Annotated in this window: 61 protein-coding genes, 1 tRNA gene and 1 riboswitch (1 of these 63 cut by a window edge); of the genes, 11 read left to right on the top strand and 51 right to left on the bottom strand. The window is 62.3% G+C overall.

Features of this window, described 5'->3' with window-relative positions; all coding sequences use genetic code 11:
* Window positions 1-1,008 precede the first annotated feature (1,008 nt).
* The 7 genes from BSIN_RS03150 to BSIN_RS03180 form a co-directional block, all read right to left on the bottom strand.
* Entirely contained in the window at window positions 1,009-2,469 is a 1,461-nt protein-coding gene (locus tag BSIN_RS03150; RefSeq protein WP_077021872.1) for a YfjI family protein, read from the bottom strand.
* 42 nt (window positions 2,470-2,511) lie between these two features.
* Window positions 2,512-2,838: a hypothetical protein gene (locus BSIN_RS03155; RefSeq protein WP_077021871.1), complete on the bottom strand. Its 327-nt coding sequence runs from the start codon at window positions 2,836-2,838 to the stop codon at window positions 2,512-2,514.
* A gap of 3 nt (window positions 2,839-2,841) precedes the next feature.
* On the bottom strand, window positions 2,842-3,045 hold the full coding sequence (locus BSIN_RS03160) for a helix-turn-helix transcriptional regulator (RefSeq protein WP_077021870.1): 204 nt from the start codon (window positions 3,043-3,045) through the stop codon (window positions 2,842-2,844).
* Between the two features lie 274 nt (window positions 3,046-3,319).
* Window positions 3,320-4,165 carry a hypothetical protein gene (locus tag BSIN_RS03165; RefSeq protein ID WP_058902248.1) on the bottom strand — a complete coding sequence of 282 codons (846 nt, stop codon included), beginning with the start codon at window positions 4,163-4,165 and terminating at the stop codon, window positions 3,320-3,322.
* Window positions 4,166-4,253: 88 nt separating this feature from the next.
* Window positions 4,254-5,456: a tyrosine-type recombinase/integrase gene (locus tag BSIN_RS03170; RefSeq protein ID WP_058902321.1), complete on the bottom strand. Its 1,203-nt coding sequence runs from the start codon at window positions 5,454-5,456 to the stop codon at window positions 4,254-4,256.
* A gap of 401 nt (window positions 5,457-5,857) precedes the next feature.
* Window positions 5,858-6,244, bottom strand: a complete 387-nt coding sequence (locus BSIN_RS03175; RefSeq protein ID WP_089339491.1) for a type II toxin-antitoxin system death-on-curing family toxin — start codon at window positions 6,242-6,244, stop codon at window positions 5,858-5,860.
* Window positions 6,241-6,468 (bottom strand): AbrB/MazE/SpoVT family DNA-binding domain-containing protein, encoded by a 228-nt coding sequence (locus BSIN_RS03180; RefSeq protein WP_018440379.1) that lies wholly within the window; start codon window positions 6,466-6,468, stop codon window positions 6,241-6,243. Before BSIN_RS03180 ends, BSIN_RS03175 begins: the two co-directional genes overlap by 4 nt.
* 74 nt (window positions 6,469-6,542) lie before the next feature.
* Between BSIN_RS03180 and BSIN_RS03185 the strand changes: the two genes are divergently transcribed.
* A complete protein-coding gene (locus BSIN_RS03185) occupies window positions 6,543-6,812 on the top strand; it encodes a hypothetical protein (protein ID WP_089339492.1) in 270 nt (89 codons plus the stop codon).
* A gap of 38 nt (window positions 6,813-6,850) precedes the next feature.
* Here the strand turns inward: BSIN_RS03185 and BSIN_RS03190 are convergent, their stop codons facing one another.
* From BSIN_RS03190 to BSIN_RS03200, 3 genes are all read right to left on the bottom strand, one after another.
* Window positions 6,851-7,351, bottom strand: coding sequence for a hypothetical protein (locus tag BSIN_RS03190; protein WP_089339493.1), 501 nt, complete (start codon window positions 7,349-7,351; stop codon window positions 6,851-6,853).
* 166 nt (window positions 7,352-7,517) lie between these two features.
* The gene (locus BSIN_RS03195) at window positions 7,518-7,787 is read right to left on the bottom strand and encodes a hypothetical protein (RefSeq protein ID WP_089339494.1); all 270 of its coding nucleotides are present in this window, start codon (window positions 7,785-7,787) and stop codon (window positions 7,518-7,520) included.
* Window positions 7,784-8,242 (bottom strand): conjugal transfer protein TraD, encoded by a 459-nt coding sequence (locus tag BSIN_RS03200; protein WP_089339495.1) that lies wholly within the window; start codon window positions 8,240-8,242, stop codon window positions 7,784-7,786. Before BSIN_RS03200 ends, BSIN_RS03195 begins: the two co-directional genes overlap by 4 nt.
* A gap of 387 nt (window positions 8,243-8,629) precedes the next feature.
* On the opposite strand from BSIN_RS03200, the gene BSIN_RS03205 reads away from it, so the two are divergent.
* From BSIN_RS03205 to BSIN_RS25075, 7 genes are all read left to right on the top strand, one after another.
* Window positions 8,630-9,025, top strand: coding sequence for a plasmid mobilization protein (locus tag BSIN_RS03205; RefSeq protein WP_089339496.1), 396 nt, complete (start codon window positions 8,630-8,632; stop codon window positions 9,023-9,025).
* Between the two features lie 350 nt (window positions 9,026-9,375).
* On the top strand, window positions 9,376-9,612 hold the full coding sequence (locus BSIN_RS03210; RefSeq protein WP_256583560.1) for a DNA-binding protein: 237 nt from the start codon (window positions 9,376-9,378) through the stop codon (window positions 9,610-9,612).
* A gap of 1 nt (window position 9,613) precedes the next feature.
* On the top strand, window positions 9,614-10,588 hold the full coding sequence (locus BSIN_RS03215; protein ID WP_143757308.1) for a hypothetical protein: 975 nt from the start codon (window positions 9,614-9,616) through the stop codon (window positions 10,586-10,588).
* An 11-nt stretch (window positions 10,589-10,599) separates the two neighbouring features.
* On the top strand, window positions 10,600-11,250 hold the full coding sequence (locus BSIN_RS03220) for a TrbJ/VirB5 family protein (RefSeq protein ID WP_218192393.1): 651 nt from the start codon (window positions 10,600-10,602) through the stop codon (window positions 11,248-11,250).
* 10 nt (window positions 11,251-11,260) lie between these two features.
* Window positions 11,261-11,653 (top strand): hypothetical protein, encoded by a 393-nt coding sequence (locus tag BSIN_RS03225; protein ID WP_089339499.1) that lies wholly within the window; start codon window positions 11,261-11,263, stop codon window positions 11,651-11,653.
* Window positions 11,646-12,494 (top strand): TrbL/VirB6 family protein, encoded by an 849-nt coding sequence (locus BSIN_RS03230; protein WP_089339500.1) that lies wholly within the window; start codon window positions 11,646-11,648, stop codon window positions 12,492-12,494. Before BSIN_RS03225 ends, BSIN_RS03230 begins: the two co-directional genes overlap by 8 nt.
* Window positions 12,495-12,646: 152 nt before the next feature.
* Entirely contained in the window at window positions 12,647-12,895 is a 249-nt protein-coding gene (locus tag BSIN_RS25075) for a hypothetical protein (protein ID WP_143757310.1), read from the top strand.
* Between the two features lie 663 nt (window positions 12,896-13,558).
* Here BSIN_RS25075 and BSIN_RS03240 read toward each other — a convergent pair.
* The 8 genes from BSIN_RS03240 to BSIN_RS03275 all read right to left on the bottom strand — a co-directional run bounded on the left by BSIN_RS03240 (window position 13,559) and on the right by BSIN_RS03275 (window position 19,823).
* Window positions 13,559-14,599 (bottom strand): tyrosine-type recombinase/integrase, encoded by a 1,041-nt coding sequence (locus BSIN_RS03240; protein WP_089339536.1) that lies wholly within the window; start codon window positions 14,597-14,599, stop codon window positions 13,559-13,561.
* 97 nt (window positions 14,600-14,696) lie between these two features.
* Window positions 14,697-14,772, bottom strand: a tRNA-Thr gene (locus BSIN_RS03245).
* An 18-nt stretch (window positions 14,773-14,790) separates the two neighbouring features.
* Window positions 14,791-15,309 (bottom strand): ClpXP protease specificity-enhancing factor, encoded by a 519-nt coding sequence (locus BSIN_RS03250; RefSeq protein ID WP_173678618.1) that lies wholly within the window; start codon window positions 15,307-15,309, stop codon window positions 14,791-14,793.
* Window positions 15,310-15,372: 63 nt separating this feature from the next.
* A complete protein-coding gene (locus tag BSIN_RS03255; protein ID WP_027797364.1) occupies window positions 15,373-15,984 on the bottom strand; it encodes a glutathione S-transferase N-terminal domain-containing protein in 612 nt (203 codons plus the stop codon).
* 87 nt (window positions 15,985-16,071) lie between these two features.
* A complete protein-coding gene (locus tag BSIN_RS03260) occupies window positions 16,072-16,830 on the bottom strand; it encodes a cytochrome c1 (RefSeq protein ID WP_069233686.1) in 759 nt (252 codons plus the stop codon).
* A 24-nt stretch (window positions 16,831-16,854) separates the two neighbouring features.
* Window positions 16,855-18,237, bottom strand: coding sequence for a cytochrome b (locus BSIN_RS03265; RefSeq protein ID WP_059512376.1), 1,383 nt, complete (start codon window positions 18,235-18,237; stop codon window positions 16,855-16,857).
* Window positions 18,238-18,858: a ubiquinol-cytochrome c reductase iron-sulfur subunit gene (gene petA / locus BSIN_RS03270; protein ID WP_059512377.1), complete on the bottom strand. Its 621-nt coding sequence runs from the start codon at window positions 18,856-18,858 to the stop codon at window positions 18,238-18,240.
* 218 nt (window positions 18,859-19,076) lie between these two features.
* Window positions 19,077-19,823: a Nif3-like dinuclear metal center hexameric protein gene (locus tag BSIN_RS03275; RefSeq protein ID WP_089339503.1), complete on the bottom strand. Its 747-nt coding sequence runs from the start codon at window positions 19,821-19,823 to the stop codon at window positions 19,077-19,079.
* Between the two features lie 21 nt (window positions 19,824-19,844).
* On the opposite strand from BSIN_RS03275, the gene BSIN_RS03280 reads away from it, so the two are divergent.
* Complete coding sequence (locus BSIN_RS03280) at window positions 19,845-21,050, top strand: Do family serine endopeptidase (RefSeq protein ID WP_089339504.1); 1,206 nt, start codon at window positions 19,845-19,847, stop codon at window positions 21,048-21,050.
* A 164-nt stretch (window positions 21,051-21,214) separates the two neighbouring features.
* On the opposite strand, the gene tatC is transcribed toward BSIN_RS03280, so the two are convergent.
* From tatC to BSIN_RS03435, 29 genes are all read right to left on the bottom strand, one after another.
* Window positions 21,215-22,000, bottom strand: coding sequence for a twin-arginine translocase subunit TatC (gene tatC / locus BSIN_RS03285; RefSeq protein WP_089339505.1), 786 nt, complete (start codon window positions 21,998-22,000; stop codon window positions 21,215-21,217).
* 38 nt (window positions 22,001-22,038) lie between these two features.
* On the bottom strand, window positions 22,039-22,584 hold the full coding sequence (gene tatB / locus BSIN_RS03290; RefSeq protein ID WP_089339506.1) for a Sec-independent protein translocase protein TatB: 546 nt from the start codon (window positions 22,582-22,584) through the stop codon (window positions 22,039-22,041).
* Window positions 22,585-22,610: 26 nt separating this feature from the next.
* Window positions 22,611-22,844 carry a Sec-independent protein translocase subunit TatA gene (tatA, locus tag BSIN_RS03295; protein WP_089339507.1) on the bottom strand — a complete coding sequence of 78 codons (234 nt, stop codon included), beginning with the start codon at window positions 22,842-22,844 and terminating at the stop codon, window positions 22,611-22,613.
* Between the two features lie 93 nt (window positions 22,845-22,937).
* Entirely contained in the window at window positions 22,938-23,315 is a 378-nt protein-coding gene (locus BSIN_RS03300; protein WP_089339508.1) for a histidine triad nucleotide-binding protein, read from the bottom strand.
* A 28-nt stretch (window positions 23,316-23,343) separates the two neighbouring features.
* Window positions 23,344-23,730 carry a DUF4870 family protein gene (locus tag BSIN_RS03305; protein WP_059512384.1) on the bottom strand — a complete coding sequence of 129 codons (387 nt, stop codon included), beginning with the start codon at window positions 23,728-23,730 and terminating at the stop codon, window positions 23,344-23,346.
* A gap of 54 nt (window positions 23,731-23,784) precedes the next feature.
* A complete protein-coding gene (locus BSIN_RS03310; protein WP_059512385.1) occupies window positions 23,785-24,156 on the bottom strand; it encodes a phosphoribosyl-ATP diphosphatase in 372 nt (123 codons plus the stop codon).
* Entirely contained in the window at window positions 24,153-24,566 is a 414-nt protein-coding gene (gene hisI, locus BSIN_RS03315) for a phosphoribosyl-AMP cyclohydrolase (RefSeq protein WP_059570978.1), read from the bottom strand. Before hisI ends, BSIN_RS03310 begins: the two co-directional genes overlap by 4 nt.
* Window positions 24,563-25,339: an imidazole glycerol phosphate synthase subunit HisF gene (gene hisF, locus BSIN_RS03320; protein WP_059571000.1), complete on the bottom strand. Its 777-nt coding sequence runs from the start codon at window positions 25,337-25,339 to the stop codon at window positions 24,563-24,565. The genes hisI and hisF overlap by 4 nt, the downstream gene beginning before the upstream one ends.
* Window positions 25,340-25,424: 85 nt before the next feature.
* The gene (gene hisA / locus BSIN_RS03325) at window positions 25,425-26,180 is read right to left on the bottom strand and encodes a 1-(5-phosphoribosyl)-5-[(5-phosphoribosylamino)methylideneamino]imidazole-4-carboxamide isomerase (RefSeq protein WP_059512387.1); all 756 of its coding nucleotides are present in this window, start codon (window positions 26,178-26,180) and stop codon (window positions 25,425-25,427) included.
* Between the two features lie 166 nt (window positions 26,181-26,346).
* Window positions 26,347-26,988: an imidazole glycerol phosphate synthase subunit HisH gene (hisH, locus tag BSIN_RS03330; RefSeq protein ID WP_089339509.1), complete on the bottom strand. Its 642-nt coding sequence runs from the start codon at window positions 26,986-26,988 to the stop codon at window positions 26,347-26,349.
* Window positions 26,989-27,135: 147 nt separating this feature from the next.
* Window positions 27,136-27,756: a YchE family NAAT transporter gene (locus BSIN_RS03335; protein ID WP_059512389.1), complete on the bottom strand. Its 621-nt coding sequence runs from the start codon at window positions 27,754-27,756 to the stop codon at window positions 27,136-27,138.
* Window positions 27,757-27,810: 54 nt separating this feature from the next.
* Window positions 27,811-28,398 (bottom strand): imidazoleglycerol-phosphate dehydratase HisB, encoded by a 588-nt coding sequence (gene hisB / locus BSIN_RS03340; RefSeq protein ID WP_059512390.1) that lies wholly within the window; start codon window positions 28,396-28,398, stop codon window positions 27,811-27,813.
* A 63-nt stretch (window positions 28,399-28,461) separates the two neighbouring features.
* Window positions 28,462-29,532, bottom strand: coding sequence for a histidinol-phosphate transaminase (gene hisC / locus BSIN_RS03345; RefSeq protein WP_089339510.1), 1,071 nt, complete (start codon window positions 29,530-29,532; stop codon window positions 28,462-28,464).
* 142 nt (window positions 29,533-29,674) lie between these two features.
* Window positions 29,675-30,997 (bottom strand): histidinol dehydrogenase, encoded by a 1,323-nt coding sequence (gene hisD / locus BSIN_RS03350; protein ID WP_089339511.1) that lies wholly within the window; start codon window positions 30,995-30,997, stop codon window positions 29,675-29,677.
* 40 nt (window positions 30,998-31,037) lie between these two features.
* Window positions 31,038-31,697: an ATP phosphoribosyltransferase gene (gene hisG, locus BSIN_RS03355; RefSeq protein WP_059512393.1), complete on the bottom strand. Its 660-nt coding sequence runs from the start codon at window positions 31,695-31,697 to the stop codon at window positions 31,038-31,040.
* The gene (gene murA / locus BSIN_RS03360) at window positions 31,694-32,956 is read right to left on the bottom strand and encodes a UDP-N-acetylglucosamine 1-carboxyvinyltransferase (protein ID WP_502213864.1); all 1,263 of its coding nucleotides are present in this window, start codon (window positions 32,954-32,956) and stop codon (window positions 31,694-31,696) included. The genes hisG and murA overlap by 4 nt, the downstream gene beginning before the upstream one ends.
* A gap of 100 nt (window positions 32,957-33,056) precedes the next feature.
* Window positions 33,057-33,296, bottom strand: coding sequence for a BolA family protein (locus BSIN_RS03365; RefSeq protein ID WP_059512395.1), 240 nt, complete (start codon window positions 33,294-33,296; stop codon window positions 33,057-33,059).
* A 100-nt stretch (window positions 33,297-33,396) separates the two neighbouring features.
* The gene (locus BSIN_RS03370; protein WP_059512396.1) at window positions 33,397-34,152 is read right to left on the bottom strand and encodes an ABC transporter permease; all 756 of its coding nucleotides are present in this window, start codon (window positions 34,150-34,152) and stop codon (window positions 33,397-33,399) included.
* Complete coding sequence (locus tag BSIN_RS03375; protein ID WP_059512397.1) at window positions 34,149-35,075, bottom strand: ABC transporter ATP-binding protein; 927 nt, start codon at window positions 35,073-35,075, stop codon at window positions 34,149-34,151. Before BSIN_RS03375 ends, BSIN_RS03370 begins: the two co-directional genes overlap by 4 nt.
* A gap of 200 nt (window positions 35,076-35,275) precedes the next feature.
* Window positions 35,276-35,545, bottom strand: coding sequence for an STAS domain-containing protein (locus BSIN_RS03385; RefSeq protein WP_089339513.1), 270 nt, complete (start codon window positions 35,543-35,545; stop codon window positions 35,276-35,278).
* Window positions 35,542-36,174 carry an MlaC/ttg2D family ABC transporter substrate-binding protein gene (locus BSIN_RS03390; protein ID WP_089339514.1) on the bottom strand — a complete coding sequence of 211 codons (633 nt, stop codon included), beginning with the start codon at window positions 36,172-36,174 and terminating at the stop codon, window positions 35,542-35,544. The genes BSIN_RS03385 and BSIN_RS03390 overlap by 4 nt, the downstream gene beginning before the upstream one ends.
* 119 nt (window positions 36,175-36,293) lie before the next feature.
* Window positions 36,294-37,214: an MlaA family lipoprotein gene (locus tag BSIN_RS03395; RefSeq protein ID WP_089339537.1), complete on the bottom strand. Its 921-nt coding sequence runs from the start codon at window positions 37,212-37,214 to the stop codon at window positions 36,294-36,296.
* Between the two features lie 56 nt (window positions 37,215-37,270).
* Entirely contained in the window at window positions 37,271-37,795 is a 525-nt protein-coding gene (gene mlaD / locus BSIN_RS03400) for an outer membrane lipid asymmetry maintenance protein MlaD (protein ID WP_059570966.1), read from the bottom strand.
* 11 nt (window positions 37,796-37,806) lie between these two features.
* A complete protein-coding gene (gene mlaE, locus BSIN_RS03405; RefSeq protein WP_089339515.1) occupies window positions 37,807-38,574 on the bottom strand; it encodes a lipid asymmetry maintenance ABC transporter permease subunit MlaE in 768 nt (255 codons plus the stop codon).
* On the bottom strand, window positions 38,571-39,392 hold the full coding sequence (locus BSIN_RS03410; RefSeq protein ID WP_059512403.1) for an ABC transporter ATP-binding protein: 822 nt from the start codon (window positions 39,390-39,392) through the stop codon (window positions 38,571-38,573). The genes mlaE and BSIN_RS03410 overlap by 4 nt, the downstream gene beginning before the upstream one ends.
* Before the next feature lie 81 nt (window positions 39,393-39,473).
* Entirely contained in the window at window positions 39,474-40,772 is a 1,299-nt protein-coding gene (thiE, locus tag BSIN_RS26365) for a thiamine phosphate synthase (RefSeq protein ID WP_256583562.1), read from the bottom strand.
* 139 nt (window positions 40,773-40,911) lie between these two features.
* On the bottom strand, window positions 40,912-41,727 hold the full coding sequence (locus BSIN_RS03425; protein WP_069233675.1) for a thiazole synthase: 816 nt from the start codon (window positions 41,725-41,727) through the stop codon (window positions 40,912-40,914).
* A 100-nt stretch (window positions 41,728-41,827) separates the two neighbouring features.
* The gene (thiS, locus tag BSIN_RS03430; RefSeq protein WP_059512450.1) at window positions 41,828-42,025 is read right to left on the bottom strand and encodes a sulfur carrier protein ThiS; all 198 of its coding nucleotides are present in this window, start codon (window positions 42,023-42,025) and stop codon (window positions 41,828-41,830) included.
* Between the two features lie 53 nt (window positions 42,026-42,078).
* Window positions 42,079-43,245: an FAD-dependent oxidoreductase gene (locus BSIN_RS03435; RefSeq protein ID WP_089339516.1), complete on the bottom strand. Its 1,167-nt coding sequence runs from the start codon at window positions 43,243-43,245 to the stop codon at window positions 42,079-42,081.
* Between the two features lie 250 nt (window positions 43,246-43,495).
* Window positions 43,496-43,629, bottom strand: a riboswitch (TPP riboswitch).
* Between the two features lie 335 nt (window positions 43,630-43,964).
* Between BSIN_RS03435 and BSIN_RS03445 the strand changes: the two genes are divergently transcribed.
* Complete coding sequence (locus tag BSIN_RS03445; protein WP_089339518.1) at window positions 43,965-45,734, top strand: ABC transporter ATP-binding protein/permease; 1,770 nt, start codon at window positions 43,965-43,967, stop codon at window positions 45,732-45,734.
* A 91-nt stretch (window positions 45,735-45,825) separates the two neighbouring features.
* On the opposite strand, the gene BSIN_RS03450 is transcribed toward BSIN_RS03445, so the two are convergent.
* From BSIN_RS03450 to BSIN_RS03465, 4 genes are all read right to left on the bottom strand, one after another.
* Window positions 45,826-47,364 carry an alanine/glycine:cation symporter family protein gene (locus BSIN_RS03450; RefSeq protein ID WP_069233674.1) on the bottom strand — a complete coding sequence of 513 codons (1,539 nt, stop codon included), beginning with the start codon at window positions 47,362-47,364 and terminating at the stop codon, window positions 45,826-45,828.
* Window positions 47,365-47,623: 259 nt separating this feature from the next.
* Window positions 47,624-49,090, bottom strand: coding sequence for a glutamate synthase subunit beta (locus BSIN_RS03455; RefSeq protein WP_089339519.1), 1,467 nt, complete (start codon window positions 49,088-49,090; stop codon window positions 47,624-47,626).
* Window positions 49,091-49,207: 117 nt separating this feature from the next.
* Window positions 49,208-53,911, bottom strand: coding sequence for a glutamate synthase-related protein (locus BSIN_RS03460; RefSeq protein WP_059512408.1), 4,704 nt, complete (start codon window positions 53,909-53,911; stop codon window positions 49,208-49,210).
* Between the two features lie 296 nt (window positions 53,912-54,207).
* Window positions 54,208-54,918, bottom strand: coding sequence for a transposase (locus BSIN_RS03465; RefSeq protein ID WP_059512409.1), 711 nt, complete (start codon window positions 54,916-54,918; stop codon window positions 54,208-54,210).
* Between the two features lie 192 nt (window positions 54,919-55,110).
* Between BSIN_RS03465 and BSIN_RS03470 the strand changes: the two genes are divergently transcribed.
* Window positions 55,111-55,660, top strand: partial view of an OmpW/AlkL family protein gene (locus BSIN_RS03470; protein WP_059512410.1) — the 5' portion only. Its footprint extends 182 nt past the window's final position; only the first 550 of its 732 coding nucleotides appear in the window; its start codon is at window positions 55,111-55,113; its stop codon lies off the right edge, out of view.

Raw genomic sequence — 55,660 nt, forward strand, 5'->3', positions numbered from 1 at the left:
ACGTTCGAGAAGAACTGGGCCGCCGCTCAGCAAGGGCAAGCGGCCTGATTGCCTCGGTTATGGGATTCGTGAAACAGGGGCAAGGTCAATCCTTTACGTCCGTTCTCGATGTCGTGTACAAACTTCTCAATGGCAAAGAGATAGCGTGAAGCGTAGCCTTTGTGAATGACCACTTGCCTACGTCCATCTATATCGGTTTCTTCGAGGTTCATACGCTCATCAAGGCGAGCGATTACCTCCAGTGCTTGTTGGTCTTCATTAACTTTGCTCATGGTCGAGTGATGATATGTCGCCACCCCGAGGGTGACATGGTTGATGTTCCGTCTCTTGTTCAGACTTTGCCGAGTAGCCTGCTAGCGAATCTCAGCTATACGAAGAGCAAGAGACATTCTTTTTTAGTGTTGATCAGTCGATCACTTCTCGTTACTCCATCCGTTTCGTGCAGACGAGAGAGTGTCTTGTTACTCACGTCGCTTAGTCTATGGACAGCCCATGCTTATGAGATGGATGCACCTTGTCTTTCGCATTGGAGCCGACGTAGACCTTTGACATGAATATCGCCATCCAATCATGATGAATCATTCAATTCTTTTGATATTGATATTCCATAGGAAGCAAAAACCAAGCATCATCCAATCACACGGGAAACACGGCATTTGATCATCAATACCCAGGAGCAGCGCGGTTATTCATGACGCACCTCATATACATACTTACGCACGCAAAAAAAAGCATATGAACCATCAGCAAGCACATGGAACAGGGATATAGCGTTGTGCAGATGCCTATAGTCGAGAACAAAGCCGCTCGCCAGGACTGCACACAGGGCGCCCCGACCAGGATTGCTTTTCCATGCTGAGCGTGGTAGAGATTCATCACCGCTCGGAGTGTTTCGCCGCCGTCCAAATTGGTAACGACAGAAATTGATCGCGACTTCTGCGACTGTTGCGGAAGTCGCAACGGATTTGACGAGCCAGCAAAAATACGCCACCCGAAGGTGGCGCATATTCAATAGTAGTTCAACGAATTGAATCGAAGCGGATTCATGCCAATCATGTTCTTATTAGCACCCTGATCCTTGAACACATTGATCGATCCTTGAGCCATCAGAGCTTCAATCACTGGCTCTAGAGCGGCCTTAGATCGAAGGTGGTTCGGACCATTCCGCAGCACGTGATTCTTGGCTACGCATGGCAATCCTACCTTCCAGTAGTTGAGGAACAGAAATCGCTCCAACTCAGTCATGCTCTGCTCCATCGAGAATGTATTGAATTGCGGCGAGAACAATCTCTTGTACTCGTGCAAGTGCCAGTTCACGATAGCCATCGCAGAATTCAGCGTGGCTTTCGTTATCTTTCCTTGCTGCTTCGTGAAGCAATGAAGGATCGCAGCGACACGAGCCAGCATCTCATTTGCCTTCGATGCAAAGTCATGGACGTCACTCAGATACTGCCACGGTTGGATTTGCCCCTCCAGGTGATTGAACAATCGCACCCATTCCGCTGCTGCCTCGGGATCGAACTCCAGTATCTCGCGCTTCACTACACCTGACTTCCTTTGTGTAGTGTAGCTATCCAGCAACTCCTTCACACGTGCATGGAATGCTGGGAGACTGCGCCACTCTTCATCGATGTAGTTGATGAATCGGAAACCTTGAGTAGACAGAGGTGCACCTACCAAGTATCGCGCCCAAAAGCCTGAACCACGTGCCACCGCACCACGATCTTGCTGATAGACATCAAGCACGGCATCTTGCACCATGAGGTTAACCGTGATGCGAGGCTGCCTGGCGATGATGCTACCGGTGCTAAGCCGATCGAACACCAGCAGCTTTGCACCATCCCAACCTTTGTTACGCAATCCTGGTCGGCTCATCAGACCACCCTTGAGCACAACTTCACCTTCGTCTGTCGTGATAGCAATGGATCTGCCTTCACCTTCCAGACTTTTCATCAATGCTGGTTCAGTTGCAACCTGATGAATGAATCGGTGTGCTTGAGGTGGTGCCGGCTCGTTCTTGATATGCTCATCCAGTCGCCGCCGTAGGTCTTCGGTATCCTCCCCGTGCCGGACTGCCTTGGCGATCATGCTCCTGATTGTTGATTCGACGGTCTTCCAGTACCGATGATCCGCCTTGTACTGGATCAGGTCTTGCTGATGTTGACCAATGCTTGCCTCGTCGTGAGCATAGATCGGCTCCCCAACAATCTTGTCAGTGGCAGTTTTCCGCTCCCCAGACTCAGCTTTGATCAGTATGTTCAGCGACACCGGTACGACTGCACCGAACGGAAGCTTGACATCGACTAGCCCTTGGCATGCAATCGACATTGTTGCAAGAAAAGATGTAGCGATGAGTGCGTCCGGCGCCTTGATCTTTTCCATCACTTCGTATATCGCCTTCGCAATCTCCGACGGAAACACATAGATCGGATATGCAGGCGGATTATAAATTGCAATAGCAGTCGTCATAAAATCTCAAAATAATGGGGCGCCGAAGCGCCCCTGAATTAGTCAACCGTGTTCTGCGTGTGCTCTCACAAGCTCGTCCCATTTCTTCCTGAACGTGACCGGTGAGTATTTCGCTCCTAGCTTTTCGTAATGCTGGCGTATCTTGGACAAGCTCACGCCCGCATTGAATCGCTCCAAGGCTTTCAAGAAATGCTCTTTTAGAATCGCTTCTTTTTGAGCCTTATTTCCTGAGCTGAGTTCGTCCCAGCCACCATCAACCTCGATGGATTGGCTTTCAGAGCCCTCCTTCCCTGAAGCCGCATTCACTTGCCGAGTGAGCTGCTCTCGTTCAGTGAATGCATCTGCTATTGATTTCCTATCGTCGCTCATGTCTTATTCCTGCCCTGGATTGGATTTTTTCTTTAGATAATTGGCTGCCGCTTCACCCAAGATGCGAGTCGCGCTGCCAATTTTGAACGGCTTAGGAAGATCGCTCCCCTCGCGCTTCCATTCTTCATAGATCCACGACTTTGATTTGGCGATGATCGAGCAAAATTGCTTGACACTCAGAACCGGTGGAATTTCATCCAACGTCATAAAACACCTTCCATTTGCATGGACGACAGCAGATCGCGCTAGAGCGCGTCAGTAGTGCTGCATCCGTTGTTAAAGAGCGAAGGTGTGGCCCAGCTACCGTCCGTGAGCCCCACCTGACCTGCCTGCATCGACCTGTGCTGTCCTGCACTGCACTGAACGATGAGGCCATGGTAGGGAGGTCCCGAAACCGCTCCCAGACGTCTGCTAAAAATAAAATTTGGGCATAAAAAAACCCCTCACAAAGAGGGGTTATGGGGACAGATCATCGGGCGAGCTAGTCTTTGGGCTTGACTGAGTGCGGGAACTTGTCGGGGGCTTTCTTCAGCCATCCCTTGATCGTTCGCGCAAGGTTTCCGGTTTGTAGGCCGCGTTCTTCGACGAATGCCGAATGCTCTCTTGTCAATTTATCCGCCACTGCATCGACAGCTTCAGTGCTGGTGCTCCAACCCTCTGGCCGCAACTCTCGTAGAAGCTCCGCTACCTTCTCCTTCACCTCTTTGTAGCGCGCTGCTTTGCCGCCGCCGCCCGTCTGCGCTCGTTCGACAAAACGGCTCGCCGGATCGGCAATCAGCATCTCATCGCGCGACCAATAGACACCCCGCTCAACACTGCGCGACGCCTGGTCCAGGTCGTTCCTCGCCAATGCCTCAGTGCCCTCGATGACATAGGCCATCGCCATGACAGGTGCAAAGAAGTGCGCGTCATATCCGTAACTGGCGATCGCTCTCATTGGAATTTCACTGCGAAATTCCAAATCTTCGGTTGAGCGACCTAATTTCATCGCCTCTCTGAGTGCATCCAACCATTCCCGCCACTCCTCAACGAGCGAATGTGTCGAAATGTAATTTTCGACGGATGCCTCAATGGCTCTCAGTTTTTCCTGCAACTCGGCAGACGATTCAAGAGGACCGATGCGCTTACTCGGCGGCGGCTCGAGGTTCCACCCTCCGTTTTCAGCTCGGGTACCTTCCATCGTAATTACGACGGGCTCCTCCCCCCTCTCTCGATACATCGTCACCGTCATCCTGAATCGGACTGCATCTGTATTTTTGAGAAGATCCCAAATCACCTTGAGCTTCTTCTCCGCCACCAGTAGAAATTCCGGTTTTTTAATTTTCATGCTCACTCCATCGAATTAGGTCGGCGTCCTCAGCGTCCCCCGTGGAAACGCTCGAATGACAGCCAGCCCCCGATACTTCAACAGCGAGTCACTTTGTCTGCGTGCCGGTATCTGCCTTGAGTTTTTCTAGGTAATCGGCCCATTTCTGCATCATTGCGCGTCGCTCCTTGATAAACTTTGTCCGGTTGTATGCCTTGCCAAGATTATCGGGAACAGCATGCGCGAGCTGATGCTCGATTACCTCCGGCTTTTGCTCCAGTTCTTCGTGAAGAATCGTGCGCGCCATCGCTCGGAAGCCGTGCCCCGTGATTTCGGTACGTGTGTCATAGCCCAATCGACGAAGGGCCGCATTGACAGCTGCATCGCTCATCGGACGCAGGGCTGACCGAGCGCCTGGAAACACGTATCGTCCACTACCCGTCAGTGCGTGAAGTTCTCGCAAAATCTGAATAGCCTGTTGGGCAAGCGGCACGAGATGCTCCGTCTTGGTCTTCGTCACGAGATAGCGCCACTCGCCCTTATCCAAGTCAAATTGCGCCCATTCAGCCTTGCGGAGTTCACCTGGTCGAGTGAACAGCATCGGCGCCAGCCTAAGCGCACATAAGACCGGAAACGTGCCCGAGAAGCCATCAAACGCTCGCAACATGGCACCGACCTTCTCGGGATCGGTAATCGAAGCAAAGTGAGTGGTTTGAGCCGGCGGGATCGCGTCTGTGAGGTCGCGCGCCGCGTCGACCTTGCAGTACCCCTCCTTAATTCCATAGCGGAACACTCGACTGATCTCACTACGCACCTTGTGAGCGGTGAACCGAGCACCTCGGCTGTCGATGCGCTTGAGAATAGTCAGAACTTCGGGTGCATCGATTTCTGCTATCGGACGCTTGCCCAACCAGGGGAATACATCCTTGACGAAGCGCGCTTTGGTCTTTTCCCACGAACCCGATGTGACATATGGCTTGCGCTCGTCCATCCATCCTAGCGCAACCGCTTCGAACGAATTCGTTGCGGCAAGCAGCGTCGCTCGCTTAGCGGCCTTCTTCGCCTCGCCAGGATCGACACCGCCGGCGAGCGTCTTTCTCGCCTCATCTCGCTTCTCTCGCGCGGCGGCAAGCGGAACATCGGGGTAGACGCCCAGAGCGAGACGCTTCTCCTTACCAGCAAAGCGATATTTGAATCGCCAGTATTTGCCCCCTGATGGAGACACTTCGAGATACATGCCGCCGCCATCAGCGAGGCGGTACGGCTTTTCGCGGGGAGAGGCCTTTCGGATAGTGACATCAGTCAGCGGCATGGTGCACCTTACAGCCCGGAAGGGGGCACTTTTTGTCAGGGGCATCAACCGTCAATCAAAATTCCCCCGAAAGTGCCCCCGCATGCCCCCGGATTCACACGGGCTAGACTGGACAAGTCAGGAATAAAAAAACCCGTGAAGCCTTATGCTATCACGGGTTTCAGGATTTCCGAGGACTCCCTCGGAGGGGTATTTGGTGCCGGCTGCAGGACTCGAACCCGCCACCTGATGATTACAAATTTTCAATTAAATCAATAAGTTACTGATATTTAAGGGAAAGTGACCGTAACGCAGCACAACCCAAATTACTTTATATTCAGTAGTTTAGCGTAAGTGAGCGGAAGCTGAAAAAACCTAGCTGTGTACCGTCATTGTACCGAGGGCGCCGCTCAGCCGACGCGTCAAGCAATCGCAACGCGCTGCCGGAACCACTCGGCAAGCTGCCCTTCATCGATCTTGCCGGCGGCAACGCTTTCCATCGTTCTAACCGCGTCGGCCGAATCAAAGCGCAAGCGGTAACCATTCTCGGCAAGAAACAGGCGGGCGGCAATCCACGCGGTCCGCTTGTTACCATCCGCGAAGCCATGATTCCGAGCCAAGCCATACGCATACGCAGCCGCCAGTGCCGCAGCGTCCGCCTCACCGTACATATCGAGGTTCTGCGGCCGCGCCAACGCCGACTCCACAGCACCAATGTCGCGCACGCCATCCAGGCCGCCATGCTCCGCCAACTGACGATCATGCACAGCATAGATCAGGTCCGCACGAATCCATCGCCAAGCGGTCACTTGGCAAGCGCCCGCAAGATATCGCGATCGTCATGCATGATCTCTTCCGCCAGTCTCATCTGGCGCTCGAAATCGGGGTCGTATGGTGTAATCCGATAGCCGCCCTCCGGCGCTTCCGTCAGATACACCGTGTCCCCCTTCTTGACCTTAAGCCGTGCCATCGCCTCCTTGGTCAGGATGAAGCCGGCTGACGCCCCTACTGTCGTAACCTTGAACGTAAGCATTGCAATCTCCGAGCGCTATATAATTTTTATTATATAACACACTAGGCAGTCCGTACACCCGCAGGAGTTCAATCATGAGTACCAAGGCAACCCTCTCGCACCATGATTTCAACGACGACGAGCCATCGTGGCATCTCTACGAAGAGATATTCGAGGGAGGCGTAGTGTATCTGGAGCTTCGCGGCGTAAGTGCCGAACTGCGCACGCGTGACCAAGGAGCAGGGGCGAATGTCACTTTGCGCCTACCAATCGAAACAGCCAAACAACTCGGACTCCATACCTGCGTTCCGCCAGAGAAGTGGAAACACGTGTGCAAGGACGCGGACGCGCTGCGCGGCGACTGAAAAGCAGTCGAAAACCACTGGTTCGCGGTTGTATCCAGTCACCGACCAACCAGCGCGCGCCAACCACGTCGCAGCAGACCACTGCGGCGAAGCCTCGGGTCGGGCTCCGGCGACGCCGCTGGCGCAACGAAAAAACCTTCGAGTTCGACCATCACCCCAATCCGTCGCAAATAGTCTTCGCCCAAGACTTGGGGGTGATAGGAATGGTTGCCGACAAGATCGTTCGGGTGAATGAAAGCAGCACGTCCCACCAGTTCGGGAAGGTTCCGGACGAGCCCAAGCGTGGTTGACAGTGTCAGGTCGATGATTTCTCTACTTGGCAGAGTCAACCACGCGTGCAACTCCAAGGCCCGCGATGTGGGACGCCCGGCATCTAGCATCGCCTTCAAGTTCTCCGCCCGCGTGTGAAAAACCGGACCACGGCCCAAATTGACGTAGCCGAGCGTGTACGTCAGCGGGACCCCCAGCACATCCTGCAACGGCTCGCGCAGAAACGAGCTGACAGCGAAACATTGCGCAGCCACATTTTCCGCTTGCATACGACCAAGAACGGCCTGAGCACAGTTGGTGACCTTCGCACTGGTCGCCGGCGAAACGTATCGTTCGCTTGCACCGTTACCCTCTCGGCACGTCAGCCCCCAAGATCGCGTTCGCGCTGCCGCTTGTTCAAACTCTGCCTCATACGCCATGTCAGATCTAACCCTATTACGTGCTGCCTCTCAACAGCTTTAGAAACGGTGCGTAGATGTACAGCGCGCGATTAATAAGCGCCAGATTGGCTGGCATGATAGCGCGGCGCTCCCCAATGACGATATCAAGCTGCTGTTCCAGCGCCTCAACGCGCTCAGCGTTCGGTTCTGCTTTGTCCTGCTCGGCGTCGATCTCACCGTTCAGGTAGCCGATGTACTCGGCCAGCGTCTCGGTCGCAGCTTCCAAGCGGGCGGTCACGGCAGTGAGCGATCGGACCATCGTCATGTTCTATGGTTCCTTCGTTGCTGTTTCCCCAAGCGCTCGTAACGCGCCAGTTTCTCGGCTTGTTCTGCCGGGTCGGGTTTCATCAGGCGGTCAAGCTCCTGCATCGAGATCGGTCCGCGTGACGTAGGTGTTTCCGACGAATCTGTATCGTACGAAACAAGCTCTTCGGGGTTGGATGATGCCGGCGTCGGTGTGCCGGCCGACCGTGAGCCGACAGGCTCCGCCTGCCGCACCACGGCCTTTGCTTGATGCTTCTTTCGGTATCGGTACAGGTACGTTTTCAGCGTCTGAAACGTCAGGTCGAACCCGGCTTCGGTCAGCGCCTTGTGAATCGTCCCGAGCTGCACACCTGCTGCGAGCTTCTTTTCGATCTCCGGCATCACTTCCCGTAATTGCGCCGCTTTCGTGGTCGGCTCCGTCTGCCTGACTGCCTGTTTTGCGTCTGGCTTCGTCATTGATGCCCCACCATCGTCATATTGTTGTCTAACTGTACCCTAGTTGTATTCCAATCGTCTGCCTATGGTCAACCTTTTGACCTCTATTCGTATCCAGTTAGTCCTCTCCCTGTTCACGCACTGTCTACTTTTTGTCGTCGTCGCTCCTACGGCCTTCGGCCTATGCGACCTGTACGCCCTTAACCCCTAGAGATTCTGGTCCTTAACAGGCCCAAAATCTCAATACACAACACGCACCCCTCCGAGGGTGCCAACCCTCTGAAAACACAAGGATATTTCGAAAATCGCACGCGAAATCACTATACGATTGCTATACAAATTTGCTTCTGGCATTTGATTTTGCTATGTTTACGTGTATAGCAATCAGTATACGGAGGCCCGATTCCAATGAGCACGACGAAACCTATCCCAATTCGCTACTCTGACGACGAGCGGCAGCGGCTGGAGGAAGCGGCAGCACTGGCGGGATACAAGCACCTTTCGAAGTACATCCGCGACAAATCACTCGGGCGAGGCGGCCACACGGAAACAAGCCGCGATAGCGTGGAAGCGTGGGCCGAAAGGCAGGAGCTTATCGGTCGACTGGCGGAGATCGAGAGGACGCAGAAAGGAACACATGCGCTTCTGTCCATGCTCTTGTTTCTCGTGCGCAAGAAGGCGACGAGCGGCGAGTTCAACGATCTAGTTCTCGCCTGCGAAAACGCAAATATGCCAACCGACATACTCGAAGCAGGATCGCCAGACTTGGCGGCTCTGCTATCTCGCGTTACTGAGAACGACTGACCTAGAGAGGATTATTGGCTACGCTGCCTTTCGCTACGGCGCTACCGATTTCACGTCAGGCAACGCCAAGAGCAAGTGCGGCGGCGCCCACGTTGCTCTTGAGCAACATGAAACGGGCAGCAGTCAGTTAACGCACCCCTCCAGACAACCTAAGCCATTGAAAAATCGAAGAAATCTCCAATAAAAATGCTATACATTTGTTATACAAAATCATAGAGATACAGCATAGATACGTTATACACGCAATGCCGTAATTTCTGAATACCCTTATAAGCCTCTGTAAATAGATGGAAACTGCTTACTCATAAACCGTAATCTTCCGTTGCAGATAAGAACTTGGAGCTATCCACGTGAAATCAACGGAAGAAATGCTTATTCAGCGTTACAGCGGTTCACCGCTATTAACGCTTTCTCAGGTTGCCGAGGTTCTAGATCGGAGTCCTGAAGGGCTTCGTGTAACCCTGACGAGAGATTGCGAACTCTCGCGCCGACTGCGTCCGGCTCGAATCAAAATCGGTCGGCGCGTGCTATTCCGCACCGCACTCATTGCGCGTCTGATCGCCGAAGAAATCGACGGGGGCGAGTGACATGGGCCGTCAACGCACGATTGATGACACCGCATTCTGGCGTTCTCCACGTATGGCAGGGAGAACGCAGGAGGACCGGGCCACTCTGTCATATCTGCTGACCTCGCCGTTCAGCAACATCATTGGCGTGTATCCGATTGTTCCGCGCATTGCCGCCTCGGAGATGGGGTGGGATACCGACTCGCAGTTGATCCCTGTTCTTCGCCGCCTACGCGAAGCCGCCTTTATCGATTTCGATGAGAAGTTGAGTTACGTCTGGGTCAAGATCTGGTGGGACCATAACTCGGCCAGTATGTCCGTTGCGGGAACGTTGCGACAGCGGACGTATGAGCAGATCGCCGCCATCCCCGGTCACTGGCGCGACGCCTTCGTTGAAGATCTTTTGTCGCGGCTTCCGATCAATACGAAGAAGCTCGGCAATTTACGGGCGCTTGTGCAGAGTGCGCTATGCCCGCAAGACACTCATCCCGATAGGGTATCGATACCCTATCCCTGCCCCACCAATAGTGGGCTCGTTAACACTACTACTAACGTTAACTTTAACTCTAACACTACAACTACCGCGCCGCCCTCACCGAGCAGTTATGCACAGTCGCATAGCGCAGCGGCGCTATTGGATGGGATCGTTGTCTTCCCACATAGATTGACGGCCTCGGACAGGTCCTGCGTCTCCGACATTATTCGAAGCGCGCTATCTGGCGCTCCTGCACGGGATGTCCAGCTCATGCTGGACGAGTTGTCAGCGGCAATGGATTCCGGCGAAATCAAAAAGACGCCGCCCCAGTACTTCATGGGGCTGGTGAAGCAATACGAGAAGCAGCAGTTCCATCCTGCCCGCGCCTCCCGAGTTGCAGAGCGCCGCGAACGCGAACAACAACATGTGAATAGCCCGCAGCACGCCAGAGCCTCACCTACGCCGCCAGATGTGGCCAGGACGCACCTAGCTCAATTGAAACGACAGTTTCCCGCCAATTGAAGGAGCCCGACATGCAATTTCTGAATTCCACTCTCGTCGTAGCTATGGCTGTTGGCAGCTTCGGTACCGCATTCGCCGGCGGCATTCCAACCTTCGACGTTGCTTCGGTCATGCAATTACAGCAAACGGTCAAGCAATTGCAGGATCAGTACAAAACCCTCAAAGATCAGTACGCGGCCATCACCGGCAGCTACGGTCGCGGAGCGATAGGCTTCGGCGATTCGGTCAACTCCGCCTCGGTCGTCCCTGGCTCGTGGCAAGAGGTCGTGGCCATGCAGAAAAGCGGGGCCTTCGGTGCGAAGCAGGACTACTACGACAAGCAAATCCAGCCGATCAGCTCGGATACCTTCCAGTCCAAGCAGGGCGCAACGTCGTACAAGATGAGCACCGATTCCGTGCGGGCGGCACTAGCCGGCGGCGACGCACTGTACTCCGAGATTCAAACGCATCTCAACAATCTCACTGCGTTAGGGCGGAACGTCGACGCTACGGCAAACCTGAAAGATGCGCAGGATCTGCAAAACCGCATCGCAACCGAAAACGGCCTGTTGCAAACCGCTATGGCAAAGCTCAACGCGATAAATATGAACCTGCAAGCCAACGTGCTCAACGAACAGAACCAGTCGGCAGCACGCAACGCCACCTTCTTCGACGTCAAGTGAGGGGATCACAATGCACGCCGCTTTTTCGTTGCTCCCTCTTGGCCTGATGGCTAGCCTGCTCGTCGCCAGCCGGACGGCCCGGAAGTGCCTGAAATGGGCTCTTGGGGCGCTCCTGCTTGCCTCCCTATGGTCATGCACGCCCGAAGGCAATCCGCTGCTCTCAGCGAATGCCGCTGCCTTCAAGATGGCACTTTCTGGAAGCATGGGATGGAGCGAATGCGCCGCAGTGCTGTACGGCTATCAGCTTCCAAACGCTGATCCCAATTTGCTGCCGAACATCCCAACGTGCATCGGAATCGTGCAGCGGAACATCTACCAACAACACCGCGTCGAGCTGACCCGTGATGACATCGTCAACGAGAAGGTTCGCCGTCGCTTTGCGGAGGCCATGAAAAATGAGTGATGCGACTTTTACTCCTAGCGCGTTTATCGCGAGCTTCGAGATGATTCCGGAGGCGTTCCTGCAGAACACCTATCCGGCCGTGGCAAACGTGCTGTCTACGCCCGTGTATCTTCTCGCGGTGATGTATGTCGCATGGTATGGGTACTCCGTCTACGATGGGCGCGCTGCGTCCGGCGCCAAGGATCTTCTGGCCCGACTGCTGACCGTCACACTGGTACTTGGCACGCTCAATTGGGGCGGTTTCGCAAGCCAGCTCTACCACATGACCATCGAATTGATGAATGGGATTGGTGGAACGATCATCAGCGGCCAGCCAGTATCGAGCACGTTGGACGGCGTGATGGCCCAATGCAACAAGATCACCAATGCGATGCTGAGCGCCGGCCTCAGCAACATTGGCATCGTGATTTTGGGTATCTTGATCTACGGCGTGACGGAAGTCTTCCTGATCCTCGCATCCGTCTATATCGTCATATCGAAGATCATGCTCGCTATCGTCTTCCTGCTGCTGCCGCTTGTCATCGCCAGTGTTTTTTGGCCCGCTACACGACAATGGTTCATGAACTGGGCGAGCATGGTGCTCAACGCAGTATTCATCTACATCCTGACATTCGCCGTTCTCAAATTCGGGTTCCAGTTCGCCGACACGTATTTCCAAAAGGCGCAGGGCCTGACCGGGCTCGACGCAGCTTCGCTAACGTTCTCGCAGATCGCCTTCATCTTCCCAACGTTTGGAGTGCTTTTCTTGTTTCTGCTTCAGGTCAAAGGCTGGGCCGCCTCACTGTCCGGCGGCGTCGCGGTACAAAGTCTAAGCCTGCTAAATCGTTTCCGTGGCCGATGACATTTCTCGCATGCGAGAAATGGAAGGACACCCGAGCTACCTGGCCGATTCTCGCATGCGAGAATTGACCGGCGACGCAAGCGGCCCGAGAGGATGCACTAACATCCTCAGGGCCTGACCAATACTGACCTTTTCTTTTCAAGAGGCCGGAAATGGCTGCAACCGATACTAACCTCCCCGTCGCACTTACATCAACTCGCGACGGATGGGCAATCACCTTTACGTTTCAAACCATTCATACCGCGATGGATTTTCTCGACGAGAACGGGATCTACGAATTCGAGCTAGATGTTCCCCACAGCGGCAATGTCATGCTCGTAACACGAAAGTTTGACCGTGACGCTCCGATTGTTCCCGCCGATTCCGGCTGCGCAGGCGATTCGACTGTAATCGTCGTCTGAGGCGGTTTTGTTTGGCCTAGTTGGTTACATACTGCCGAAAAAAGCTGGCTTGCAGAGGGGGCCTGCCGGATCAGTACGCGAGGAGGCCAACCGCGGCGGTTATACCCGCTGCTCGGTCCCGCCGGCCGCGCTAGCCGCGCGACAACGACCCGAAGTGCGGCAACTCTTTCACGTCCCCAAAGGGGCCCCCTCTGCCCTCCGTTTGAGGCGGGACACTCCCGACGCTAGACGCCGACGTTCGATTTTCTCGCATGCGAGAAAATAGTTCGATGGTCCCGCCAAACTATGCATGCTTTTTCATCCGGTCCAGCTTGTCGACCAGACCCTCGTCCTTGCATGAGCGTAGGATGGTAACGCCTCTCAATTGAAGGCCATGCTCGAATATCAACCCGTCACCGTCCAACAGGCCATCGCGTGCACGTGTGATCGCTGTAGCCGCCGCCTGACGCCGTCCGACATGGAGTGGCACGAAAAGTTGTCGCTGTCTTTCACGGGCGGCTACACATCAGTCTTCGGGGACGGCAGTCAAGTCAGCATTGACCTCTGTCAGCAATGCATGAAAGAGATTCTTGGGCCGTGGCTGCGTATCACTCATGGAGACCAGTCGGGCAGCCCTGACATTTCCGATGCGTAGGTCAAACGTCACGCTTCAGCGCGAACCGCTCATTTCCTCATCCGATCCAGTTTTTCGACCAGATCTTCGGCCCGAAGGTGGGTGTATCGCTTCAGCATCTGCATCGACTTGTGCCCGCTGATTGACGCGACCTCCTGGTCGCTCAGCCCACCCTCGACCAGTTGGCTAACCGCCTCATGGCGTAGATCGTGAAAATGTAAGTCAGCTAAGCCAACTGTCTGCACGATGCTCGCCCAGAGCTTCTGAAACACGTAGGGCTTGCGCTTGCCATCTCGCCCCGGCTCCCCGAAGAACACGAGATCGACGTCAATCGGCCGGATAGGATTGTCCAGCGCTGAGCGCAGGATTTCGACCGCCACGCGAGTCAACGGAACCAAGCGCGCGGAGCCATTCTTGGTGTCCTTGAGGGTGACAACCCTGCGGTTCAGATCGACTTGGGAGCGGCGCAGGCCCGTGATCTCGGATGAGCGCATACCCGTTTCGACGGCCAGCCGCACGATCCATCCGAGCATCGGATTGCTATGGGCGTCGGCGGCCGCGAAGAGTCGTTGCTGCTCTTCCGGCGTCAAGCGCCGATCCCGGCCCGCGCCGGGGCTAGGTTTCCGGATGTTGGCGACTGGATTGAACGTCAGGCCGATCCCCCACTCCTGAATCGCCACCCGGAACAGATGCCCGAGCATCGCCAGCTCAATCCGCACGGTGTTGCTCGACTTGCCAGCCGCCAACCGCTCGTCGCGGTACTTGGCGACGAGTTCGGCACTAACGGCCGCCATCGAATACTTCCCAAAGAACGCAGCCAAGTGCTGCGAGGTGAAGCGCTCGCTGCGCTGCGTGGTCGCCTTCTTGGTGACCGACACTTCTTCCATGTACCGTTTCAGCGCGGCCGACAAGGTGAGCTTTTCGGAGGGAGCACGCGACAGATAGACACCCCGGACCATCTCATCTTCGGTTCGGCGAGCCCAATCCTCGGCATCGCGTTTGGTGCGGAAAGTCTTGATCGTGGTCGGCCAACCGTTCTTGCGAACGATGGCTTTCCAGTTGCCCGAATCTCGTTTTTGGATGACGGCCATGATGCCCTTGCGACGGCTCAGTGTACCAATACTGTACCGGGAGGGCCTCAAAAGCATCAAGGGGTTACGCAATAATCGCGTAACCCCTTGATTTTATTGGTGCCGGCTGCAGGACTCGAACCCGCCACCTGATGATTACAAATCAACTGCTCTACCAGATGAGCTAAGCCGGCAAGACTGACGATTCTACCTCATTTCACGATCTTGAGGCGCGGCCGTCCGCCTTTATTCGCACCGTCACCGTCGGACATCGGCGGATCGCCGGCGCCGTCAGGATCGTCGGCCGCCGGTTCGGCAGCAGCCGCCCCCTCCGCCACATCTTCGGCCACTGCACCGCGCCCGTCACCCTGGCCGCCGTCATCCGCCGCGCTTTCCCCGTCCTCGCCCAACTCCGCCGCGACATCGACCTGGAACGCCATTCCCTGCCCATTCTCGCGCGCATAAATCGCGAGCACATTGGCAACCGGCACCTCGATCTTGTGCGCCTTGCCGGAGAACCGCGCGGTAAATTCGATCCATTCATTTCCCATCTGCAACTGGCTCGTCGCCTCGAAGCTGATGTTCAATACGATCTCGCCGTCGCGCACGAACTGACGCGGCACGCGCGTCGCCTTGTCGACCCGCACCGCGATGTGCGGCGTATAGCCGTTATCCGTGCACCATTCGTACAGCGCGCGCAGCAAATAAGGCTTCGTGGAAATTTCTTGCATCGCCATCCTCGAATGGAAGCGAACAGGCGAGCCCTTGCCGTATCCGCCTCCCAGTCACCCAGCTTAACGACGCATGACCTTTTCGGACGGCGTCAGCGCTTCGATATACGCAGGACGGCTGAAGATCCGCTCCGCGTACTTCATCAACGGCGCCGCATTCTTCGACAACTCGATTCCGTAGTGATCGAGACGCCAAAGCAACGGCGCGATCGCGACGTCGAGCATCGAGAACTCTTCGCCGAGCATGTACTTGTTCTTCAAGAAGATGGGGGCGAGCTGCGTCAGCCGATCGCGGATCGCGAGGCGCGCCTTCTCGTGGTTCTTCTCCGCTGCCTTGCCCTTCTCGTTCTCGAGCGTGCTCACGTGCACGAACAATTCCTTCTCGAAGTTAAGCAGGAACAGGCGCGCGCGCGCGCGCTGAACCGGATCGGCCGGCATCAGTTGCGGATGCGGAAAGCGCTCGTCGATGTACTCGTTGATGATGTTCGATTCGTACAGAATCAGATCCCGCTCGACGAGAATCGGCACCTGTCCGTATGGATTCATCACGGCGATATCTTCCGGCTTGTTGAACAAGTCGACGTCGCGAATCTCGAAATCCATGCCCTTTTCGAACAGCACCAGCCGGCAACGCTGGGAGAACGGACAAGTCGTACCGGAATACAGAACCATCATGTTTGCGTTTCCTCAAAAACCGAAGGCCAGCGCTCGGAAGAGCCGCTGGCTCTTCGTTGCACTGGCCCCACGCCGGTCAAAGCGTGATTACTTGATATCTTTCCAGTAGGCGGCATTGAGCCGCCATGCAAGGAAGGTCAGGACGCCGAGGAACAGCAGTACCCATACGCCGAGGCGCTTGCGGGTCTGTTGCTCGGGCTCGGACATCCAGCTCAGGTACGCGACCAGATCGCCAACGGCGGTGTCGTAATCCACCGGCGACAACGTGCCCGGCGTTACTTGCTGGAATCCGACGAGCTTGCGCACCTTCTCGCCCGTTTCGTCGTCCGTCTTTTCCTCGAATTTCGCAATGCGCTGCCCCTGAAGCTGCCACAACACGTGCGGCATCCCGACATTCGCGAACACCGCGTTGTTCCAGCCGGTCGGCCGCGTATCGTCGCGGTAGAAACTGCGCAGATACGTGTATAGCCAATCGCGGCCGCGTGCACGCGCTTCGACGGACAGATCGGGCGGTGCGACGCCAAGCCAGTTCTTCGCATCGTCCGGCCGCATCGCGACGCTCATCGTGTTGCCGACCTTATCGGTCGTAAACAGCAAATTCGCCTCGATCTCCTTTTGCGAGATGCCGAGATCCGTCAGCCGGTTATAGCGCATCAGGTTTGCACTATGGCAGTTCAGGCAATAGTTCACGAACAATTGCGCGCCATGTTGCAAGGAGACGAGATTCTCCACGTTATCGGGAGCCCGGTCGAGCGGAAATCCGCCTTCGTCGGCCCGCGCGGGCGCACTCGCCAGCAGACATACCGCCACAGTAAACATTGCGAGCGTCAAAAGCAATTTCTTCATACGAATTCTCCTCGCTCGCAACGATCAATGGGGTTTGAACCGCACGCGTTCGGGCGGCTGCTTGAATCTGCCCAGCGGCGTCCAAAACGGCATGCCGAGGAAAAACGCGAAGTAGACGAGCGCGCAAATCTGCGCGATCAGCGTCGCGGCGGGTGAAGGCGGCCGCGTGCCGAGGAACGCAAGCGTCAGGAACGCGGCAACGAAGATCCCGAAAAACACCTTGTGGAAGAACGGCCGGTAGCGGATGGATTTGACCGGGCTCCTGTCGAGCCACGGCAGAAAGAACAGCGTGACGACGGCCGAGCCCATCACGACGACGCCCCAGAACTTCGATTCGGTCGCATACATGAAGACGACGAGCGCGGCAGCGAGCACCGGCAGCGCGATCTTCCACTTGCCGCGCGCGCGAATGAGCGCAAGCACCCCGAGCAGCGCGATGACGATCATCAGCACGATCTTGAACGGATCGGTGGTCGCGCGCAGCATCGCGTAGAACGCGGTGAAGTACCAGACCGGCGCGATTTCGGGCGGTGTCTGCAACGGATTCGCGGGAACGAAATTGTTCGCCTCGAGGAAATAGCCGCCCATCTCCGGCATGAAGAACACGATCAGCGCGAACACCATCAGGAACACGCAGACGCCGAAGAAGTCGTGCACCGAGTAGTACGGATGAAACGGAATGCCGTCGAGCGGAATGCCGTTCTCGTCCTTCTTCGCCTTGATCTCGATACCGTCCGGATTGTTCGATCCGACTTCGTGAAGAGCGACCAAGTGCGCGACGACAAGCCCCACGAGCACGAGCGGGATCGCGATCACGTGAAACGCGAAGAAGCGGTTCAGCGTGACGTCGGACACGACGTAATCGCCGCGAATCCACAGCGACAAGTCCGGGCCGACAAACGGAATCGCCGAGAACAGGTTCACGATCACCTGCGCGCCCCAGTACGACATCTGTCCCCACGGCAGCAGATAGCCGAAGAATGCCTCGGCCATCAGGCATAGGAAAATCGCGCAGCCGAAGATCCACACGAGTTCGCGCGGCTTGCGGTACGAGCCGTACAAAAGGCCGCGGAACATGTGCAGATAGACGACGACGAAGAACATCGACGCGCCCGTCGAATGCATGTAGCGGATCAGCCAGCCCCAAGGCACCTCGCGCATGATGTACTCGACCGACGCGAACGCGAGCGTCGAGTCGGGCTTGTAGTTCATCGTCAGGAAGATGCCGGTGACGATCTGGTTGACGAGCACGAGCAGCGCGAGCGAGCCGAAGAAGTACCAGACGTTGAAGTTCTTCGGCGCGTAATACTCGGAAACGTGCTTTTTCCAGGTGGAAGTGAGAGGAAAGCGCTGGTCGACCCAGCCTAGCAAGCCTGTCGTGGAGATCTCTTTGTTATCGGTCGCCATTTACGCCTCTCCTTTCTCGTCCTTGCCGATCACGAGCGTGGTGGCCGACGTGAACATGTACGGCGGGACGTCCAGATTCTGCGGCGCCGGCTTGTTCTTGAAGACGCGGCCGGCGAGATCGTAGGTCGAGCCATGGCACGGGCACAGGAAGCCGCCCGGCCAATCGTCGGGCAAGTTGGGCTGCGGCCCCGGCGTGAAACGCTGGCTCGGCGTGCAGCCGAGGTGCGTGCACACCGCCATCACGACCAGGATGTTCTTGTGCTCGGCGCGCGACCGGTATTCGTTCGCGCAATACGCGGGCAGTGGCATCGAATACGGGGATTTCGACAGCGGATCGGCGACTTCCTTGTCCGCCTTCGGAACGTCGGCAAGCATCGCGTCGGTGCGGTTCAACACCCAGACCGGCTTGCCGCGCCACGCGACGGTCAGCATCTCGCCGGGCTTCAGCGCGCCGATGTCGACTTCGACCGGCGCGCCGGCCGCCTTCGCCTTGGTGGACGGCGCGAGCGACGCCGCAAAAGGTATGACGGTGGCGACGCCGCCGACGCCGCTTGCCACCGATGTCGCAATCAGCCAGGTCCGGCGACTACTATCGACGTGCTCCTCTTCCTTGTCTCGCATTACACGCCCCAATTCTGAGTTGGATTTTCGTCACGGCATTTCGTACCGCCGCTAGTTTGCTCGAATGGAGTCGTCATTTACAAGAGCCGAATGCGAAATCTCTTCGGACTCGATTATTAATCAAGGGTTTCCCCGAACTATCGGCAAGCACCGCCCGATAAGCCCTTGAGCGTCGCCGCATCCATTTCCATTTAGATGCGGTGCATCAATTTACCGAATTAAACCGGGTTATGAATATCGATAAAAATATGTTCGAGATCGAATCGCTCGGATAAATGGCGGCCGAGCGCCTGAATGCCGAATCGTTCGGTCGCATGGTGCCCTGCGGCAACGAACGCGACGCCGCTTTCTGCCGACGCATGCGTGACGAATTCGGACGCCTCGCCTGTCAGGAACACATCGGCGCCCGCGTCGATCGCCGCGTCGAAATAGCTTTGCGCGCCGCCCGTGCACCACGCGACGCGGCGCAACGGCTGATCCGCATCGCCGAGCACGAGCGGCGTGCGTCCAAGCGTGTTTTCGACCTTCGCCGCGAAATGCTCGAGCGTGACCGGCATTGGCAGCGTCGCCATCCAGCCGAGGTCCTGATCGCCGAAACGGCTGTCGCCGATCAGGCCCAAGCGCTCGCCCAACTGCGCGTTGTTGCCGAGTTCCGGATGCGCGTCGAGCGGCAGGTGGTACCCGAACAGATTCAGGTCGTTCACAAGCAGGCGCTTCAGGCGCTGCTGTTTGCGCCCGGTGATCTGCGGCGCCTCGTTGCGCCAGAAATAGCCGTGATGGACGAGCACCGCATCGGCGCCCCATTCGAGCGCGCGATCGATAAACGCAAGCGAGGCTGTCACGCCGGTCGCGATCTTTTCAATCTTCCGCCTGCCTTCCACCTGAAGACCGTTGGGGCTGTAATCCTTGAACCGCGACGTTTCGAGGGTATTGTTCAAGTACAATTCAAGTTCGATCCGATCCATATAAACCTCTAATATCTTCAAATGCTTAGACGCTTCTGGCTGTTCTTCGCCCAAGCGGTGACGGTGCTGCTCGCACTGATGTTCATCGTCGCGACGCTCAAGCCGCAGTGGCTGCAACGGCAGGGACAACTCGGCAAGCAGCTCGCATCGCCGATCGTCGCGCTGCGGGAAGTGGCGCCCGGCGTGGGCGGCGCGCCTGCGCAAGCGTCGTATGCGGACGCCGCACAGAAGGCGATGCCTGCGGTCGTCAACGTATTTTCCAGCAAGGACGGCACGCTGCCGTCCGATCCCCGCGCGAAGGATCCGCTCTTCCGCTATTTCTTCGGCGACCGCAACGCGCGCAAGCAGCAGGAAGAACCGGCGGCGAACCTGGGATCGGGCGTCATCGTAAGCGCGGAGGGTTACATTCTAACGAACCAGCACGTCGTCGACGGGGCGGACCAGATCGAAGTCGCGCTCGCCGACGGCCGCACCGCCACCGCGAAAGTGATCGGCAGCGATCCGGAGACCGATCTTGCGGTACTGAAGATCAGCACGCCGAACTTGCCGACGATCACGCTCGGCCGCTCGGATCAATCGCGGGTCGGCGACGTCGTGCTGGCAATCGGCAACCCGTTCGGCGTCGGCCAGACGGTGACGATGGGAATCATCAGCGCGCTCGGGCGCAACCATCTCGGCATCAACACGTTCGAGAACTTCATCCAGACCGACGCGGCGATCAATCCAGGTAATTCGGGCGGCGCGCTCATCGACGTGAACGGCAACCTGCTCGGCATCAACACGGCAATCTACTCGCGCTCGGGAGGCTCGCTCGGCATCGGCTTCGCGATTCCCGTATCGACCGCGCGCAACGTGCTCGAAAGCATCATCACGACGGGTACCGTCACGCGAGGTTGGATCGGCGTCGAGCCGCAGGACGTGACGCCCGAAATCGCCGATTCGTTCAATCTGTCGCAGAAATCGGGGGCGATCGTCGCGGGTGTGCTGCAAGGTGGCCCGGCGGACAAGGCGGGCATCAAGCCGGGCGACATCCTGATGTCGATCGAGAGCGAGCCGATCACCGACACGACGAAGCTCTTGAACGTCGTCGCGCAGATCAAGCCGGGCACGCCGACGAAGGTGCACGTGGTGCGCAAGGGCAAGGAGTTCGACGTGACGGTGGTGATCGGCAAGCGGCCGCCGCCGCCGAAGCAGGCAATGGACGACCAAAGCGACGAGCAGGAGTAAGGGCGCGCGCAGCGGCGCTCGGCGCCGCCCGACAATTCGGCTCCAGGCAGCATCCTGCGGGGCGATCCGGCGTCGAACGGGTTGCCCCATGGTTCCACGCAGGCCACCGGAACCGCGCGCGGCATGCCGAAGAAGATCCGGCAAGCCGCCACGCGCCGCGCCGTTCAACCCGCCGCCGGCGTTCCCTCGTCCTCTTCTTTCGCCTTGGGCGCGCTCACGAACAGGCGCGCGGCGATGATTCCCGCTTCGTAGAGCAGAACGAGCGGCAGCGCGAGCATCAGTTGCGAGAACACGTCAGGCGGCGTAACGACCGCGGCGACGACAAACGCGCCGACAATCACATACGGCCGGATCTCCTTGAGCTTCTTCACGCTCAGCACACCCATGCGCACGAGCAGCACGACGACGACCGGCACTTCGAACGTCACGCCGAACGCGACGAACATGCCGAGCACGAAACTCAGGTAATTGTCGATGTCGGTCGACATTTCGGCGCCGAGCGGCGCGTTGTAATGCGCCATCACGCGGAAAATCGTCGGGAACACGACGAAATACGCAAACGCCATCCCGCAGAGGAACAGCACGTAGCTGCTGCCGACGAGCGGCGCGACAAGCTTCTTCTCGTGCTGGTAAAGGCCTGGCGCGACGAACGCCCAGATCTGGTACAGCACGACGGGCAATGCAATCACGAGCGCGACGAGCATCGTCACCTTCATTGGCACGAAGAACGAGCCGGTGACGTCGGTGACGATCATCTTGCCGCCTTTCGGCAAGTTCTCCATCAACGGCCGCGCAAGCAGCCTGAAAATATCGGGCGCCCAATAGACGAGCCCGACGAACACGACGATCACGGCCGCACCCGCACGGATGATGCGGTCACGCAGTTCGACGAGATGGGAGATGAAGGATTCTTCCGGCGCTTCGTCCGGATTGCGCTGGGGGTCGCTCACACCGGCCCTCGGTTGAAATGATGCACGTGCATCGTCGCTCAGAAGAAGCGCACGGGACGTCGCAGGCTTGCCGGCCGATGCCGCGCGACGCGCGCCGCGCCGGATTGCACTTGAGTACGACGTATGGTCGCACGCTTATACCAGACGGGGGTAGCCGATTTCTTGACGCGCCAGTTGCGCCGCTTGGCCGGCATGGCGGACGCCAAGCGCCACGACGGATCGGCGAGCGGCGCGCCCGCATCGCCCGGCATGCCGCCGGAATCGGCCAAAACGCCGCCGCCCGGCTCGCCCGGCGATACCGCCGATTGCCACGCGGCATTGAGATCGCGCTCATGCTCGCGCAGATTGTCGTGAATCGTATTCTCGACGTTGCGCGCGGCTTGCTCGAAATCGCTCTTCATCGAGCGCAGCGCATCGAGTTCGATCTCACGCGCGACTTCGGACTTCACGTCGTTGATATAGCGCTGCGCGCGCCCGAACAGGGCGCCCGCCGTGCGCGCGACGCGCGGCAGCCGCTCGGGGCCGAGCACGACGAGCGCGACGACGCCGATCAGCGCCATCTTCGAAAGACCGAGATCGAGCATCGCGGCGCCCCGTCAGTTTCGATACGTCACGCCTTGTTCGAGTCCGACGAACGCGCCGCATCCTTCGCGTCGACGTTCACCGAGCCCGAACGCGGTAGTGGCTGCGCATCCGCCGGCGCGTCGGCATCGCGCATGCCGTCCTTGAAGCCCTTGACCGCGCCGCCGAGATCACTGCCGATATTGCGTAGTTTCTTCGTGCCGAACACCAGCGCGACGATCAGCAATACGATCAGCCAATGCCAAATACTCAATCCGCCCATGATGAAACTCTCCTAACCGCGCCGGCCTCGCGGCGCCATTTCTCAATCCGGCCAGCCAGCGCCGGCTTCGCCCGAACGGCGCACGCTCGCCGCTCAACCCATCCGGCGCCACGGACGCGGCCCGGCCAGAACATGCGCATGCAGATGGTAGACCTCCTGTCCACCGCCCGGCCCGGTGTTGATCACGGTCCGGAAGCCGGTTTCGCCGCCAGCGCCGCCGCTCACATACGCACAGCCCAGCTGCTCGGCGAGCCTCGCAACGAGGACCAACATTCTACCAAGCAGCGGCGCGTCTTCCGCGGTGACGGACGACAGCGTCGGCACGTGCCGGCGCGGGATCACGAGCACATGCGTGTCGGCCGCGGGCCGGATGTCGCGAAACGCGACGAATTCGTCGTCCTCGTGTACTTTCGTGCTCGGAATGTCGCCCGCTGCGATCTTGCAAAACAGGCAATTCGGATCGTGACTCATCGTGCTCCCTGACGCGCGCTCGCGTGGATCAGAACCAGGCCTGCGGATCGAGCGTCTTGTTGTCGTTCAAAAACAGCCAACCTTTGATGATGCGATACAGCGTCCAAATCCACACCGCGCCCAGCACGATGAAACCGACGCCGACGATCAGCAGCGCGAACCCGATCAAGTAAGCAATCAGCGCGCGCCAGAACGTGCGGATCTGCCATTCGAAATGCGCTTGATACGCGGTGCCGACCGTATCGTCGCGCTTCACGTAGTTAATGATGATCGCGACGATGCCCGTAATACCACCCGTCAGCCAATGAATCGCATAGAGCAGGTAGAGAATGTGCGTCAATGTACGCAGCGATTGCAGGCGTTCGCTGGAAGCCGCGGTCGAGAGCGACGGCAGCGAATTCGGCGACTCTTGCATGATGCTATTCTCCTTTGATGACAAATTTCACGCGCACGCAATCGCGCACCGCTCTCATCCGCCGTTCGCCTCGCGCTCGCGGCGTTTGCGCAGCGCCTTCTCTTCGATGCCGGACATCCCCTCGCGGCGCTCGAGTTCGGCGAGCACGTCGGCGGGACTGAGATCGAAATGAGACAGCGCGACGAGACAATGAAACCATAGGTCGGCAACTTCGCCGACGAGCGCGGACGGCGCGCCGCCCTGGCGCACGTCCTTCGCGGCGAGCACCACTTCGGTCGCTTCCTCGCCGATTTTCTTCAGCACCGCGTCGTCGCCCTTATGGAAGAGCCGCGACACGTAGGATTGCTCGGGATCGCCGCCCTTGCGGCTGTCGATCACCGCAGCCAGGCGCAGCAGCGTATCGGTGGTCGTCGATTGTGTGGTCATTTGTAGATCTGTTCGGGGTCTTTGAGCACCGGATCGACCGCGATCCATTCGCCGCCGTCGACGGTGCCGTCGAATTTCTGGAAGAAGCACGAGCGCCGGCCAGTGTGGCACGCGATGCCCGCGACCTGCTCGACCTTCAGCAGCACGACGTCCTCGTCGCAATCGAGCCGCACCTCGCGCACATGCTGCACGTGACCCGACTCTTCGCCCTTGAACCACAAGCGCTGCCGCGAGCGTGAAAAATACACCGCGCGCTTGGTCTCGACCGTCTTGGCCAGCGCCTCGCGGTTCATCCACGCGAACATCAGCACGTCACCGGTCGCCGCATCCTGCGCGATCACCGGCACGAGCCCGTTGCCGTCCCAGCGCACCTTGTCGAGCCAGCCGCCCGGCTTGCGTTCGTCATTCATCCCAGCCTCACCGGAATACCGCGCGCGGCCATGAAGCGCTTTGCCTCACCGACCGTGTGCTCGCCATAGTGAAAGATGCTTGCGGCCAACACGGCGTCCGCGCGGCCGTCGATGATGCCCTCAGCCAGATGCTCGAGCGAGCCGACGCCGCCCGATGCGATCACGGGCACCGGCACCGCGTCCGACACCGCGCGCGTGAGAGCGAGATCGAAGCCTGCCTTGGTGCCGTCGCGATCCATGCTCGTCAGCAGGATCTCGCCCGCGCCGAGCCCGGCCATCTTGCGCGCCCATTCCACCGCCTCGAGGCCGGTTTGCTTGCGGCCGCCGTGCGTGAACACTTCCCAGCGCGGCGGCTCGCCATCGGCGGACACGCGCTTCGCGTCGATCGCGACGACGATGCACTGCGAGCCGTATTTATCGGCCGCGTCGCGCACGAGCTGAGGATTCGCGACCGCCGACGAATTCATGCTGACCTTGTCCGCACCGGCATTCAAAAGCCGCCGGACGTCCTCGACCGCGCGCACACCGCCGCCCACCGTGAGCGGGATGAACACCTGCGACGCAACCGCCTCGATGATCGGCAGGATCAGATCGCGGCCGTCCGACGTCGCGGTAATGTCGAGGAACGTGAGTTCGTCGGCGCCTTGCTCGTCGTAGCGACGCGCGATCTCGACGGGATCGCCCGCGTCGCGCAACTCGACGAAATTGACGCCCTTGACGACACGCCCGGCGGTCACGTCGAGACAGGGAATGATGCGTTTAGCTAAAGCCATGATGTTGCGCGGCATGCCGCGAGTAATGCCGGCCACGTTCGCGTGGCCGGCTTGGCGAAAAAACGATCGGCGGATCGGGCGTGCGTCAGGCGTCGTCGAGTTCGCCGCTCAGTTCGTCCGCGCGTTTTTGCGCGGCGGCGAAATCGAGATCGCCCGAGTAGATCGCGCGGCCGCAAATCACGCCTTCGATGCCTTCGTCCTCCACGCTGCAGAGCTTGTCGATATCCGCGAGGTTGGACAGCCCGCCGCTTGCGATCACCGGAATGCTGACCGCCTGCGCGAGCTTGACGGTCGCGTCGATGTTGATGCCTTGCAGCATCCCGTCGCGGCCGATATCGGTGTACACGATCGACTCGACGCCGTAATCCTCGAACTTCTTCGCAAGATCGACCACTTCATGGCCCGTCAGCTTGCTCCAGCCATCGGTTGCAACCTTGCCGTCCTTCGCGTCGAGGCCGACGATGATGCTGCCCGCGAACGCGCTGCACGCGTCCTGCAGAAAGCCCGGGTCCTTCACCGCCGCCGTGCCGATGATCACGTAGGACAACCCGGCATCCAGATATTTCTCGATCGTCTCGAGGCTGCGGATGCCGCCGCCCAGTTGCACGGGAATCTCGTCGCCGACTTCATCGAGAATGGCCTCGATCGCGTCGAGATTTTTCGGCTTGCCGGCGAATGCGCCGTTCAGATCGACGAGATGCAACCGCCGCGCCCCGAGATTGACCCATTTACGGGCCATCGCCGCGGGATCCTCGGAAAAAATCGTCGCCTGGTCCATATCGCCTTGTTTGAGGCGCACACACTGACCGTCTTTAAGATCGATGGCCGGAATCAGCAGCATAGCAATCGGGTGTTATCAGGGGAAAATGAAGTGATCGAAAGGCGTGCGCCGGCCCATCCGGTGCGATGCCGTGTCGCTAGTTTAGTACAACTCGTTGCGCGCAACTGCCCGGAAAGCCCGTGTGACGGGCGTTTTGCGTAAATTGCGTGTCGCTGCCGCGCCACGGTCACGGGTTCCAATGGACAAAATTCCGGTACAGCCGCAAGCCTGCCTGCGCGCTTTTTTCCGGGTGAAATTGGGTCGCGAAGAGATTGTCGCGCGCCACCGCCGACGTAAACACGCCGCCATAATCGGTTTCGCCCGCAATGTGCGCCGGATCGTCCGTTGCGACGTAATAGCTATGCACGAAATAGAAGTAAGCGTCGTCCGGCACGCCGTCCCACAACGGATGCGGCCGCGTCTGGCGCACGCGGTTCCAGCCCATCTGCGGCACCTTGAAGCGCGAGCCGTCGTCCTGCAGCCGGCCGTCAAGCTCGAAGCGCAGCACCTTGCCCGCCATCAGACCGAGGCCCGGCGTATCGCCTTCCGAACTCCAATCGAACAGCATCTGCTCGCCGATGCACACCCCGAGCAGCGGCTTGGTGCGCGCTGCGTCGACCACCGCATCCCTGAGGCCGGACTCGTTCAGGCAGCGCATGCAGTCCGGCATCGCGCCTTGGCCCGGCAGCACGACGCGGTCCGCCGCGCGAATCCCTTCAGGCCGACCGACGATCGCCACGTCGGCGGCTGGCTCCGCTTTCATGAGCGCCTGCGCGACCGAGCGCAGGTTGCCCATCCCATAATCCACAATCGCAATCGAAGTTTTCATGTCAGCTTTGCAAGGGACCGGAGCCGGCGCGGCAGCGCCCGTTCCAGATCGACAAATACTTACCGGGCCGCCCCCGGCAGACAGCCCTGCCCGGCAAGCGTGCCCCATCCGTCGGCAATAGCGGCCCGAGCCGGCGCGGCGGCGGTTTCATTTCAGTCCAGGCAACAAGGCCTTGATGCCGTTGGCAATGAATTCGACGGCCAGCGCGGCCAGCATCAAACCCATCAGCCGCGTGACGATGTTGATGCCGGTGCGGCCGATCCAGTTCGCGATCGGCTCGGCCAGCTGCATCGCACCAAAACACAGCAGCGCGAGCACCGCGCCGATCGCGACGAGCCCGAACCGGTCATACCAGTGGTGAGCGCCCGCCGCATAAACAATCACCGTGCTAATCGAGCCCGGCCCGGTGAGCAGCGGAATGGCAAGCGGAACGACCGCGATGCTGTTCTTCGATTCCGCCTCGTCCCGCTCCTCCGGCGTCGAGCGCGTGTTGCTGGTCTGCGCGTTGAGCATCGAAATCGCCATCAACAGCATGATGATCCCGCCGCCCGCCTGCAGCGAGCCGACCGAAATACCGAAGAAATCGATGATCTGCTGGCCGAGCAACGCCGTCACCGCAATCACGCAGAACACCGACACTGTCGCGATGCGGATGGTGTGATGGCGCTCCGCGTCCGACTGCTGAGCGGTCAGGCTCAGAAAAAACGGCACCGCGCCGAGCGGATTGATCAGCGCGAGCAGTGAAATGAACGATTTGAGCAGGTCCATCGCGATCCGGCGCAACCGCCGAAGCCAGTGGGTCGTTGTCTGTTCAGCCTGAACTCAGAGGCTGCCCTTCGTCGACGGAATCTGCCCCGCCGCGCGTTCGTCCAGCTCCACCGCCATCCTCAGCGCGCGACCGAACGCCTTGAACACCGTCTCGAGCTGATGGTGCGCATTGACGCCGCGCAGATTGTCGATATGCAGCGTCACACCCGCATGATTGACGAAGCCGCGGAAAAATTCGATCGACAGATCGACGTCGAACGTGCCGATCCGCGCGCGCGTGAACGGCACATGGAATTCGAGGCCCGGACGCCCGGAGAAATCGATCACGACGCGCGACAGCGCCTCGTCGAGCGGCACATAAGCATGGCCGTAGCGGCGAATCCCCTTCTTGTCGCCGACCGCTTTCGCCACGGCCTGGCCAAGCGTGATGCCGACGTCCTCGACCGTATGGTGATCGTCGATGTGGGTGTCGCCATGCGCTTCGATATCGAGATCGACGAGACCATGGCGCGCGATCTGATCGAGCATATGGTCGAGAAACGGCACGCCGGTCGCGAGCTTTTGCTTGCCCGCGCCGTCGAGGTCGATCTTCACACGGATCTGCGTTTCGCTAGTGTTGCGAACGACTTGCGCCACGCGCATGGTGATTCCTTGAATTGACTGAATTAAATGGGGACCCGAAACGCGGCGCCCCGAGGTGGCCCGTCAGGGCAGCGCCAGCTTCAACGCGGCCAGAAGACGCGCATTTTCGTCGGGAGACCCAATCGTTATGCGCAAGCAATCGGCCAGCAACGGATGCATTTTACTCACGTTTTTGACCAGCACCCGCTCGGTCAAAAGGACATCGAACGCGGCAGCCGCGTCCGGCACCCGCACCAGCAGGAAATTCGCCGCGCTCGGAAACACCGTCGCGCCCGGCAGCGCGCCGATCGCCTGCGCCAGGCCGGCGCGCGCCGCGCACAACTCGGCGGCCTGCGCATCGAGCACGTCCAGATGCGCAAGCAGATATTCGGCCGCCGCCTGCGTGAGCACGTTGACGTTATAAGGCGGGCGCACCTTGTCGAAGTGCGCGAGCCACGCCGGCCGCCCGACGAGATAGCCCAGGCGGATGCCCGCGAGCCCGAGCTTCGACATCGTGCGCATCACCACCACGTTGTCGAACTCGTCCGCGCGCGGCAGCCAGCTATGCTGCGCGAACGGCTGGTACGCCTCGTCGATCACGACGAGGCTCGCGCGCGCGGCCGCGATGATCCGCTCGATGTCGCGCTGCGCGAACAGCGTGCCTGTCGGGTTGTTCGGGTAGGCGAGATAGACGAGCGCCGGCTGGTGCTCGGCAAGCGCCGCGAGCATCGCGTCGACGTCGAGCGTCAGATCGGCCGCGAGCGGCACGCCGACGAAGTCAAGCTGCGCGAGCCGCGCGAGTTGCTCGTACATCGTGAAGCCCGGCACCGGCGCGAGCACCTTCGCGCCCGGTTTCGCGCATGCGGTCGCGAGCATCGCGATAATTTCGTCCGAGCCGTTGCCAAGCAGCACGTCGCAGCCGGCGGGCACGCGCATCGCCGTGCGCAGCGCGTCGATCAGCGCGGCGGGACGCGGCGCCGGATAGCGGTTCAGCGCGACCTGCGCAAGGCGCGCGCCGAGCCCGGCCGCGAGCGGCTGGGGCAGCCCATACGGGTTCTCCATCGCGTCGAGCTTCACGAAGCCCGTCGCGTCGGGCACCGGATAGCTGGTCATCGCGAGCACGTCGCGGCGAATGATGTCTTCTGGCGTGGTCATGGCGGCGGCGGCGTCATGCGCCGCATGGTTCCGGCAAAGCGCGCCCGCGCGAGGCCCGGCATCGCGCGAGACGGCTCGGCCGGCCGGGTCTCGGGGGATCGTCTTTCTGGTTGCTCCAGCTCGCGTCGCGCTTGCGCGGCGCTCAGCCGTTTTGTCTCATCCGGTATTCGGCGCTTTTCGCATGCGCCTGCAATCCTTCCCCGTAAGCAAGCTCGGAGGCGATCTCGCCAAGCGTTTGCGCACCTTCCGCGCTGACTTCGATCACGCTCGAACGCTTGAAGAAATCGTAGACCCCGAGCGGCGACGAGAACCGCGCGGTGCGCGACGTCGGCAGCACGTGGTTCGGGCCCGCGCAATAGTCGCCGAGACTCTCGCTCGTGTAGCGGCCGAGGAAGATCGCGCCCGCATGACGGATCAGCTTGCTCCATTGCTGCGGCTCGAGCGCGGAGATCTCGAGGTGCTCGGGCGCGATGTCGTTCGCGATCCTGCACGCCTGCTCCATGTCGCGCACCTTGACGAGCGCGCCGCGGCCTTCGAGCGACGCGCGGATCACATCCTGGCGCGGCATCGACGGCAGCAGCTCGTCGATCGCCTTCTCGACGCGCGCGATGAACGCGTCGTCCGGGCACAGCAGGATCGATTGCGCAAGCTCGTCGTGCTCGGCCTGCGAGAACAAATCCATCGCGACCCAATGCGGATCGGTCGTGCCGTCGCACAGCACGAGGATTTCCGACGGCCCGGCAATCATGTCGATGCCGACCGTGCCGAACACGCGGCGCTTCGCCGACGCGACATAGGCGTTGCCCGGCCCGCAAATCTTGTCGACGGCAGGCACCGTCTCGGTGCCGTATGCGAGCGCGGCCACGGCCTGCGCGCCGCCGATCGTGAACACGCGGTCGACGCCGCCCAACAGCGCCGCGGCGAGCACCAGATCGTTCTTCACGCCGTCCGGCGTCGGCACGACCATCACGATCTCGCCGACGCCCGCGACCCGCGCCGGAATCGCATTCATCAGCACCGACGACGGATAAGCAGCCTTGCCGCCCGGCACGTACAGGCCGACGCGGTCGAGCGGCGTCACTTTCTGCCCGAGCACCGTGCCGTCGGCTTCCGTGTATTGCCAGCTATGGCTGCCGCATTCGATCTTCTGCTTCTCGTGATAGGCGCGCACGCGCGCGGCGGCAGCCTCCAGCGCCGCACGGCGCTTCGGCTCCAGACCGTCGAGCGCCGTCTGCAGCGCGTCGAGCGGCAGCTCGAGCGCCGCGACGTTCGACGCGTCGAGCCGGTCGAAGCGGTTCGTGTAGTCGAGCACCGCGGCGTCGCCGCGCGCCTTCACGTCCGCCAGAATCTGCGCGACCGAGCGCTCGATCGCGTCGTCCTCGCTCGCCTCGAACGCAAGCACCGTGCGTAGTTCGGCGTCGAAACCCTCGTTTGCCGAATCGAGTTTGCGAATCTTGATAGCCATGCTGTCATCCGTTCCGTAATACGCCGAAAGCCTTTCAGGGTCAGATTCCGTCTCGCCTGGACGCACGTTCGAACGCGTCGAGGAACGGCTTCAGCGCGGCGCGCTTGAGCTTCAGCGCGGCCTGGTTCACGACGAGGCGTGACGAGATCGGCATGATCTCCTCGACCTCGACCAAATTGTTCGCCTTCAACGTGCCGCCCGAGCTCACCAGATCGACGATCGCGTCGGCAAGGCCGACGAGCGGCGCAAGCTCCATCGAACCGTACAGTTTGATCAGGTCGACGTGCACCCCCTTCGCGGCGAAATGCTCGCGGGCGGTCTGCACGTACTTCGTCGCCACGCGCAACCGCGCGCCCTGGCGCACCGCGTTCGCATAATCAAAGCCCGCCGGCACCGCCACCGACATCCGGCAGCGCGCGATGTCCAGGTCGATCGGCTGGTAGAGCCCCGAGCCGCCGTGCTCGATCAGCACGTCCTTGCCGGCCACGCCGAAATCGGCCGCGCCGTACTCGACGTAGGTGGGCACGTCCGTCGCCCGCACGACGATCACGCGCAGGTTCGGATCGGTGGTCGGCAGGATCAGCTTGCGCGAACGCTCCGGATCCTCGGCGACCGTCACGCCCGCTGCCGCGAGCAGCGGCACGGTTTCCTCAAAGATACGCCCTTTCGACAACGCCAGCGTCAACGGTGCGCTCGTCATGCTTGGCTCCCCGAAATACGGCGCACGCTCGCGCCGACGGCCGTCAGCTTCGCTTCCATCCGGTCGTAGCCACGGTCGAGATGATAGATCCGCTCGACGAGCGTCTCGCCGTGCGCGGTCAGCCCCGCGATCACGAGGCTCGCGGACGCGCGCAGGTCGGTCGCCATCACGTTCGCGCCGGACAGCCTCGGCACGCCCGCGACGAGCGCCGTGTTGCCGTCGATCGTGATATTCGCGCCGAGCCGGTTCAACTCCTGCACGTGCATGAAACGGTTCTCGAAAATCGTCTCGATCACCGGCGCGGTGCCGTCCGCGACCGTGTTGAGCGCCATGAACTGCGCCTGCATGTCGGTCGGAAACGCCGGATATTCGGACGTGCGGATCGCCACCGCCCGCGGGCGGCGGTCCATCCGCACGCGCAGCCAATCGTCGCCTTCGTCGATCGTCACACCGGCTTCGCGCAGCTTGTCGATCACCGCGTCGAGAATGTGCGCGCGCATGCCGGTCAGCGTCACGTCGCCGCCCGCCGCCGCGACCGCGCACAGGAACGTGCCTGCCTCGATCCGGTCCGCAATCACCGTGTGCGCCGCGCCGTGCAGCGCGTCGACGCCTTGGATCACGAGCCGGTCGGTGCCGATCCCGTCGATGCGCGCGCCCATCGCGACGAGCAGGCGCGCGAGATCGGCCACTTCCGGCTCGCGCGCGGCATTCTCGATCACCGTCTCGCCGTCGGCAAGCGTCGCCGCCATCAGCAGGTTCTCGGTGCCGGTGACGGTGATCATGTCGGTGACGATCCGCGCGCCCTTCAGACGTTTCGCGCGCGCCTCGATGTAGCCGTGTTCGATCTGAATCTCCGCGCCCATCGCCTGCAGGCCCTTGATGTGCTGATCCACCGGCCGCGCGCCGATCGCGCAACCGCCCGGCAGCGACACCTTCGCATAACCGAAGCGCGCAACGAGCGGCCCGAGCACGAGAATCGACGCGCGCATCGTCTTCACGAGTTCGTAGGGCGCGACCGGATTGTCGACGCGCGATGCGTCGAGCGCGACGCGCGCGCCGCCCGTCTCTTCGCGCACCCCCATCTGGGCGAGCAGCTTGAGCATCGTGCGCACGTCCTTCAGGTCCGGCACGTTGTCCAGATGAACGGGTTGCGCGCTCAAAAGGCTCGCGCAAAGAATCGGCAGCGCCGCATTCTTCGCGCCCGACACCGCGATCTCGCCGGCCAGACGCCGGCCGCCGTCGATCGCGAGCTTGTCCATCCCTGATCCCTGCGCTTCCCGATTATCGGCCGGGGCTACCGTGGCGACGCGCTCGACGGCGTCGCGTTCGTTGACGGTGACTTGCACTAGGCGTTTCCGGTTATACGTTCTGCCATTCGGCGGGCGTCAGCGTTTTCATGCTGAGCGCGTGGATTTCCTGCTTCATGCGCTCGCCGAGCGCCGCATACACGAGCTGATGCCGCGCGACCGGCCGCTTGCCCTCGAACGCGGGCGACACGATCGTCGCGTAAAAATGCTGGCCGTCGCCTTCGACTTCCAGATGAGTGCAGGCAAGGCCCGCCTCGATGTATTGCTTGACCTGTTCGGGAGTCGGCAACATGACATGCTCCTCTGTGCATCAATGTGCGTCGCGCCGCGTCGGGCGTGCAGGCGTGCGCGAGCAGCGCGCGGCAGACGCGGCGGACGGAATTGGCTTCATTTCAATGGCGCAGCTTATAGCCGGTCGCGAGCAAACGCATCGCGATCAGTGCAAGCAGCACGAAAAATCCGGCGACGATCGCGAGGCTCGCGGCGGGATTGACATCGGCGACGCCGAAGAACCCGTAGCGAAAGCCGTCGATCATGTAGAAAAACGGATTGAGCCTCGACAACGCGCGCCAGACATGCGGCAGCGAGTGCGTCGAATAGAACACGCCAGACAGGAACGTGAGCGGCATGATGAGGAAGTTCTGAAATGCGGCAAGCTGGTCGAATTTCTCGGCCCAGATGCCGGCGATGAGGCCGAGCGTGCCGAGGATCGCCGAGCCGAGCAGCGCGAACGCGACGATGTAGAACGGCGCGGCGAAGCCGACCGGGATAAACCAGATCGTCACGGCGAACACGCCCGCGCCGACCGCGAGCCCGCGCACCACCGACGCGAGCACATAAGCGCCGAAGATATCCGCATACGACAGCGGCGGCAGCAGCATGAACACCAAATTGCCGGTGATCTTCGATTGGATCAGCGAGGACGAGCTGTTTGCGAACGCGTTCTGCAGCACGCTCATCATCACGAGGCCCGGCACGAGAAAGCTCACGTATTCGACACCCGGATACACGTTCACGCGCCCGGTGAGCGCGTGGCCAAAGATCGTCAAATACAGCAGCGCGGTGACGACGGGCGCGAGCACCGTCTGGAACGACACCTTCCAGAACCGCAGAATCTCCTTGTGGAACAACGTGCGAAACCCGTTCATGCCAAGCCCTCGACGACTTCCGCGCCGTTCATGATTTGCATGAACACATCCTCCAGATCGGCCTTGCGGATCTCGATCTCGTCGAAGCCGCAACCGGCCGCACGGCATCGCGCAAGAATCCTCTCGACCTCGTCATAATCGCCGACGCGCAGCAGATGGCCGGGCGCGGACGCTGGCTCAGCCTCGACCTCGAGCGCACGCAGTTCGGCAGGCAGCACACCGCGCGACAGGCGCACGAACAGTTGCAGCCCCGAGAAGCGCTGCAGCAGCGCGCGGGTGCGCTCGAGCGCGACGACTTCGCCGCGCCTGAGCATCGCGATCCGGTCGCACAGCGCCTGCGCCTCTTCGAGATAGTGCGTCGTCAGCACGATCGTATGGCCTTCGCGGTTCAGCCGCGAAATGAACTTCCACAGCGTCTGGCGCAGTTCGACATCGACGCCCGCGGTCGGCTCGTCGAGCACGATCACGGGCGGCCGGTGAACGAGCGCCTGCGCGACCAGCACGCGCCGCTTCATCCCGCCCGACAGCGCGCGCATGTTCGAATCGGCTTTATCGGCCAGGCCGAGGTTGTCCATGACTTCGTCGATCCAGTCGTCGTTGCGGCGCAGCCCGAAATAGCCCGACTGGATCCTGAGCGTCTCGCGCACCGAGAAGAACGGATCGAACACCAGCTCCTGCGGCACGACGCCAAGTGCGCGCCGCGCCGCGCGGAAATCCTTGACGACGTCGTGGCCGCGCACCGAGACGGTGCCTTCGTCGGCACGCGCGAGGCCGGCAAGAATGCTGATGAGCGTGGTCTTACCTGCACCGTTGGGGCCGAGCAAGCCGAAAAACTCGCCTTCGTCGACCGACAGGCTGACACCCTTGAGCGCCTGAAGCGATTTGTAGCGCTTCTTGACGTGACGGATTTCTATCGCTGACATGACTGAGCGCGGCCCGGCGGCCGCGATGCCTTCTTTATGCTGATGCGCAAGGAGGAAATGGGGACCGTTCGGCAGTCCTGCAAAACGGTTGATTATAGGGCAAACCGGCCAAGCCGGCCGGGGAACCCCAATGAGCAAGCCGGAGCCCGGCGGCCCGCTTGCGGCGGCGCGTCAGCCGCCGGCGGGCCTCGATGCGAGCGTCAATGTCGCTGTGGGAGAAGGGTGTCGATGCCGTAAGCCTGCGCGAGACTTGCAAGCTTCGGCGGCACGTTGAGAATATCGAGCGTGGCGCCGCGCTCACGCGCGGCGCGCTGCCATGCGAGCAGCACCGCCAGCGCGGAGGAATCGAATTGGGTGAGCGCGCCGCAATCGACTGCCGTCGCGCCCGCGTCGATATGCGCGAGCCCTTGCGCAAGCACGGTCTTCGCGCTTGCGTGGGTCAGCGTCGCACCAGTGCCGAAGCGGTTCACGACGATTGCTTGCCCGAAGCAAGCTGCTGGTTGCGTTCGGTCAGGAACTGGATCAAGCCGTCCACGCCGCTTTGCTGGATTTTTTCGTTGAACTGCTGCTGGTACGTTTGGATCAGCCACGCGCCCAGCACGTTCAAGTCATACACGCGCCAGCCCTGCGGCGTCTTGTAAAGGCGATAGTCGATCTGCACCGGTTGACCGTTGTTCATCGCCACCGTGCGCACGACGACGTCCGTTGCATCCGGATCGGCGCGGAACGGCGGATACTGGATCTGTTGATCCGGCTTCAATTGCGCGAGCGCGCCCGAGTACGTGCGGATCAGCAGCATCTTGAACTGCTCGAGCACCTGCTGTTGCTGCGCGGGTGTCGCGGTGCGCCAGTTGCGGCCCATCGCAAGCTGCGTGGTCCGGCGAAAATCGGTGTACGGCAGGATGTCCTTGTTGACGATCGTCATGATGCGCGCGGTGTCGCCCTGCTTGATCGTCTGTGTGCGCACTTCGTCGAGCACCTGCTGCGTCGCGGTCTTGATCAGCGCCTGCGGATTCGATTGGTCGACTTCGGCATGTGCGGCGGCCGCGCCAAACGAGAACAGCGCGGCGAAAACGGGGATCAGAAACAGTTTCTTCATAAGTATGTCCTGCGTATGTGATCAGTGCCAGAACTTGGAACCGGCAGCGGCGGCACAAGTTCGCGCCATCGCCGTCAGAATCGTTTCCGGCTGTAACGAGTGTAAGCGCCGGGGCGGACTCAATGCAGCCGGATGCTCGGCAGGTGAATCCCGCCCGGCGACGGCGGCACCACCTGCTGCGGCGGCACCTGCGTCGCGCTGGCCGGGTTCGGCTCAGCCGCGGCCGGTGCGGACGCGGCCTGCGCCGGCTCGGCACCGGACGCCGCCGTCGCGGCACCCGCGGCGGCCGCGCCGTCGTCCGGCATATCGTACTTCGGCAGCGCCTGGTCACCATAGTTCGGCAGGTCGGCCTGCGCGTTGCCGCCGATCAGCAACTGACGGCGCTGCAGGTACGCATTGCGCACGAACGAATATTTGTCGATGGCGGCCGCATTGAGCACGTCGCCCGCGCCGAGCAGGTTCGCGCGCGTATTGACGAGGTTCAAGCCAAACAGCCCCCAGCTCACCGAATTCGGGCTCACGTAGGTGAGCGGGTTGCCCGCGTAATCGACCGCGAGGCCCGCCGTGTCGCGCACCGTGCTCGGGCCGAGGAACGGCAGCACGAGGTACGGGCCGCTCGGCACACCGTAATGGCCGAGCGTCACGCCGAAGTCGTTCGTGTGCTTCGGCAGCTTTGCGAGCGTCGCGACGTCAAACAGGCCGCCGACGCCGAACACCGTGTTGATCACGACGCGCATGATGTCGCCGACGCCGTCGGCGATTTTCAACTGCACGATATTGTTCGCGGCGATATAGACGTCGCCGATATTCGAGAAGAAATTGGTCACGCTGTCGCGCACCGGCTGCGGCACCGCCCACTGGTAGCCGCGCGCGACGGGCTTGAGCGCATAGGTATCGACCGTGTCGTTGAACTTGTACATCGTCCGGTTGAAGCCTTCGAAAGGATCGCCTTTCGTGGGCGTTTGCACCGTCGCGCAGCCGCTCAATGCCGCCGCGGCCGTGAGCGTCAGCATTGCGTGGCTGATGCGAATCGTCTGCATGATGTTCTTTCCCTCGCGTTTTCTATCGTCTGTCACCGGCTCGGCGCGCCGCACGCTCAATGCGCGGGGGCGCCCGACGCGGCGGCCGCGCCTGATGCCGCGGCCGGCTTCGAGCCGCCCGCGTCCGCCGCCTTGCTGTATAGGAACTGGCCGATCAGGTTCTCGAGCACGATTGCCGATTGCGTCATCGTAATCGTGTCGCCGGATTTCAGCATTTCCGTGTCGCCGCCAGGCTCGAGGCCGATGTACTGCTCGCCGAGCAGCCCGGACGTCAGGATCTTCGCCGACGAATCTTTCGGAAACTGATACTGCTTATCGAGATCGATCGTCACGAGCGCCTGATAGGTGTTCGAATCGAAGCCGATCGAGCCGACCCGGCCGACCACCACGCCCGCGCTCTTGACCGCCGCGCGCGGCTTCAGCCCGCCGATGTTGTCGAATTTCATCTTCACTGTGTAAGTCGGCTGAAACGACAGCGAACTCATGTTGCCGACCTTCAGCGCGAGAAACAGCAGCGCGAGAAAGCCCAACACCACGAAGAGGCCGACCCAGAAGTCGAGAGCAGTCTTTTTCATCGTCATCCCAAAAAGGCTTAGCTGAACATCAACGCGGTCAGCAGAAAATCGAGACCGAGCACGGCAAGCGACGCATACACGACGGTCTTGGTCGTCGCGCGCGACACGCCTTCGGGCGTCGGCTTCGCTTCGTACCCTTGAAACAGCGCGATAAACGTGACGGCAAAACCGAACACGACGCTCTTGAGCACGCCGTTGCCGACATCCGCCCATACCGCGACGCCGCCCTGCATCTGCGACCAGAACGCGCCGGAATCGACGCCGATCAGCAGCACGCCGACGACGTAGCCGCCGAGCACGCCGACCGCGCTGAAGATCGCCGCGAGCAGCGGCATCGCAATCACGCCCGCCCACATCCGCGGCGCGATCACGTTCTTCAGCGGATCGATCGCCATCATTTCGAGCGCGGTCAGTTGCTCGCCCGCCTTCATCAGGCCGATTTCGGCCGTCAGCGACGTGCCCGCGCGGCCGGCGAACAGCAGCGCCGACACCACCGGGCCCAGCTCGCGCACGAGCGACAACGCGACGAGCAGGCCGAGCGCCTGCTCGGAGCCGTAGCGGTTCAGCGTGTAATAGCCTTGCAGGCCGAGCACGAAGCCGACGAACAGCCCCGACACGGCGATGATCACGAACGAATAATTGCCGAGAAAATGAATCTGCTTCGTGACCAGCCGCGGCCTTTTCAGCAACGAGAAGAATTCGAGCACGACGCGCACGAACATCCGGCTCGCGTAGCCCGTGCGCTCGAGTCCGCCGATCACGAAACGTCCGATCGTGCTGATCATCCGCGCCCTCCGCCCAGTCCGAAGTCCGCCGCGAGCGGCTGGCTCATGTAGTGAAATTTGAACGGGCCGTCCGGCGCGCCGTCGATGAATTGGCGCACGCTCGGCTCGGTCGACGCGCGCAGCTCGTCGGGCGTGCCCTCGGCCAGAACACCGCCGTTCGCGAGGAAGTACACGTAATCGGCGATCGCGAACGATTCCGGCACGTCGTGCGTGACGAGGATCGACGTCGCGCCGAGCGCCTGATTCAGCGTGCGGATCAGGTTCGCGGTGATGCCGAGTGAAATCGGATCGAGCCCCGCGAACGGCTCATCGTACATGATGAGCTGCGGATCGAGCGCGATCGCGCGCGCAAGCGCGATACGCCGCGCCATCCCGCCCGATACCTCGGACGGCATCAGCTCGCGCGCGCCGCGCAGGCCGACCGCGTTGAGCTTCATCAGCACGAGATCGCGGATCAATGCTTCCGGCAAATCGGTGTGCTCGCGCAGCGCGAACGCGACGTTGTCGAACACCGACATGTCGGTAAACAGCGCGCCGAACTGGAACAACATCCCCATCTTGCGGCGCAGCGCATAAAGGCCGTCGCGCGTTTGCGCGCCGACGTCGTCGCCATCGAACAGCACCTGGCCGCGACGCGCGCGCACGAGCCCGCCGATCAGGCGCAGCACGGTCGTCTTGCCGCAGCCGGAACCGCCCATCACCGCGACCACCTGGCCGCGCGCGAAGCGCATGTTCAGGTTCGACAGCACAAGACGATCGCCGTAGCCGAAATCGACGTCGCGAAGCTCTAGCAGGGACTCAGAGGAGGAGGCGCTCACGGAGCTGACATTCCTGTTACGCGGAACGTCGAATTATAGGGCCTGCACCGGAATGTTGTTGCGACGCCCCCTGCGGGCCGGTCAGAGATTGTCAAATTGACCGGCAAATACCTTCTGCATTGCAATAATTGCCGATCGATAGTCGGTCGCGCCGGTGACCGCGCTGACGACCGCCGCACTGCCCACCCCCGTCGCGAGCACGGCCGCGAGCGTGTCGACGGTGATTCCGCCGATCGCGACGAGCGGCGCGCGCCCGGTGGCGATGCGCGCATAGCGCGCGATGCGCGCGAGCCCTTGCGGCGGCGCGGCATCGGCCTTGGTGCGGGTTGCGAACACCGGGCCGAGCGCGAGATAGCTCGGCTTGGCGTGCAACGCGACGAGCATTTCGTAGTAGCCGTGGCTCGACAGCCCGAGCCGCGCGCCCGCCTGCGCGATCGCGGCCAGATCGGCGGTGTCGAGATCCTCCTGACCGAGGTGGACGCCGTAGGCGCCCGCCTCGAGCGCAAGCCGCCAATGGTCGTTGATGAAGAGACGCGCATGCGGATAGCGGCGGCTCGCGGCGACGGCACGCTCGATTTCCGCGCGCAGCCTGTCGGGCGCCGCCCCCTTCACGCGCAACTGAACGGTCGTCACGCCGCAATCGAGCACTCTTTCGACCCAATCGGCGCTCGGCAGCACCGCGTAGAGGCCCAGCCGCTCCGGACATGGCGGAAAACCGGGCGCGGGTGCAGCAGGCGCGCTCAACGCGCGCGGCAGGCGCGCGAAATCGGTTGGCCACGGCAGGAGGTTGCCGTCAGCATGCGCGTCGGCGGGGTGGCAAGGATCGGCGCAATCCGTGCCGTTACCGCGCGCTTCGCCGCGATTTACGCCCATGCCGCGCGTGCCGCCGCCAAGCAGCGGGCCGGCATCGCGCATCGTGCCCGCAGAGGCTCTGGCATCGTGCGCATCATCGCGATGCGCGCCGGCGCCGGCCGCCTCGTCACCGTCGCGCCATGCAAGCGCGAGGACGAGCGCGTCGCGCGTGTCGAAGCCGCAATCGATGAATGCGGCGAGCGCGGCGATCCAATCGTCCGCGAGCGGCCCGCGCGAAGCGAGCGCGCAGCGTGAGCCGCCCGCATGGAGCGTCGCCGATGCATCGTCGATCACGATCACGGCCGCCCCCGCCGCCGTCAGCCGCGCGAGCGACTCGCCGCGCGCGGCGGCGTCGCCCGCCGCCGCGACAACGACATCGCCCGCGCGCGCAGGCTCGGGCGGCGCAAGGCAGATGCGCGCCGGCGCGGTTGACGCCGGCCATACGCCGAGCCTCGCGCGAATCCGCTCGGCGGCTTCGGCCAGCTCGTCGGCAGGCGGCCAGAATATTTCGGACAGCGCGGCGCTCATACCCGCCCGCCCAGCGCACCGGCGAATCCAGCCGCGAACGCCCCCGGCCGATCAGACAGCGCGGCGCCGATGCGCGGGCCGCGCCCCGCATCGACGGCCCTTCCCGCCGGCGTCTCCGACCCGCTGAATTGCGCTGCGCTCATACACGCCCCCCATCCTGATGCCAGAACGGCATTCCAACGACGGGCGTGCTCGCTTGCGCGGCCTCGCGCGGCTCCATCTGGCCCGCGAGATAAGCGGCGCGCCCCGCATCGACGCCCAGCGCGAACGCGCGCGCCATGATCTCCGGATGCGTGGCCTGCGACACCGCCGTATTGAGCAGCACGCCGTCGAACCCCCACTCCATCACCTGGCACGCGTGCGACGGCACGCCCAACCCTGCGTCGACGATCAGCGGCACGTCGGGCAGCCGCTCGCGCAGCACGCGCAGCCCATACGGATTCACGATGCCCTTGCCGGTGCCGATCGGCGCGCCCCACGGCATCAGCACCTCGCAACCGGCGTCGAGCAGACGCCGGCCGATCACGAGATCCTCGGTGCAATACGGCAACACCTTGAAGCCGTCCTTCACGAGCAGCGCCGCGGCCTCGACCAGGCCGATCGGGTCCGGCTGCAACGTGTAATCGTCGCCGATCAGTTCGAGCTTGATCCAATCGGTGTCGAATATCTCGCGCGCCATCTGCGCGGTGGTCACCGCCTCCGCGACCGTCTGGCAGCCGGCGGTATTCGGCAGCAACGGCACGCGATGCTGCTTGAGCAGCTCGAAGAAACCGGCCTCGGCCGTGCCGGCGTTCATTTGCCGGCGCAGCGCGAGCGTCACCATGCCCGGCCGCGCGGCCGCGATCGAATCGGACAGCGATTGCAGCGACGGATAGCGCGACGTGCCGAGCAGCACGCGGCTCGCGAGGGTTTTGCCGTAAAGCGTGAGCGTGTCGGCGCAAGGAATGGAGGTCATCGAAGCATCCTTGGTTGAAACTGAAGCCGCGGCCGAAGCAGCCATCAAGCGGCGAATCGATCGTCAAATCGGGCGGCGCGCGCCATGCGCGGGGGCGGCATCAGCCGCCCGCCACCGGATGCACGACGTCGAGCTTGTCGCCCGCCGCGAGCGCGCGCGTGGCGTGCTCCGAGCGCGCGACGAACGCGCCGTTCAGCGCAACCGCATAGGGCGGGCGCGCGCCGTATGCGGCGAGCGCATCGGCAATCGTCGCGCCGCCGGGCAGCGTCAGCGTCTGCTGATTGATCTGGAAATTGATCGGATTGTCCATCGTGTCGCCATCTTCTTTGCCGTAACTGTCTGTCAGGTTCGTCATGCTCTCGCATGGCTCGATCCGCACGCCGCGCCCGCTTGCTGACGCTCGGCGCCGAGGTGCAGCAGCGCGGGCCAACGCGCATCGGCGCGCCAGGCGGCAAACGTGTCGGCATCGTGGACCGTTCGCTCGAGCAGCGCCTGCGCAAAGCAAGCCGCGGTATCGGCAACCTCCGGCGCGATCATGAAGCCGTGCCGGTAAAGCCCGTTGACCGCGAGCGTCGCGCCGCCATGCCAAACGAGCGCCGGCCGATGATCGGGCAGCGTCGGCCGGCACTGCGCATTCAATTCGAGGATGCGCGCCTCGCCGAACGCCGGATGCACCGAAAACGCGGCGCTCAGCAGTTCGAGCGCGGAGCGCACGCTAACGGGCGACATGTCCTCGCCCTCGATCTCGGTCGCGCCGATCACGTACAAATCGTGCTCCTTCGGCGCGACGTAAAGCGGATAGCGCGGATGCAAAAGCCTGACGGGCCGCGTGAGCCCGATGCCTGGCGCATGCACGCGCGCGACTTCGCCGCGAATCCCTCGCAACGCCGGCCATTGCGCTTTCGCGCCGAGCCCGCGGCAGTCGATCGTGATGCGCGCGGCGCGCGGCGCATGCGCGTCGACGCCCGCGTGCCAGTGCACGTCGACGCCCCGCTCGTCGAGGCCCGCCGCGAGTGCGTGCAGCGCCTGGCGGTTATCGAGCTGGCCTTCGCGCTGCAACAGCAGGCCGTGCGCGAAGCGCCCCGCGAGCGCCGGCTCCGTCGCACCGATCTGCGCGGCCGCGAGCGGCACGAGGCCGCCGTCGAGCAGATCGGCGCGCGCATTCGCGCGCACGCGGCGCTCGAAAAGCGGCGCTTCCGCGCGATCCGCGTGATGCCAAACGATGAGTGTGCCGTTGCGCTGAAAAAAAACCGGCTCGGGCAACTCGGCAAGCCAGCGCAGCCAGCGGTCGAGCGATGCCGCGCCCAGATCGGTGATAAAGCGCTCGGCGCTTGCCGCCTCGGCGAGCGGCGCGAGCATCGCTGCGGCCACCCACGCGGCAGACGACGTGCCGGCGGCGTCGCCGCGCTCGTAAAGCGAGACGCGGTGCCCCGCGAGCGCGAGACGCCATGCGATCAAACGGCCGACCAGGCCGCCACCCAGCACGGCGAAATCCGGTTCGGCCGAGCGCGGGTTCATCGCGCCCGTCCGTCGAACATGCCACGGCCAAGCCGCTGCGGCGCCGGCGCGCCGGACGCGAGTAGGCAGGCGGCCGATAGCAGGCTGCCGCGCCAAAGAACTGAAGAATGAACGCTCATCGATTCCATCCGCCACGCGCGAACGCGTATTCAAAAGGACGAAACCGGCGAAAGAGGCCGGCCGCAACCGTACTGTGCTGTGCACGTTGCACACGATCGCGCCCGGATCGGGCGGCGCCAGGAAAACAGGGCCGGCGGGATCGGAAACTTCCCGCGCCGGTATTATCCGGATCGGGTGCGAAGGGACTCTCTCAGCCTCGTTGCGCGTATGCCCGAGCCGATCATCGGCCGGGTCGCGGCGCACGAAGCACCCCTGTTTCGTCGTCGGCCATTAGACCATAAAAGCGCAAACGGCGGCAAACCGTGCATGCCCGCGCATTCGCGCGCCGCGTGCGAGGCTGGCACAATGCGCGTGATCGCCGCGTCGGCCGGCGAATCGCGCGCGCCGCTCGGCGGCATCGCCCAGGGCGCGGGCCGGCGCGATCGGCACCGCGCGCATCGAGCGGCATCGGGCACCGGCGGGCATCGCCCGGCTCACGCATCATCGCGCGCCGTTTGAGATTAAGCGCCGTTTAAGACGCCGCCGACAGAATTCGCCGCACGCCAACAGTAGTCGCAAGCCGTGCGCCGCGACGCCAGCAACGTCCGATCAGGAAGCACATGACTCAGCCACCCTCGTCCGCCGTCTCGCATCCGGCCCATCCGTCACCGGACGGACACGGCAAGATTTCCGCCTGGAGTCTCATCAAGCCCTATTGGGTCAGCGACGAATGGAAGACGGCGTGGGGGCTGCTCATCACGATCATCGCGATCAACCTGACGATCGTCTGGATCAACGTGCGGATCAACGCATGGAACACCACGTTCTACGATGCGCTGCAATCGAAGGACGTGCACGACTTCCCCCGTCTGCTGGGCACATTCACGGCGCTGGCGTTCGGCTACGTGATTCTCACCGTCTACAGCCTCTATCTGCGCCAGATGCTCGGTTTTCGCTGGCGCCAGTGGCTGACGTCGCGCTATCTGCGCGACTGGCTCGGCGAGCGCAATTTCTACCGCATCGAGCGCGACCGCCTCGCGGACAACCCGGACCAGCGGATCGCCGACGATTTGCAAGCGCTCGCATCGACGACGCTGTCGCTGTCGCTCGGCCTTCTGTCGACGGTCGTCACGCTGATCACGTTCATCACCGTGCTGAAGACGATCGCGGGCGCGGCCACGTTCTCGTTCAACGGTCATGTGATCACCATCCCGAACTACATGGTGTGGGCGGCGCTGATTTACGCAATCGCCGGCTCTTACGTGATACACCGGTTCGGCCATCCGCTCGTGTCGATCAACTACCAGCAGCAACGCGTCGAGGCGGATTTCCGCTTCGGCCTGATCCGCATCCGCGAGAACACCGAGCAGATCGCGTTCTACAACGGCGAGCCAACCGAAGCCGCGCACGCGCAAAACCTCTTTCAGCGGATTCGCGACAACTGGTGGCGCGTGATGCAGTACACGAAGCGTTTGACGTTCGTATCAAGTGTCTATGGACAGATCGCGCTGATCTTTCCGATCGCGGTCGCGGCGCCCCGCTATTTCGCCGGCGCGTTCTCGTTCGGCGTGGTGATGCGCATCGTCGACGCATTCGGCAACGTCAGCGACTCGTTCTCGTGGTTCATCGCCAATTACGGCACGCTCGCCGAATGGCGGGCAACCGTCAATCGTCTGAGCGAGTTCAAGCGGGTGATGGATGCGTCGCATCTGAAGGAATCGCTGTCCCCCGCCACCGAGCACGGCGGCATCAATCTGCATTACGTCGACGCGAACGCGTTGACGACGGCGCACCTCAAGCTCGCGCTGCCGGACGGCACGCCGCTCGCGTCGATCGGCAGCGTGACGATCGAGCCCGGCTCGCGCTGGCTCGTGCGTGGGCCGTCCGGCTCCGGCAAAAGCACGCTGATGCGCGCGCTCGCGGGCCTCTGGCCATTCGGCGACGGCGCAATCGACGCGCCCGTCGGCGCGCGGATGATGTTCGTGCCGCAGCAAAGCTATTTGCCGATCGGCACGCTGAAGGCGGCGCTCGCCTACCCGTCGGCCGCCGATGCGTTCAGCGACGACGCGTGCCGCGACGCGCTCGCCACGTGCGGCCTCGCCGGCTACGCGGCGCGCCTCGAGGAAACCGGTCACTGGACGCGCATGTTGTCGCCGGGCGAGCAGCAGCGTCTCGCGGGCGCGCGGGTGCTGCTGCACCAGCCTGACTATCTGTTCCTCGACGAAGCCACGAGCGCGCTCGACGACGACAACGAAGAACGCCTATACCGGCTTTTCAACGAGCGGCTGCCGAACGCGGCAATCGTCAGCATCGCGCATCGCAAGTCGCTCGCGGTATTCCATCGGCAAACGCTCGATATACGCCGCGACGATACGCGCGCGGCGGCTTGAAAATCCGTCGCGGCGCGCGCCGCATCGTCGATGCGTTGCCGAGACGACGCGATGCGAAGGCGTGACGAAGCGGCGCAGCCGGCCGCCACCGTCAACGCGCGGAGCCGGAGCCGAACGGCCCGACGGCCCGCTGCGCGCCGTGCGCATGCGCGTTGGCACCGCGTCCGGCCGCGGAATCGTCGGCGGGCCGCCCGCCCCGGGGCAATGGCCCGTGCTCGCCCCAAACGTCGTTGGGCAGCACGTGTTCGAGCGCGGGAATCGTCTTGCGCGTGAAAACCGGCTCGGCCACGCCCGCCGCCCGCTGCCGCTGATAATCGCGCCACGCGGCAAGCGCGTACTTGCCGAGCGCGAGAATCGCGAGCAGGTTGATCAGCGCCATGATGCCCATGCTGGTATCGGCCATCGCCCACACCAGCGGCAGTTCGCCGACGCTGCCGAACATCACCATCGCGAGCACCGCGACGCGAAACACCGCCAACACGCCGCGCCGCTGCGCGACGAATTCGACGTTGCCTTCCGCATACGCGTAATTGCCGATCACCGACGAGAACGCAAGGAAAAAGATCGCCACCGCCATGTAGATGCCGCCCCAATCGCCGACGTGGCTCGAGATCGCGCGCTGCGTGAGCGCCGCGCCCTCCATCGACGAACCCGGCACGTACTGACCGGACAGCAGGATCACGAACGCGGTCGCGCTGCAAATCACGATCGTATCGACGAATACGCCGAGCATCTGGATCAGCCCCTGCGTGACCGGATGCCGCGTGCTCGCGGTTGCCGCCGCATTCGGCGCGCTGCCCATCCCCGCTTCGTTCGAAAACAGGCCGCGCTTCACCCCGATCGCGACCGCCTGGCTCACCGCGTAGCCCGCGAGGCCGCCCGTCGCCTGCTCGAAACCGAACGCGCTTTTCACGATCAGCGCGATCATCTGCGGCACGAGCGCGACGTGCGTGGCGACCGCGTAGACGGCGAGCGCAAGATAGCCGATCGCCATGACGGGCACGATCACCTGCGCGACGTGCGCGATCCGGCGGATGCCGCCGAAGATGATCGGCGCCGTCAGCGCCACGAGCCCGAGACCGACCGCCGCGCGGCTGAAGCCGAACGACGTATGGAACGCGTCGGCGATCGCGTTCGCCTGCACCGCGTTGAACACGAAGCCGAACGCAAGCACCAGCGACAGCGAAAACAGCACGCCCAGGCCGCGCGAGCGCAGCCCGATCTGGATGTAGTACGCCGGGCCGCCGCGATAGGTGCCGTCATGGTGAGACACCTTGAAGATTTGCGCGAGCGTGGCTTCGACGAACGCCGACGACATCCCGATCAGCGCAGTCACCCACATCCAGAAAATCGCGCCGGGGCCGCCGAGCGTCAGCGCCACCGCCACGCCCGCGATATTGCCGGTGCCCACACGGCTCGCCAGCCCGGTGGCGAACGCCTGAAACGACGAAATGCTGCCCGGCTCGCCCTTGCTGCCGACCACACGCATGCTGAGCAGCAACGCGCGTAACTGAATCATCCCGAAGCGCAGCGTGAACCATGCGCCTGCGCCCAGCAGCAGCGCGATCAGCACGTAGCTCCAGAGAATGCCGTTGATCCCGTTGATCAACGTGCCCACCATACCGTCCATTCGTCGGCCTCCTTGTTGGGGTCAAACCATTGCTTACCCGACCGGAAGCCGGCCGAAGCGCGTCATGATATGACAAGTTGGCCTGAATATTACGAAATAGAAAGATTTGGATGGAAAACGAAAGAAATCGCCGTCACGCGCGCCGGCGGACGATGCGCGCGGCCGCCACCTGCCGGCGCACGCCACGGCGGGCGCAAAAAAACCGGGCGTCCCCGCAGAGACGCCCGGCTCTCACACGCCCGCGATGCCGCCGCGTCGATCAGCGCGGCAGCTCCGAATGCCCCATCAAATACGCATCAACCGACCGCGCGCACTGGCGGCCTTCGCGGATCGCCCAAACCACGAGCGATTGGCCCCGGCGCATGTCGCCCGCGGCAAACACCTTGTCGACCGACGTGTAATACGCGCGATCGCCTTCGGTGCCCGCACGCGCGTTGCCGCGCGCATCCTTCGCGACGCCGAACGCGTCCAGCACGGGCGCGGCCGGTTGCGTAAAGCCCATCGCGAGCAGCACCAAATCGGCCTTGATCTCGAATTCGGAGCCCGGCACTTCCTGCATCTTGCCGTCCTTCCATTCGACGCGCGCCGCGATCAGCTTCTCGACCTTGCCGTTCTTGCCCTCGAAACGCTTCGTCGCGACTGCCCAATCGCGTTCGCAGCCCTCCTCGTGCGACGACGACGTGCGCAGCTTGATCGGCCAATACGGCCACACGAGCGGCTTGTTCTCCAGCTCAGGCGGCTGCGGCAGCAACTCGAACTGCGTGACGTGCTTCGCGCCGTGCCGGTTCGACGTGCCGACGCAATCGGAGCCCGTATCGCCGCCGCCGATCACGACGACGTGCTTGCCCTTCGCGGTGAGCTGGTCGACAACCTTGTCGCCCGCGTTGACCTTGTTTTGTTGCGGCAGGAATTCCATCGCGAAATGGATGCCCGCAAGCTCGCGCCCCGGCACCGGCAGATCGCGCGGCGTCTCCGAGCCGCCCGCGATCACGACCGCGTCGAATTCGTCCTTCAGCGTATCGGGCGACACGGTTTGCTGCGCCGCATTGCCGATCGTCTCGGGCAACGGCTCGCGGCCGACGAACACGCCGGTGCGGAACGTCACGCCTTCTGCTTCCATCTGGCGCATCCGGCGGTCGATCAGCCACTTTTCGAGCTTGAAGTCGGGAATGCCGTAGCGCAACAGGCCGCCGATCCGGTCGTTCTTCTCGAACACCGTCACGTCGTGACCGGCGCGCGCGAGTTGCTGCGCAGCCGCCAAGCCTGCGGGACCGGAGCCGACGATCGCAACCTTCCTGCCCGTCTTGTGCTTGGGGGGCTGCGGCTGAACCCAGCCCTGCGCCCATGCCTTGTCGATGATCGCGTGCTCGATCGACTTGATGCCGACGGGATCGTCATTGATGCCGAGCGTGCACGCCGCCTCGCACGGCGCGGGGCAGATGCGGCCCGTGAACTCGGGAAAGTTGTTCGTCGAGTGCAGCACGTCGATCGCGTGCCGCCAGTCCTGCCGGTAAACGAGATCGTTGAAGTCCGGAATGATGTTGTTGACCGGACAGCCGTTATTGCAGAACGGAATCCCGCAATCCATGCAGCGCGCGCCCTGGATCTTCGCATCGTCATCGGCGAGCGCGGCGACGAATTCCTTGTAATGCTTGACGCGCGTGAGCGGCGCTTCATACGCCTCGTGACGGCGTTCGTACTCCAGAAAACCGGTGATCTTGCCCATGGGGTTCTCTTCTGAATCGATTGTGATCGGTAACGGTGACCGCGCCCGCCGCTCAGGCAGGCGCGGTCACCAAGTCGTCGAGCCGCCCGGCGCCCGGCCGGGCCGCACCGGGCCGCGTCAGGCGGCGAGCACCTCGCCCGCCTTCTTCTTCGCGCCGATTTCGCCGAGCGCGCGCTTGTATTCGTGCGGGAACACTTTCACGAATTGGCGGCGCGCAGCGTCCCAGCTCTCCAGCATCGATTTCGCGCGCGGCGAACCGGTGAACTGGAAGTGACGCTCGACCAACCCCTTGAGCAACGCTTCGTCCGCCACGCCCGCATGCCAGAGCGCGGGATCGACGGTTCGCTCCTGCTCGGCCTGCGGCAGCACCGGATCGAGCGCGACCATCGCCTTGTTGCATTTGGTCGCGAACGTGCCGTCCGGGTCGTACACATACGCGACGCCGCCCGACATGCCGGCCGCGAAATTGCGCCCCGTCTCGCCGAGCACGACGACCGTGCCGCCCGTCATGTATTCGCAACCGTGGTCGCCCGTGCCCTCGACCACCGCCGTCGCGCCCGAGTTGCGCACGCAGAAGCGCTCGCCCGCGACGCCGCGGAAGAACGCCTCGCCTTCGAGCGCGCCGTACATCACCGTATTGCCGCAGATGATGTTTTCCTCGGACTTGCCGCGAAAATCATTGGTCGGGCGGATGATGATCCGGCCGCCCGACAACCCCTTGCCGACGTAGTCGTTGCCGTCGCCGACGAGATCGAGCGTCACGCCCCGAGCGAGGAATGCGCCGAAGCTCTGGCCGGCCGTGCCCTTCAACTGGATATGCACCGCGTCGTCGGCCAGGCCGTCGTGGCCGTGCCGCTTCGCGATCACGCCCGAGAGCATCGCGCCGACCGTGCGGTTCACGTTGCGCACCGGCTGGATGAACGACACGTGCTCGCCCTTCTCGATCGCGGCCTTCGCCTTTTCGATCAGCGTGTGATCGAGCGCGCGCTCGAGGCCGTGATCCTGCGTGTCGACGTGGCGGCGCGCCACGCCTTCACAGCCTTCGGGCTGATGGAACACGCGCGAGAAGTCGAGCCCCTTCGCCTTCCAGTGCTCGATGCCCTTGCGCATGTCGAGCAGATCCGCTCGGCCGATCAGATCGTCGAACTTCGCGATGCCGAGTTGCGCCATCAGCTCGCGCGCTTCCTCGGCGACGAAGAAGAAATAATTGACGACGTGCTCGGGCTGGCCCGAGAATTTCGCGCGCAGCACCGGGTCTTGCGTTGCGACGCCGACCGGGCACGTGTTCAGGTGGCACTTGCGCATCATGATGCAGCCCTCGACGACGAGCGGCGCCGTCGCAAAGCCGAACTCGTCCGCGCCGAGCAGCGCGCCGATCACGATATCGCGGCCGGTCTTCATCTGGCCGTCGGCCTGCACGCGGATGCGCCCGCGCAGCCGGTTCAGCACGAGCGTCTGCTGCGTCTCGGCAAGGCCGAGTTCCCACGGCGTGCCCGCGTGCTTGACCGACGACAGCGGCGATGCGCCCGTGCCGCCGTCATGGCCGGCGATCACCACGTGATCGGCCTTCGCCTTCGCGACGCCCGCCGCGACCGTGCCCACGCCCACCTCCGATACGAGCTTCACCGAGATGCTCGCCGCCGGGTTGACGTTCTTCAGGTCGTGGATCAGTTGCGCGAGATCCTCGATCGAATAGATGTCGTGGTGCGGCGGCGGCGAGATGAGGCCCACGCCCGGCACCGAGTAACGCAGCTTGCCGATGTACTCGGACACCTTGTGGCCCGGCAATTGGCCGCCCTCGCCCGGCTTCGCGCCCTGCGCCATCTTGATCTGGATCTGGTCCGCCGACGCGAGATACTCGGCCGTCACGCCGAAGCGGCCCGACGCGACCTGCTTGATCTTCGAGCGCAGCGAATCGCCTTCCTTGAGCGCGATGTCGCGCACGATCTCGTCGCCGATCACCGATTTCAGCGTGTCGCCGGCCTTGATCGGGATGCCGCGCAACTCGTTGCGGTAACGGTTTTCGTCCTCGCCGCCCTCGCCGGTGTTCGACTTGCCGCCGATCCGGTTCATCGCGATCGCGAGCGTCGTGTGCGCCTCGGTGCTGATCGAGCCGAGCGACATCGCGCCCGTCGCGAAACGCTTGACGATCTCCTTGGCCGGCTCGACCTCGTCGATCGGAATCGCCTTCGCCGGATCGACCTTGAATTCGAACAGGCCGCGCAGCGTCATGTGGCGCTTGGTCTGATCGTTGATCAGATTCGCGTATTCCTTATACGTCTGATACGAATTGCTGCGCGTCGAATGCTGGAGCTTGGCGATCGTGTCGGGCGTCCACATGTGGTCTTCGCCGCGCACGCGGAACGCATATTCGCCGCCCGCATCGAGCATGTCGGCCAGCAGCGGATTGTCGCCGAACGCGTCGCGATGCAGGCGGATCGCTTCTTCGGCCACTTCGAACAGGCCAATGCCGCCGACCTTCGACGCCGTGCCCTTGAAGTACTTCTCGACCAGATCGCTCGAAAGGCCGAGCGCCTCGAAAATCTGCGCGCCGGTGTACGACATGTACGTGGAGATGCCCATCTTCGACATCACCTTCTGCAGCCCCTTGCCGATCGCCTTCGTGAAGTTGTAGATCGCCTTGTCCGGCGACAGGTCGCCCGGCAGCCCGTCGGCCATCTGCGCGAGCGTCTCCATCGCGAGATACGGATGCACGGCTTCCGCGCCGTAGCCCGCGAGCAGCGCGAAATGGTGCGTCTCGCGCGCGGAGCCCGTCTCGACCACCAGCCCGGTGCTCGTGCGCAGCCCCTGCCGGACGAGATGCGTGTGGATCGCCGAGGTCGCGAGCAGCGCGGGAATCGCGACGTGCTCGGCGTCCAGCTTGCGATCGGACACGATCAGAATGTTGTAGCCCGACTTCACCGCGTCGACGGCCTCTGCGCACAGCGACGCGAGCCGCGCCTCGATCCCTTCCTTGCCCCACGCGACCGGATAGCAGATGTTCAGCTCATAGGCGCTGAACTTGCCGCCCGTGTAACGCTCGATCGAGCGGATCTTCGCGATGTCCTTGAAGTCGAGCACCGGCTGCGACACTTCGAGGCGCATCGGCGGATTGATGTTGTTCGTGTCGAGCAGATTCGGCTTGGGCCCGATGAACGACACGAGCGACATCACCATGTTCTCGCGGATCGGATCGATCGGCGGGTTCGTCACCTGCGCGAACAGTTGCTTGAAGTAGTGATAGAGCGTCTTGTTCTTGTTCGACATCACCGCGAGCGGCGAATCGTTGCCCATCGAGCCGACCGCCTCCTCGCCCTGCTGCGCCATCGGCGCCATCAGGAACTTGACGTCCTCCTGCGTGTAGCCGAACGCCTGCTGGCGATCGAGCAGCGCCGCCGCCGCGCCGCGCTCGGCCGCGACGTCGTCGTCCTGCGGCTCGATCTCGTCGAGCTTGATGCGCACCGCATCGATCCAGCTCTTGTACGGCTTGGCGTTCGCGAGGTTGTCCTTCAGTTCCTTGTCGTCGATGATCCGGCCGTGCTCCATGTCGATCAGGAACATCTTGCCCGGCTGCAGACGCCACTTCTTGACGATCTTCGATTCGGGAATCGGCAGCACGCCCGCTTCCGACGCCATGATCACGAAATCGTCGTCGGTAATGATGTAGCGCGCCGGGCGCAACCCGTTGCGATCGAGCGTCGCGCCGATCTGACGGCCGTCGGTGAACGCGATCGCGGCCGGGCCGTCCCACGGCTCCATCATCGCCGCGTGGTATTCGTAAAACGCGCGGCGGTTGTCGTCCATCAGCGTGTGCTGCTCCCACGCCTCCGGAATCATCATCATCACCGCATGCGCGAGCGGATAGCCCGCCATCACGAGCAGCTCGAGGCAGTTGTCGAACGACGCGGTATCCGACTGGCCCGGATAGATCAGCGGCCAGAGCTTGGGCAGATCGTCGCCGAGCACGTGGCTCGCGATCGCGCCGGTGCGTGCGTTCAGCCAATTCACGTTGCCCTTGACCGTGTTGATCTCGCCGTTGTGCGCGATCAGCCGGTACGGGTGAGCAAGTTCCCACGCGGGGAACGTATTCGTCGAGAAACGCTGGTGCACGAGCGCGAGCGCCGACACGACGCGCTCGTCCTGCAAATCGCGGTAGTAGACGCCGACCTGGTCGGCGAGCAGCAGTCCCTTATAGACGATCGTGCGCGCCGACATCGACGGCACGAAGTATTCCTTGCCGTGCTTGAGCTTGAGCGCCTGGATGCGGTGGCTCGCGGTCTTGCGGATCACGTAGAGCTTGCGCTCGAGCGCGTCCGTGACCATCACGTCCTTGCCGCGGCCGATGAAGATCTGGCGAATCACGGGTTCGGTCGCTTTCACCGCGGGCGAGATCGGCATCGAATGATCGACCGGCACGTCGCGCCAGCCGAGCACCACCTGGCCTTCGGCCTTCACCGTGCGCTCAAGCTCCTGCTCGCACGCGAGCCGCGACGCGTTCTCCTTCGGCAAAAAGATCATCCCGACACCGTATTCGCCGGTGGGCGGCAGCGTCACGCCCTGCCGCGCCATCTCCGCGCGATAGAACGCATCCGGAATCTGGATCAGGATGCCCGCGCCGTCGCCCATCAGCGGATCGGCGCCGACCGCGCCGCGGTGATCGAGATTCTCGAGAATCTTGAGCCCCTGCTCGATGATCTCGTGACTCTTCTTGCCCTTGATATGCGCGACAAAGCCGACGCCGCACGCGTCGTGCTCGTTTTGCGGATCGTAGAGACCTTGCGCGGCGGCACGCGCGCTCGTCGGCTCTTGATGGTCGTTCATGGGGACACCGTTCGAAAGGGGCCTCGCGGCCGTTTAACCATTTTGCTTGATCGCCCGTCGTCCCCCTTCGTGTGGATCGCGACGTGGCCGGCCGGGGCAGGAGCGGGTGTGTCCGGGACCACCGGAATTCGGAATATACGCGACGAATCAATGGAATAGCAAATAAATTCCGATTATTTGACCCCAATTATCAAGTTGGTGCGCGATCATTCGTTTTTATTGGGGATGCATCAAAATGGGGCAAAAATTTGAGCGGCATCCTTGCCTGCCGCTCATTGACCGCCCGCCGGCTACGGTTACTGGACAGGCGGCGTATTCTCCCGCACCTTTCGAGGCCGCCCGCGCGGCAGCGGCGACACGCGTCGGTTCGCGGTGCGCGCCGCCCATTCGCGGTAAGTCTCGCCGCCGAGCACCCAGCCCTTGAGGGTCGCCTGCTGGAGTTGATCGGCCTGGCGCTCGTCGAGCGGCTGCTCGCACAGCTCCTTGTACGCGCGCTGACGCTCGAACGGCGTGTTGCCGAGCGCCCAGTAGAGCGGATGGTCGGTGATCAGGCTGTCGACGGTCAGTCCGATGTGATGCCGATAGCTGGACCAGCGGTACGCGTCGGCGCTCGTCACGAGCTGCGCGCGTACCGGGCTCAGCTCGACGACGCGGCTCGCCAGCAGAAAATAGCGCTCGCCCTCGATCACCGTTGCGCGATAGCGCCCTTCCCAGAGGGTGCCGCGCCGCGAATAGCGCCGATTGAAATGTGCGACGTAGCGCCGGCCGACCGCCTGCATCGCCTTCGGCAGGCTGGACTCGTCGCTGGGTGTCACGAGCAGTTGGACCTGGCGCGGCAACAGCACATACGCATGCACCGCCAGGTGATGATCGCGCGCCGCCGCCTTCAGACAGTCGATAAATAGTTCGTAATCCTGGTCGTCGACGAACGCCGGTTGCTGATCGAGGCCGCGCAATATCACGTGCTGCGGCTGATCGGGAACGTAAAGTCGTGCTAGCCGTGCCATGCTGAATGTCCGTTTGATCGCGTTAGGAAATACCCGAAGGCTCACATTGGTGCATCCGCGTAAACGCCCGCCGCGGCGCGGGAATGCGCACGATCGTGCGAATTTTAGGGAGAAACTTCTAACTTACAACTCTGTTCTGTTTGAAACGTCGTAGTCATAATGAGGTCGCCTTTTAATCGGAGGGGACTACAGATGAAACAAAAAATGGCCATTACGGGAGCGATTGCGCTGGTTTTCGCAGCCGCAGCAACCGCCGCGCATGCGCAATCGGCCGGCAGCTTTTACGTCACAACAGGCTGGATCCATCTTGCCCCTCAAGACAGCAGCGATCCACTCAAGGTCATGAGCGTCGGCGGCACGCCTGTCAACCTTACTGAACCCAACACCGGCGCCGGCGTCGACAACGCAGATACACTCGGTCTCGCCACCGGCTACTTCTGGACCGATCACATCGTCACTGAATTTGTCGCCGGGATTCCGCCAAGGTTCAATTTGAGCGGCAAAGGCCAGTTCGAACAGTTCGGTGTGCTCGGCCATGTATACCAATGGAGCCCTGCGCTCCTTCTCAAGTATTACTTCAACGACGCGAACGCGAAGTTCCGTCCGTATGTCGGCGTCGGCGCCACATACGTATGGTTCACCGGCGGGAAGATCACCAACAGCGCGTTCGAGCGGGGGGTGCTCGGCGGCCCGACCAGCGTGACGACCACCAACCAGTGGGCGCCCGTCCTCAACGTCGGCT

It is taken from the genome of Burkholderia singularis (assembly GCF_900176645.1).
Lineage (GTDB): Bacteria > Pseudomonadota > Gammaproteobacteria > Burkholderiales > Burkholderiaceae > Burkholderia > Burkholderia singularis.

Coding starts and splice junctions, on each gene's coding strand:
- BSIN_RS03200 (WP_089339495.1), bottom strand. CDS start 8,242: ATGACGAAGCCAGACGCAAAACAGGCAGTCAGGCAGACGGAGCCGACC.
- hisH (WP_089339509.1), bottom strand. CDS start 26,988: ATGAAAACTTCGATTGCGATTGTGGATTATGGGATGGGCAACCTGCGC.
- BSIN_RS03375 (WP_059512397.1), bottom strand. CDS start 35,075: ATGTCAGCGATAGAAATCCGTCACGTCAAGAAGCGCTACAAATCGCTT.
- BSIN_RS25075 (WP_143757310.1), top strand. CDS start 12,647: ATGGCTGCAACCGATACTAACCTCCCCGTCGCACTTACATCAACTCGC.
- BSIN_RS03230 (WP_089339500.1), top strand. CDS start 11,646: ATGAGTGATGCGACTTTTACTCCTAGCGCGTTTATCGCGAGCTTCGAG.
- hisI (WP_059570978.1), bottom strand. CDS start 24,566: ATGAATGACGAACGCAAGCCGGGCGGCTGGCTCGACAAGGTGCGCTGG.
- tatB (WP_089339506.1), bottom strand. CDS start 22,584: ATGCTCGATCTCGGTCTTTCGAAGATGGCGCTGATCGGCGTCGTCGCG.
- hisC (WP_089339510.1), bottom strand. CDS start 29,532: ATGACCACGCCAGAAGACATCATTCGCCGCGACGTGCTCGCGATGACC.
- BSIN_RS03435 (WP_089339516.1), bottom strand. CDS start 43,245: ATGAACCCGCGCTCGGCCGAACCGGATTTCGCCGTGCTGGGTGGCGGC.
- BSIN_RS03390 (WP_089339514.1), bottom strand. CDS start 36,174: ATGAAGAAACTGTTTCTGATCCCCGTTTTCGCCGCGCTGTTCTCGTTT.
- BSIN_RS03460 (WP_059512408.1), bottom strand. CDS start 53,911: ATGAACGACCATCAAGAGCCGACGAGCGCGCGTGCCGCCGCGCAAGGT.
- BSIN_RS03280 (WP_089339504.1), top strand. CDS start 19,845: ATGCTTAGACGCTTCTGGCTGTTCTTCGCCCAAGCGGTGACGGTGCTG.
- BSIN_RS03195 (WP_089339494.1), bottom strand. CDS start 7,787: ATGACGATGGTCCGATCGCTCACTGCCGTGACCGCCCGCTTGGAAGCT.
- BSIN_RS03335 (WP_059512389.1), bottom strand. CDS start 27,756: ATGGACCTGCTCAAATCGTTCATTTCACTGCTCGCGCTGATCAATCCG.
- BSIN_RS03220 (WP_218192393.1), top strand. CDS start 10,600: ATGCAATTTCTGAATTCCACTCTCGTCGTAGCTATGGCTGTTGGCAGC.
- hisD (WP_089339511.1), bottom strand. CDS start 30,997: ATGGCTATCAAGATTCGCAAACTCGATTCGGCAAACGAGGGTTTCGAC.
- BSIN_RS03205 (WP_089339496.1), top strand. CDS start 8,630: ATGAGCACGACGAAACCTATCCCAATTCGCTACTCTGACGACGAGCGG.
- tatA (WP_089339507.1), bottom strand. CDS start 22,844: ATGGGCGGATTGAGTATTTGGCATTGGCTGATCGTATTGCTGATCGTC.
- thiE (WP_256583562.1), bottom strand. CDS start 40,772: ATGAGCGCCGCGCTGTCCGAAATATTCTGGCCGCCTGCCGACGAGCTG.
- BSIN_RS03240 (WP_089339536.1), bottom strand. CDS start 14,599: ATGGCCGTCATCCAAAAACGAGATTCGGGCAACTGGAAAGCCATCGTT.
- hisA (WP_059512387.1), bottom strand. CDS start 26,180: ATGCTGCTGATTCCGGCCATCGATCTTAAAGACGGTCAGTGTGTGCGC.
- BSIN_RS03365 (WP_059512395.1), bottom strand. CDS start 33,296: ATGTTGCCGACTCCCGAACAGGTCAAGCAATACATCGAGGCGGGCCTT.
- BSIN_RS03185 (WP_089339492.1), top strand. CDS start 6,543: ATGAGTACCAAGGCAACCCTCTCGCACCATGATTTCAACGACGACGAG.
- hisB (WP_059512390.1), bottom strand. CDS start 28,398: ATGCGCGTGGCGCAAGTCGTTCGCAACACTAGCGAAACGCAGATCCGT.
- hisF (WP_059571000.1), bottom strand. CDS start 25,339: ATGGCTTTAGCTAAACGCATCATTCCCTGTCTCGACGTGACCGCCGGG.
- BSIN_RS03170 (WP_058902321.1), bottom strand. CDS start 5,456: ATGCCGCTGACTGATGTCACTATCCGAAAGGCCTCTCCCCGCGAAAAG.
- mlaE (WP_089339515.1), bottom strand. CDS start 38,574: ATGATCAGCACGATCGGACGTTTCGTGATCGGCGGACTCGAGCGCACG.
- BSIN_RS03190 (WP_089339493.1), bottom strand. CDS start 7,351: ATGCAAGCGGAAAATGTGGCTGCGCAATGTTTCGCTGTCAGCTCGTTT.
- BSIN_RS03260 (WP_069233686.1), bottom strand. CDS start 16,830: ATGAAGAAATTGCTTTTGACGCTCGCAATGTTTACTGTGGCGGTATGT.
- BSIN_RS03215 (WP_143757308.1), top strand. CDS start 9,614: ATGGGCCGTCAACGCACGATTGATGACACCGCATTCTGGCGTTCTCCA.
- BSIN_RS03395 (WP_089339537.1), bottom strand. CDS start 37,214: ATGCAGACGATTCGCATCAGCCACGCAATGCTGACGCTCACGGCCGCG.
- BSIN_RS03445 (WP_089339518.1), top strand. CDS start 43,965: ATGACTCAGCCACCCTCGTCCGCCGTCTCGCATCCGGCCCATCCGTCA.
- BSIN_RS03455 (WP_089339519.1), bottom strand. CDS start 49,090: ATGGGCAAGATCACCGGTTTTCTGGAGTACGAACGCCGTCACGAGGCG.
- BSIN_RS03160 (WP_077021870.1), bottom strand. CDS start 3,045: ATGACGTTGGATGAAATTCCACCGGTTCTGAGTGTCAAGCAATTTTGC.
- BSIN_RS03180 (WP_018440379.1), bottom strand. CDS start 6,468: ATGCTTACGTTCAAGGTTACGACAGTAGGGGCGTCAGCCGGCTTCATC.
- BSIN_RS03450 (WP_069233674.1), bottom strand. CDS start 47,364: ATGGACGGTATGGTGGGCACGTTGATCAACGGGATCAACGGCATTCTC.
- BSIN_RS03150 (WP_077021872.1), bottom strand. CDS start 2,469: ATGACGACTGCTATTGCAATTTATAATCCGCCTGCATATCCGATCTAT.
- mlaD (WP_059570966.1), bottom strand. CDS start 37,795: ATGACGATGAAAAAGACTGCTCTCGACTTCTGGGTCGGCCTCTTCGTG.
- BSIN_RS03465 (WP_059512409.1), bottom strand. CDS start 54,918: ATGGCACGGCTAGCACGACTTTACGTTCCCGATCAGCCGCAGCACGTG.
- BSIN_RS03310 (WP_059512385.1), bottom strand. CDS start 24,156: ATGACCACACAATCGACGACCACCGATACGCTGCTGCGCCTGGCTGCG.
- BSIN_RS03165 (WP_058902248.1), bottom strand. CDS start 4,165: ATGAAAATTAAAAAACCGGAATTTCTACTGGTGGCGGAGAAGAAGCTC.
- BSIN_RS03275 (WP_089339503.1), bottom strand. CDS start 19,823: ATGGATCGGATCGAACTTGAATTGTACTTGAACAATACCCTCGAAACG.
- murA (WP_502213864.1), bottom strand. CDS start 32,956: ATGGACAAGCTCGCGATCGACGGCGGCCGGCGTCTGGCCGGCGAGATC.
- BSIN_RS03370 (WP_059512396.1), bottom strand. CDS start 34,152: ATGAACGGGTTTCGCACGTTGTTCCACAAGGAGATTCTGCGGTTCTGG.
- BSIN_RS03305 (WP_059512384.1), bottom strand. CDS start 23,730: ATGCAAGAGTCGCCGAATTCGCTGCCGTCGCTCTCGACCGCGGCTTCC.
- petA (WP_059512377.1), bottom strand. CDS start 18,858: ATGCGAGACAAGGAAGAGGAGCACGTCGATAGTAGTCGCCGGACCTGG.
- BSIN_RS03250 (WP_173678618.1), bottom strand. CDS start 15,309: ATGCAAGAAATTTCCACGAAGCCTTATTTGCTGCGCGCGCTGTACGAA.
- BSIN_RS03155 (WP_077021871.1), bottom strand. CDS start 2,838: ATGAGCGACGATAGGAAATCAATAGCAGATGCATTCACTGAACGAGAG.
- BSIN_RS03255 (WP_027797364.1), bottom strand. CDS start 15,984: ATGATGGTTCTGTATTCCGGTACGACTTGTCCGTTCTCCCAGCGTTGC.
- BSIN_RS03425 (WP_069233675.1), bottom strand. CDS start 41,727: ATGACCTCCATTCCTTGCGCCGACACGCTCACGCTTTACGGCAAAACC.
- BSIN_RS03300 (WP_089339508.1), bottom strand. CDS start 23,315: ATGAGTCACGATCCGAATTGCCTGTTTTGCAAGATCGCAGCGGGCGAC.
- hisG (WP_059512393.1), bottom strand. CDS start 31,697: ATGACGAGCGCACCGTTGACGCTGGCGTTGTCGAAAGGGCGTATCTTT.
- BSIN_RS03225 (WP_089339499.1), top strand. CDS start 11,261: ATGCACGCCGCTTTTTCGTTGCTCCCTCTTGGCCTGATGGCTAGCCTG.
- BSIN_RS03265 (WP_059512376.1), bottom strand. CDS start 18,237: ATGGCGACCGATAACAAAGAGATCTCCACGACAGGCTTGCTAGGCTGG.